Below are 57671 nucleotides of genomic sequence, written 5' to 3'. Positions count from 1 at the left end.
TTTCTCCGATACATGAGGTAATGATTGATAAAGCAATGATGGGATGGAAGGAGTTTGAATTAGAATTGTTGCGTGATGATAATGATAACGTAGTTATTATCTGTTCTATTGAAAATATGGACCCGATGGGGATTCATACCGGAGACTCTATAACTGTGGCACCGGCAATGACACTTTCTGATAAAACCTATCAGAAAATGCGTGACATGGCTATAAAAATGATGCGATCGATAGGAGAATTTGCCGGAGGATGTAATGTGCAGTTTGCGGTATCTCCTGATGAGAATGAAGATATTATTGCTATTGAAATTAACCCGCGTGTATCTCGTTCATCAGCTTTAGCTTCTAAAGCTACAGGATATCCAATTGCTAAAATAGCAGCTAAACTTGCTATAGGATATACACTGGATGAATTAGAGAATCAAATAACAAAATCTACTTCTGCTTTATTTGAACCTACACTTGATTATGTAATTGTAAAAATTCCTCGTTGGAACTTTGATAAGTTCGAAGGTTCAGACAGAACTTTAGGTTTACAAATGAAAGCAGTAGGAGAAGTAATGGGAATCGGTCGTTCTTTTCAGGAAGCTTTACACAAGGCCACTCAGTCTTTAGAGATTAAACGTAACGGAATTGGTGCCGATGGAAAAGGCTATAAAGACTATAATCAAATTAAAGATAAATTAAAATATGCTTCTTGGGATCGTGTATTTGCTATTTACGATGCTATTCAAATAGGAATGCCATTAAGTAAAATACATGAAATTACTAAGATAGACATGTGGTTCTTGAAACAATATGAAGAACTTCATGAACTTGAAAAAGAGATTTCTAAATACCGTATAGATACTGTTGACCGAGATTTATTACTTGAAGCAAAACAAAAAGGGTATGGTGATAGACAAATAGCTCATATGCTTGGTTGTTTAGAAAGTCAGGTATATAATAAACGTGAAGAGCTAGGAGTTAAACGTGTATACAAGTTAGTAGATACCTGTGCGGCTGAGTTTACAGCTAAAACACCATATTATTACTCTACATTTGAAAGTGAAATTGAAACAGCTAACGGTGAAAAAATAATCGCCAACGAAAGTATTGTTACAGATAAAAAGAAAATTATAGTTCTAGGGTCAGGACCTAACCGAATAGGGCAAGGAATTGAGTTTGATTACTGTTGTGTGCACGGAGTATTAGCCGCAGCAGAATGTGGTTATGAAACAATCATGATTAACTGTAACCCTGAAACAGTTTCTACAGATTTTGACACGGCTGATAAATTATATTTTGAACCGGTTTTTTGGGAACATATTTATGATATCATCAAACATGAGAAACCGGAAGGAGTAATTGTTCAGTTAGGAGGGCAAACAGCACTTAAGTTAGCTGAAAAATTAGATAGATACGGTATTCCTATTATAGGAACAAGCTTTAAAGCACTTGATTTAGCGGAAGACAGAGGAAGTTTCTCAACCTTATTAAAAGACAATAATATACCATACCCTGAATTTGGAGTTGCTGAAACAGCTGATGAAGCCTTGGCTTTAGCAGATGAATTAGATTTTCCAATATTAGTACGTCCTTCATATGTGTTAGGAGGCCAGGGGATGAAAATCGTAATCAACAAAGAGGAATTATTAGAACACGTTGTTGATTTATTAAGAAAAATACCAAATAATAAGTTATTATTAGATCACTATTTAGAAGGAGCTATTGAAGCTGAAGCGGATGCTATTTGTGACGGAGAAAATGTGTACATCATAGGAATTATGGAACACATTGAGCCTTGTGGAATTCACTCAGGAGATTCTAATGCAACATTACCGGCATTTAACTTAGGAGAATTAGTATTAGAGCAAATTAGAGAATATACCAAAACCATTGCTTTAGCATTAAAAACGGTTGGATTAATCAATATTCAATTTGCTATTAAAGATGATAAGGTATATATTATTGAAGCCAACCCACGTGCATCACGTACGGTTCCTTTCATTGCGAAGGCGTATAAAGAACCTTATGTAAATTATGCAACAAAGGTAATGTTAGGAGAGAAAAAAGTTACAGACTTTAATTTTAATCCTCAATTAGAAGGATTTGCGATTAAGCAACCGGTATTCTCTTTCAATAAATTCCCTAAAGTAAATAAGAAATTAGGACCTGAAATGAAGAGTACAGGTGAAAGTATCTTATTTATAGATAGTTTACGTGACGATCAGTTTTACGAACTGTATGCACGTCGTAAGATGTACTTAAGTAAATAAAAGTAGTATATAAACAAAACAGCCTCATTTTTAATGAGGCTGTTTTATTTTGTAATATTTTGTGCTAATCCCAAATGTTGGCTCTTTCAACGCCAATGGTTCTTAAATAACTTAATAGTTGACCGGTATGTACAGACTCGTGATAGGCAATTCGGTTTAAATAATCTCCTAATTTTTTACTTTGCCCAACTTCAGATCTTTCTATTCTTATATGCTCTAAATCAGATTCGCTTAATTGATGAATCATATTAATAAAAGAATTACGATAATCTTCAGCAAAATCTAATTCGTTTTTTAAACTTGTATAAGGAAGCTCTTTCCATGGCGATTGGTACTCACCTAAATTGCCACGATTTTCTATTATTTTATGAAAAAGATGTTCTCCTTCCAAAACATGTCTAATCATTTCAATACAGCTAAAAGCATTTTCGTCGGGTTTCCAATTCAGGTATTTTTCAGGAATTGCACTCCATAATTTGATGCTTCTTCTTCTGATTTCAGAAAAATTTAATACAATGATTTCAATTGAATTCATCTAAAGTTATTTGTTTTACTATTTTAAGTTGGATGATACTATAAATCCGTTTGGATTAAAAAAGTTAATTAAGTAACAATGATTTGCTCACAAAGCAAAGCTTTTACTTTTGTTACGAAATTTTTTAGTTGTTTCCGTTAAATCCTAAGAGTTGACTTGTAAAATATTATTCAGTTCCTGAAAAGTAATAGTTATTATCAGGTAATTCGTCATTTAAACGAACAATTTTATGGACTTTATTTCTTAAAAGATAATTTTTGATTATAATTTTTGCTAATTCTTTATTTTCAATAGGAGTTAGCATAGATTTTAAGATGTCTATTTGGTGTTCCTGAAAAGCTAGGTTGGTAAAAGTATATCCTATTACTTCATTATTCTCTATCAAAATAACAGCATTTTCCTCAGGAATTCGACCTTTATCAATTATTATAAAGTTAGGATTGTTAAAATCTTTTCCTGTATTTTTTCGTTTCCGTATTATATTATACTTGGGGCGAACACTCTCTAAATCTAAATGATATTTTAAACGAGTTAATAAAGGATTGCCGGTTTCTTCGTAAGTTACTTCAAAAACTCTTTTGAGTATTCTTTCGGCTTTGGTAGTCTTCTTTAAGAATTGTTTATTAACCTCATGTTTTAAATTACTACCTCTTCCTATGAAAATAATATTACCTTCTTGGTTATGAATATAAAAGACTCCTTGGGTTTCCGGAAGTTTATCTAATATTCTGATAATTTGTTGCTTTTCATGCCTGTTATCAAAATATTTTACAGATTGAGTAATAATTTCTTTATCAGTATCTTTATCTAATAATAACTTAAAGAGTTTAACGGTAGCAAAAGCATCACCATTTGCGCGGTGCCTATCAGTAACAGGAATTCCCATATAGCGACATAGTTTGCCTAAACTATATGATGGAGCATCTTTAATTAATCTTTTACTTAGGGTAACGGTACAAAGCGTATTTTTTTTATAGTCATATCCTAAACGGTTGAACTCTGTACGTAAAATACGGTAATCAAAACTGGCATTATGAGCAATCAAAATACAGTCTTGAGTTATTTCTATAATACGTTTGGCAACTTCATAAAATTTAGGAGCATTTCTAAGCATGGTATTGTTAATACCGGTAAGTTTAACTACAAATTCTTGAATTTCTCTCTCAGGGTTTATTAAGCTTATAAACTGGTCAATTATTTGATGACCATCGTATTTATAAATAGCGATTTCAGTAATTCCTTCCTCGTTAAATTTACCCCCTGTGGTTTCAATATCTAAAATAGCGTACAATTCTTTCTTTCTTTTAAAATTTCTAAGCTGATTAATGTAAATCTAAGCAATATAATTTCTAACACCAAATATAGAGCTACCTATTCTAACCATATTACTGCCTTTTTCTATAGCTAACTCATAATCACCACTCATTCCCATTGATAGTGTGGTTAGTGTAGGGTAGGTTTCTTTTAGCTTACTATAGAAGTTATATAGAGATGAGAATTCTTCTGACAGTTGATTTTCATCTTCTGTAAAGGTTGCCATCCCCATAAGCCCTGAAATATTTATGTTGTTAAGTTTGGTTATTTCTTCTGAAGAAAGTATCGCTTCAATTTCATTAAATGATAAACCAAACTTTGAATCTTCTTTAGCTATTTTAGCCTGTAAAAGACAATTGATAGTTCTATTATGTTTTGCCGCTTGTTTGTTTATTTCCTCTAGTGTTTTTAAGCTGTCAACTCCGTGAATTAAGTTCACAAAGTGCGCCATATACTTTACTTTATTTTTTTGAAGATGCCCAATCATGTGCCATTCTATATCTTTAGGAAGAGCTTCATACTTGGTAACCATTTCCTGAATTTTATTTTCGCCAAAAACTCGTTGACCGGCATCGTAAGCTTCTTGAATATCAGCAATAGGTTTAGTTTTTGAAACCGCTACTAAGGTTACATGTTCAGGTAAACTGCTTTTAATGTGGTGTAAATTTTTTGTAATCATTTTAGGTATAAGGTGAACTGTTAAAATTCATAAATAGTTAAAGCACTTCTTAATTTAGGTTCAATATAGGTAGTTTTAGGAGGCATAATGAGTCCGGCATCTACGATGTCTTTTATTTCTTGAATACTGGTTGCCAGCATTCCGAAAGAAACCCTGAAAGAGCCTTCATCAACTTTAGTTTTTAATTCCAGTCCGCCAGATTTATTTTGAGAATAAATTATTTTAGAATTGTTTCTGATATCATCAATTCCCAAAATAGGTTTTAGAACCGTTTTGTATAAAATTTGAGCATCTAATTTACTTAGTTCATCGGTAAATTGATAGGCAGATTTACGTAAGGTTAAAGAATAAAAATTGCCGTCTAAATACATGCTAAAATGATGTTTTTCTTTGGGCTTATATAATTCCTGACCTTTATTTTCAATTTTAAAAACAGTATCTAATTCGATTAAAAACTCTTCAGAAGTTAAGCCGTTTAAATCTTTAATAAATCGATTAAATTCATATACACATAACTGACTTTCGGGTAAAAGGTAACTCATAAAAAAGTTGTACGCTTCATTACCCGTATGCTGTGGATTTTGTTTCGCTAAATTTTCTGCCAACATGCAAGAAGATGTTGAACGATGATGTCCGTCAGCTATATAAAGCGTATTTACTTTTCCAAAGGCAGAGATCATTTTTTCAATATCTTCAGCATCACTAATAATCCAAAGTAAATGTAAATCTTTATCGGTTGTAGTAAATTCATACTCAGGCCTGTTAACACGATATTTTTCTATGATAGAATTAATAACGGTATTATCAGGATAGGTGAGTAAAACGGGCTCAGCATTAAACCCCGTATTTTTTAAATATTCTTCAAATAACAGCTCTCTTTGATGTAAAGTACTTTCGTGTTTTTTAATTACGTTGTTGTGGTAATCATATACAGAAGTAGCGGCAATTATTCCACAATAAGTGTGGTTAGAAGTTGTTTTTTGATAAATATAAAATCCGGGTACTTCATCTTGAGTTAAGTAGCCGTCTTCTTTAAATTCAAGGTATCTGTTGTGAACTAATTTAAAGCGTTGTTCTCCTGTAATTTCTTTTTGGTGATATTTATATCCCGGGTTAATAACGTGTAAAAACGTATAAGGGTTAAAGGCCAACTTAGCATTTAGTTGGTCATTGGTATAAATTTCGTATGATTTGGAAGAAACCAAAGCTACTTTGTCACGAGTAGCTCTAATTGCTTTAAAAGGTTTTACAATTGCCATGGTTTATTCTGAAAGTAATTCAATAAGTTGTTTTGCTAATTCAAGATCTATTTTTGCTTTAGCTTCAATTGTTGAAGAACCAATATGTGGTGTAAACGATATTTCAGGATTCATTAACAATTGTATTTCCGGAGTTGGTTGGTTTTCAAAAACATCTAAAGCCGCATATTTAATTTTCCCGTCTTCAATAGCATTTACCAATGCTATTTCATCTAAAGCGCCACCATAAGAAACGTTAATAATACCTGAACCATCTTTCATACTACTTAATTCTTGGGTACCAATAACATATTCATTTTGGTTTGAAACATGTAACGTAATAAAATCTGATTTTTTTAATACTTCTTGTAATGAAACAGTTTCCGGAGTAAAGCTTATAGACTGACCGTTATAAAAATTAAGTGTAATGTTTTTTTCTTCAGCATTATCGGTAACAAAAAGAACATTCATGCCAATACCAATAGCAATTTTAGCTACTTCATTTGCAGCAGAATCCGTTCCGATTATACCTAATGTTTTCCCTTTTAATTCGGTTCCGGTAGCATATTGTTTTTTTAAGGCATTAAATCTGCTGTCACCTTCAAGAGGCATATCTCTGTTAGATTGATGTAAAAAACGCACCATTCCAAATAAATGAGCAAATACAAGTTCTGCAATGGCATTAGCGGCAGCTTCTGTGGTATGTATTACATGAACCCCGTTTTCACGTGCAAAGTCAACATCAATAGTATCTAAATCAGCACCGGCTTTACCAATAAGCTTGATACTAGGGCAAGCTTCAATTAATTCCTGACGTACTTGGGTTGTTGGCCCCACTAAAATAGCATCAATAGAGTTATCATTGATATAATTTTCAAGTTGTTCTTGTGCTACGTTAGTATTAATAACTTCAAATCCTCCTTTTTCTAAAGCTGCAATTCCGCTTATAGAAATTCCATCATTTGCTAATATTTTCATTATCAGTTTTTCTAAAATATAATTATAGTTTTTTAAGCTTTTCTTTCAAGTTCTTGCATAACATCTACTAAAGCCTGAACACTATACAAAGGTAAGGCATTATACATGCTTGCTCTGTAGCCACCTGCACTTCTATGACCGTGTAGTCCATTTATATTGGCTTCTTTCCATAGCGTGTCAAATTTTTCAGTTAAGGAAGCGTCAGTCAATGTAAATGTTGCATTCATATGACTTCTGTCTTCTTTTTCTACTACACCTTTAAAAAGAGGGTTTCTATCAATTTCATGATATAAAAGAGCTGATTTTTGTTCGTTAACTTTTTCTATAAATTTAATGCCTCCTAAGTCTTTTAACCACTCTAATGTTAACATAGAAACATATACTGAAAATACAGGAGGTGTGTTAAACATGCTCTCTTTAGCAATATGTAGTTGGTAATTTAACATAGACGGAATGGTACGTTCTACTTTTCCTAAAATATCTTCTTTAACGACCACTAAAGTAGCTCCGGCTGGTCCCATATTTTTTTGAGCACCTGCATAAATTAAATCAAATTGTGAAAAGTCTAACTGACGTGAAAAGATATCAGAGCTCATGTCACAAATCATTGGAACAGAAACTGAAGGGAAACTTTTTATTTGTGTACCGTATATTGTATTATTACTGGTACAGTGAAAATAATCTACATCTGTAGGTACCGTATAGTTTTTAGGAATGTAGTTAAAGTTTTTGTCTTTAGAAGTAGCAACTTCTACTAAATCACCAAAAAGTTTAGCTTCTTTAATAGCATTGCTACTCCAAGTTCCCGTATTTAGGTATGCTGCTTTTTTATTTAGTAAATTATAAGCAGTCATTAAAAATTGAAAACTGGCACCCCCTTGTAAAAAAAGAGCCTGATACCCTTTATTTTCAAGACCAAGAAGTTCTAACGCTAAACTTCTTGCTTTTTCAATAACCTGAACAAATGGTTTACTTCTATGAGAAATTTCAATTAATGATAAATTGTCATTATTAAAATTGATAATAGCTTCAGAAGCTTTCTGTAATACTTCTTCCGGTAAAATACAAGGCCCGGCGCTAAAATTATGTTTTTTCATTATAGATGCGTGTTAGTTAACAAAGATGCAAATTATAAAAGTGTAAACCTTATAGTTTAGCTAAAAAGTCTAAGGTATTAATACCATCGGCATAATCCCAAAGATTAGGGTATTGTGTTTGTCCAAAAGCTATTTCATTTTCAATGAAATTATTAGCCACAACACATTGAATTTTATCACGATCTTCATATAATTTAATTTTTAAATTGTCAGAATCATCGTAATATTCATAAAAAACGGTGGCAATAGGAGAGGCATAACTTTCATCTTCTTTAATCATTAAAAAGCCATTTTCTAAAATATCAAATTCGCTCATTAAATACACTGCTTTATTATAATCATAATTATTAGCATATTTAACAGTGTTGATTATTTCATGAGAGTTGTACATTCCTCTAAAAAAATAATCAAAATCAAAATCTTTAGGAACAAAAAGTTTAGAAACTGAACGACAGCCTAAACCAAAGTATCTGAAAATATCTTCACTTAGCTTTTCAAAATCTTTTTCTGTTTCGTTTCCGGTAATAACAGCTACAGAGTTTCTGTTTTTTCTAATGATATTTGGTTTTCCTTTAAAATAGTATTCAAAATATCTTGCGGTGTTATCACTTCCTGTTGCTATTACAGCATCAAAATCAGATAACTTCCCTTCGGTAAATGAAATTTTTCCTTTTAATTCCGGAGCAACATATTCTAAATACTTAGCTAAGAAAGGAAGTAAATGTTTATCGTTAGAAGATTGTTTTACTATCACAGAATGTCCGGAAATTAGTACTGATAAAAAATCATGAAAACCAACAAGAGGAATGTTTCCGGCCATTATAATGGCTATTTTTTTAGGCGTATTAGCACCAATAGATTCATTAGTAATCCAATGCTCTAGATTATCTTTAGTTAAAGCTTTTGACCAGTTTTCGGTAGTAAAAAGTAAATTATCTTTGGTAAACCATGAATTGTTTTCTTCTGCTATTTTTAATTGATGTTTAAATCCGTCAAAGAATAAATCGTTAAAAGGAATATTTTCTTTTTTGGTGATTTCTTGGTTAGAAAACTGACTTAAAAAGTCGCCTAATTTACTAAAAGCGTCTATTCTGCTTTTTATATTTTCCATTTATATTGGTTCTAAATTAAATTGGAACTATTTTTGCGTTTGCAAAGTTACAAAACTGAAAGTGATTTATTATGGCAATTATAATAACAGATGAGTGTATAAATTGTGGTGCTTGTGAACCGGAGTGCCCAAATACAGCTATATATGAAGGTGCTGATGATTGGCGTTATGCCGATGGTACCGACCTGGAAGGTGATGTTGTGTTACCTAACGGAAGAAAAGTAAACGCAAATGAGGAACAAGAACCTATTTCTGATGAAATTTATTACATTGTGGCAGATAAGTGTACAGAATGTAAAGGTTTTCATGAAGAACCACAGTGTGCTGCTGTTTGTCCGGTAGATTGTTGTGTTCCTGATGATAACAACGTAGAAACTGAAGACGAGTTATTGGCAAAGCAACGTTTTATGCATAAAGACTAGTTGTTTTGTAAAGAATAAAAATAGAATCCTGAATATATATTCAGGATTTTTTTATGCTTACATTGTAATTTTATTGTGTTTTTTCGACAGACCAAAGAATAAACTTTATACGTTAAAATGAAAAAAATAATTCTACTATTTACGGTAAGCTTACTTATTAGTTCATGCAAAACATCTGCTAAAAAAGAAGAAAAAGAAGAAATTCAAAAAGAAAAATATCCGGAAGCATTAGCTAAAGTGTTAGAAAAACATGGAGGTATTAAAACATGGAAGAACGCTAAAACCATGTCTTTTTCTGTAAACGGTGAAGAACATACGGTAGATTTACCAACCAGAAAAACAGTAGTAAGCTCAGATGCTTATTCATTAGGTTATGATGGTGAAAAAGTATGGCTTAGCCAACAAGATTCTACAGCTTTTAAAGGAAAACCTGATTTTTACTACAACTTATATTTTTACTTTTATGCCATGCCTTTTGTGTTAGCCGATGACGGAATTGTGTATTCGGATACTGAGCCTCTAACTTTTGAAGGGAAATCATATCCGGGAATTAAAATATCATATAAAGCCAATGTAGGAACTTCTCCTGATGATAATTATTTTATATATTACAACCCGGAAAGCTATCAAATGGAATGGTTAGGCTATACGGTTACGTATTTTTCTAAAAAGCCCTCTGATAAATTTAACATAATTCGTTATAACGATTGGGAAAATGTTAACGGTTTGCTGTTACCTAAATCTCTAACTTGGTACAAGAAAGATGAAAAGGGTAATCCTACCGAACCGGCAAGAGAACCTTTACAGTTTTCTTCAGCATTGGTAACTCAAGCTTCATTAGCAGATAGCTTTTTTGAAGAACCAAAAAAATAAAATTTTAATATATGAGCCCCCAGAAATATAGTTGGAAACGCGAATATACTTTAGTACTCGTAGCAAATTTAATTTACATAGTGTTGTTTTATATAATCATGAATAAATTTACACAGTAGATAGATATGCAGAGTATTGATTGGATAGTTCTTTCCGTAACCTTATTATTTATTGTTGTTTACGGAGCTTGGAAAACAAGAGGAAGTAAAAGCGTTGAAGAATATATTAAAGGAGGTAATGAAACAAAGTGGTGGACTATTGGTTTGTCTGTAATGGCAACTCAAGCAAGTGCCATCACTTTTTTATCTACACCCGGACAAGCTTTTCATAGTGGAATGGGGTTTGTTCAGTTTTATTTCGGTTTACCTATTGCTATGGTAATCATTTGCTTGGTGTTTATTCCTATTTACCATAAGTTAAATGTATATACTGCGTATGAATATTTAGAAGGAAGGTTTGATAAGAAAACCAGAACTCTAACAGCTATACTATTTCTTATTCAAAGAGGGTTGGCTGCCGGAATAACCATTTTTGCTCCTGCTATTATTTTGTCGGCGGTATTAGGTTGGGATTTAGTTGTATTGAATATCGTAATAGGTATTTTAGTAATTGTTTATACGGTTTCAGGCGGAACCAAAGCGGTAAGTGTTACGCAAAAACAGCAAATGGCAGTTATATTTATAGGAATGTTTATTGCTTTTTATGTCATTTTACAATACTTGCCCGAAGGAATCACTTTTATAAAAGCTCTTGAAATTGCAGGAGCTAACCATAAAATGAAAGTGTTAGATTTTTCTTGGGATTTGAATAATCGTTATACAGTTTGGACAGGTTTGTTAGGTGGTACTTTTTTAATGCTGTCTTATTTTGGTACCGATCAAAGTCAGGTTCAACGTTATCTTTCCGGAAAATCGTTAAGAGAAAGTCAACTAGGTCTTATTTTTAACGGATTGCTAAAGGTTCCGATGCAATTTTTTATTTTATTGGTAGGAGTTATGGTGTTTGTTTTTTACCAATTTAATAGTGCTCCTATAAACTTTAACCCTAAGGCACAGGAAGTAATTAATAAATCTGAATATGCTGCTGCTTATGAAAAACTAGAGTTGCAGCATAAAGAAATAGAAGAGCAAAAAAAACAATTAGTATATGGTGAATTAACAACCGATGTTAAAACACGCATACAAGAATTAAATAAACAAGACACAGCGTTAAAAGAAGAGGCTAAAGTATTACTTAAAAAAGCAGATGCAGAGGTTGAAACTAATGATAAAGATTATGTATTCATTCAGTTTATTTTAAAATATTTACCTAAAGGATTAATAGGATTGTTGTTGGCTGTAATTCTTTCAGCCGCTATGTCTTCTACAGCATCAGAATTAAATGCCTTGGCGTCAACAACTGCTATAGATTTATATAAAAGAAATGTTACTAAAGAGTATAATGAAAAGCATTACGTAACCATGTCTAAATGGTTTACACTAGCGTGGGGAATCCTGGCTATTTTAGTAGCCTGTATAGCTAATTTGTTTGATAATTTAATACAGTTGGTTAATATTATAGGTTCTATTTTTTATGGAAATGTGCTGGGAATTTTTCTGTTAGCATTTTTTGCAAACTATGTAAAAGGAAATGCTGTTTTTATAGCTGCTATTATTACACAGATTATTATTATAGCTGTTTGGTATATAGATTGGTTACCTTATTTATGGCTAAATGCTTTAGGCTGTGGTATTGTAATTTTACTGGCTTTTTTAATAGAAAGTACTTCAAGAATGTTGTTTATAAATAATCAAAAATAACAGTTATAACATCTGTTTTTTTACTACTTTTAAATTGTCTGAAGTATCTATATTCAGATTTAAATTTAAAAATAATAAAAGTAAGATGACAAACATTGAGGTTGTGAAACCTAATTCATTTAACAATGAAAATCATTGGTATCCTAAGGCTTTAAACGCTACCATTCATCCAATGGTGAATTTCTTTTTAAACTTAGATAAAGAAAGAATTATAGCCAGATATTGCCATTTACACCCTAAAGTTAATAAAGAAAAGTTACACGAAATATTATCATATGAATGTAAATACTTTTTGTGGGGAGGAGCAGATTTAATCAATTCTACCTCTGCTGATGGAGATAAAAATATGGTTATTATTGAAAATAACTCTTGTCCATCCGGTCAAAAATCTATGCCTCTGTTAGATGATAATAAAGAAGAGGGGTCATATAGATTACTTATAGAAAGAACATTTAAGCCTATTTTAGATAGAAGGCAACGAAATCTGGTAAAAGATGGTAGAATTGCTGTTTTATACGATAAAAATTATATGGAAACTTCCGGGTATGCCGGAGTTATAGCTAATGTTTTTAAAGAAAATATTTTTTTAGTTCCGTATTTTTCTAACAAAGAAAATGATCATATTAAAATAGAAAAAGAAATATTCTACTTAAAACATGAAGGAGAATGGATTCCTTTGAGAGGTATTTTCAGGTATGTAACTCAAAAACCATGGAACAGATTTCCAATAGCCAGTAAAACTAAAATATTAAACCCAATTATTACCTGTTTAGCCGGAGGTAGAAATAAAATGGTAGCTGCTAAAGCTTACGATATTTATAATACAGAACTGGAAGAACACGGAATGAAAATTAACATACCGGATACTATATGGGATGTTAGTAAAAATGAAATTCCGTTATGGGTAAAAAAATTGGGAGGACAAGCGGTAATTAAAATACCGTATAGTAATGCAGGTCAAGGAGTATACACGATAGTAAATGAAGAAGAGTTGGAAGAGTTTATGAAGTTAGATATCGAGTATGAGCGATTTATAGTACAAAGTTTAATAGGTAATTATAATTGGAGTTCTATTAGTAAAAAAGGGAAGTATTATCATGTAGGTACAATGCCAAATACAAAAGGAGAAACCTATGTGTCTGATATTCGTATGATGGTGAGTAGTACTAAAGATGGAATTAAACCTTTATGTATGTACTCAAGAAGAGCTTTACTTCCGTTAGTTGATGATTTAAAAGATAGTAAAGATTCATGGCAAATTTTGGGAACTAATTTATCAGTTAAGTTAGGAGACAACCAATGGTCATCTGATACCAATCGTTTACTGATTATGGATAGAAGAGATTATAATAGGTTAGGATTAGGAATTGATGATTTAATTGAAACATTTATACAAACCGTATTGTCCACTATTGCTATAGATAAAATGTGTATGAGTTTAGTTAACTCAAAAGGAAAGTTTAAAAAGAAGTTATTCAGTTCATTAAATAATGACTCAACTTTATTAAACGAATTATACTCATAAAATTTAATATATGAATGAGGGGGTAAAATATATAGAAGAGTTAAAAATTAGCGATACACCTAAAAATACGATACAAAATTATTGGTTAAAGTTAACAACCAATGCTTTAGGAATGCCTATTAACATTCCTGTTATGGTTGCAAGAGGGAAAGAGGATGGTATTGTTGTTGGAGTTACTGCTGCGGTTCATGGAAATGAACTAAATGGTATATCGGTAATTCAAAGGCTGTTTAGAGATTTAGATACTAATAATATGAAAGGCACTATTGTAGGAATTCCTATTGTTAATATTCCTTCATATGTTAGAGGAACCAGGGTGTTTAGTGATGGAGCCGATATTAATAGAATAATGCCGGGAAAACCTAATGGAAATGCCAGCGAAGTATATGCTAATAGATTTTTAAATTTAATAGTTACCAAATTTGATTACCTGTTAGATTTGCATACTGCCAGTTTTGGAAGAGTGAATTCATTTTACATTAGAAGTGACATGAATAATGAAATCACCAGAAAATTGGCGTTGCTACAAGATGCTGAAATCATTGTGCATACACCTCCGTCTGATGGAACTTTAAGAGGGGCAGCTGAAGAACTAGGAGTTCCCTCTATTACTATCGAAGTTGGAAATCCACATAGTTTTCAGAAAAAAGTAATTAAAAGTGGAGTTTCCGGGGTACATAATGTATTATCATATTTAGGAATTATTGATGATGAAATTGATACTTCAGATAATGATACTATAGAGTGTTATAAGTCGTATTGGTTATACACACAAGAAGGAGGTTTGCTTACAGTGCATGTGGATTTAAGAGAAATAGTTGAGAAAGACGATCATATTGCTACGGTTAGAGATGTTTTTGGGAACACTATTAAAAAGTATTATGCACCTGAAAAAGGAATTGTAGTAGGTAAAAGTGTTAATCCAGTAAACCAATCGGGAGGACGAATTATCCATTTAGGAATAATGAAGTAAAAAATAATGGGAGAAAATGGTAACTACTAGAAAAGCAATACTTGAAGATTTACCTATATTATTAGATTTTGAACAAGAGTTAATCAAAGCAGAACGTCCTTTTGACAGTACTTTTAAAGAAGGCAAAATATCATACTATAATATAGAAAAAATGATTGCCTCTGATGAGGTAGAACTTATTGTTGCAGAAGAGAATAATGAAATAATAGCTTCCGGTTATGCTAGTATATTTATACCAAAATCATACTTTAAATTCAGCAAGTTTGCATATTTAGGGTTTATGTATACAAAACCATCACGTAGAGGTAGAGGTATAAATAAATTAGTAGTAGAAGCGCTGTTTAATTGGGTACGTAGTCAAGATATAGATGAAGTTAGGTTAGATGTGTATGATAGTAATTACGGAGCTATTAAAGCTTATGAAAAAGTAGGCTTTCAAAGACACTTATTAAAAATGAGAATGACTCTTGAATAAATAAAAAATCCCGGTGAAAATCCGGGATTTTTTATTTATTATGAATTAAAAGGTTACTTCATATCAGCTAAAAACTCTTTGTTCATTTTTATGTAATTATCATTACCAGCTTTTTCGGCTCCGGCTAATGATGCTTGTGCAGCTTTAATGGCACCTTTTTTATCACCTGCTTTAGCTAAAATTAAAGATTGTTGACGTTGAAACCAAAAACGAGGTTGCTCTTTAGTCATATCAACAGCCTTATTTATCCAACCTTTAGCCTTTTGAATATCTTTACCTTCTCTTAAGTAGTATACAGCTGCAGCATAATAATCATCAGCAGAAGGACCACTCATAATTTTAGCAATGCTAGCTTCTACACCTTTGTCTGTAGGGGTGCTAAATTTAACACCAACATAAGCATTTTCCCATAAGATACCTAAAACTGCTGAGTTGGTAGTAACATCATCAATTGAAATAGTAAAAGTTTCTATTTTCATTGGCATATTTTCAACCTTAGCAGTAGTTGTTAATGCCACGTTTTCATCTTTCCACTCTCTTGGTGTTCCCCAGTTATTGCTATCAGAATAGAAAATAACTTCCCAAGAATTTTGATTTGGCTTTGTGTAAATAGCGTATGTTCCTTTTTTTAGTTCTTTTCCATCAATAGTAACATCATCACTAAAGGTAATTTTTGTGTTAGCATTAGCTCCGGTTCTCCATACTTTTCCGTAAGGAACTAAATTTCCGAAAATAGCTCTTCCTCTCATTCCCGGTCTTGAATATTCAACGGTTACGTCAGTTAAACCTACTTTTTGTTCTAATTTAGAAGAAGGGCTAGGGGCTGGAGTTTGTACTTGTGCGTTTATGTTTGCTGACAACGCAACAACAAATAAACTTAATAGAAGTTTTCTCATTATATGATGGTTTTTGTTTTTAATTAGTTTGCTAAAATTACGATGAAAAATAGCTATTAATGTTAACAAAAACTTAAAATAAGTGAACGTATCTTTGTAAACATGAAAAAATATATTTCTGAAATTATAGGAACGTTCTCTCTTATTTTTTGCGGTACAGGAGCAATGACTATCAATGAAGTCACAGGAGGAGAAGTAACTCACATCGGAGTGGCAATTACTTGGGGATTAATTGTTATGGCTATGATTTATGCTTTTGGTGAAACTTCCGGAGCTCATTTTAATCCGGCTGTAACCATTGCTTTTGCCTTTGCTAAAAAATTCTCATGGAAAGAGGTGCCTAAATATATCATAGCGCAATTTATAGGAGCTTTATTAGCAAGTACAATACTTTGGGTTCTTTTTCCAAATAGTGAATATTACGGAGCTACAATTCCTATACTAACTCCATGGCGAGCTTTTATTTTGGAATTACTATTAACGTTCTTTTTAATGCTTACAATTATCAATGTTTCAACCGGAAGCAAGGAAGTTGGAGTTATGGCAGGAATTGCTATTGGTGGAGTCGTATTACTGGAAGCTATGTTTGCAGGACCGATGACAAAAGCTTCTATGAACCCGATAAGATCATTAGCTCCGGCAATTATATCAGGTCACTACGAACATTTATGGTTATATATAACAGCTCCCATACTAGGGGCATTACTTGCAGTAATATCTTGTAAATTGGTGAAAGATGATAATTGTTGTAATTCACATTGCTAGAAAGCATATTGCTTTACTACTGGTTAATTTTACAAGGGTATAAAAAAAGAAACTTTTATATTTTCTTGAATGCGAAAATTATGAATATTTCTTTTTTCTCAAATACCCAAAACAAAGACCAAAAATAGCCAAGATAGCTAAAGGAAGCCCTATATTTAAAAACTGCCAGAAACGTTTCTCAGCATAAGCTTTCTGTTTGTCTAAAAGATGTATTTGTATCGTTTTATTTCTTAACTTAATCAACCCTGAGTCATCCAACAAATAATCTATAGCATTTACTAAAAATTCTTTATTTCCGTAGTAATCTCCTGTCCATTTATCTTTTGATAAATCGTAAGGTTTACCTTTTAAAATTTGATTTTTAGCAAGATCCCCATCGGCAACAACAATCATCTTAGTAGTGATGGAGTCAGAAGTCATATTTTTAAGAGCAAAAGGTTTTACTCTGTTTTTGTAAGCAGAGGTAAATTTACCTTCTAATAAAACGGCTAGCAATTGTGGACCGGAAGTGTATTCTTCTTGTTTCGGTTCTTGGGCTATACTACTTAACTCAACAAAAGTGGGAGTTCCTATTTTTTTAGTTAATTCTGAAGAAACCAATAAAGGTGTTTTTTTAATATTTCCCTTTAAGATATCTATTTGCGTGGTAAATTGAAAGCGTACCGGAGCTATATTTTTAGTAATAGGATGATTAGGATTACCACTTACTAATGGATCATAAAACCAGTTTAAATGCTGAAACTGTGTTTGATTTCCCATATTTCCGGTAGCTAAAGGTATTTTTGCACTATAAAGGTCTTGAATAAGTTTGTTATTAATTCTTATTTGATAGCTAAATAATAAATCAGTTAAATTAAGATCTCTAGGAAAAGCCATCATTTTACCTTCATTGTATAAACTGTCAGTATCAGAGTAATTAGCATCAATCATCCATAAGCTTTTTCCTCCTTTGGTTATAAACTGATCTAAAACAAATTTTTCTTCTTCTGAAAAACGCTTGGTAGGTTTTGCAATAAAAGCTAAATCGTATTGAGTTAAATCTTGTAACGTTTTTTGTGGATTCTTAGCTACACTATCTAGTGTAAATTTGGCTAATCGATACTTGTTTTTAAGGGTAGATAAAATACTGTACAAATAAATATCATCCAATTCTCCATTTCCGGAAATAACAGCAATTTTTTGCTTCGCATCTTTTAAAATTATGCTTATTGCACTTGCAAAAGAGTACTCTAGTTTTTCAATGGCATTTTGAAGTTGAGCTTCTTGTGTTTTAAGAGCAGAGTCCGGTAATAAAGAAACTAACTCGGTTTTGTTTCCATAAATGAGTTCAGCCCAAGGAAATATAATAGCTTCAGAGAGTTTACCATCTTCTTCAACAGTTAACTGACTGGGTAACATTCCTTTTTTTATAAGCCGTTCTCTACTGGTGTCCGGATTAATAAAGCGGAATTGAATATTAGAATTTTTAGCTTTTAATTCGTCTAAAAACTGACGGGTTTCAATTTGTAATCTTTTAAATTCCGAAGGAAAATCACCTTCTAAATACACATTGATTAAAAGTGGTGTCTCAATCTGTTCAATAAGATTTGTTGTAACTGTTGAAAGTGTATACCGTTGATCGTAAGTAACATCAAAACGTTTGTATATACGATTCCCTAAGAAGTTTAAAAACAATAATCCTGTGAAAACTAAAACAATATGTTGAATCTTTTTATTCATTTTTTAAGTGTTGTTTAGTGATGAATAAGAAGAAAAATGTTACACTAACGAAATAAATAATATCTCTAGTATCAATTACCCCTCTGCTAATACTTTTATAATGCTCATTAATACCAAATTGTTGTACTATATAGCCCGAATTACCAAGAGATTTCCCTAAAGTGTCCATTCCGAAATACAATAAAAAGGTAATAAAAACAGCCAAAATAAAAGCTACGATTTGATTGTTCGATAGCGTAGAGGTAAATAAGCCTATGGCTGTATAGGTTGAAGCAAGAAAAAGCAAGCCCAAGTACGAGCCTAAAGTGCTTCCGGTATCTATATTACCTACAGGATTTCCTAGTTGAAATACAGTATATACGTAAGTAAGTGTAGGCAAAAGAGCCATAAAAACTAAGAGTAATGAAGCTAAAAACTTACCCAAAACAATTTGCCAATCCGTTAAAGGAATAGTTTTTAAAATTTCTATAGTGCCATTAGTGTATTCATCAGCAAAGCTTTTCATGGTAATTGCCGGAATTAAAAATAAAAATAACCAAGGAGCCAAATAAAAATAGCTATTTAAGTCGGCAAAACCAGCATTAAGTATATTCAAATTATCTTTAAATACCCATAAAAATAAACCGTTTACAAGCAAAAATACACCAATTACTAAGTAAGCAATGGGTGAAGCAAAAAATGAAGTAAACTCTTTTTTTAATATTGAAAACATGATAACGTTTTAGATTTTAACTGAGAGATGTAACTTTATCAACACTCCATGCAGCAGGCTTGTCATTAAATAAAACTTTTGTTTGTGCCCAAACACTTTTAAATAACTCAGAATTTCTATAGTTTTCTAAATCCTGTTCAGCTTCCCAGTAACTATAAGTAAAAAATACATTGTCTTGTGTTTTATCTCTATACAATTCTAATAAACGACAGCCATCGGAATTTCGTATATCTTCTTTTTTTTGATTAAAAAGGGTTAAAAATTCTTCAATTTTTTCAGGATGAAAACTCATTTTAACTATACGTACAAACATATTTATTACTATTCGTTTACAGATATAAATTCGGGTTTAACAATCTCTTCAAACTCAATAATTACAGTATCGCGGTATTTTAATCCAAGTAAAGAAGAAGCACCGCCAACGGTTTCTAAATTACTCCTGTAAATGGCAATTTCTAAAAATCCGGCAGAATTAAAGATAGCTAATTTTTCACCGTCATATTGTCGTTTTTCTTCAGGAATAGAATAATCAACAATTTCATTATAGCGATTAAAAACCTGTCTAAATTGATATCTACCTGCGGTAATTGTAAAATCACGTCCTTTACCAATTGAGTTAAATAACTTTTGATTAATATTGGTAATTACATTTCCGTAATTATCAATATAAATAACGCCTCCTTTAATTATAGTTTGTGCCTGATTGGTTTTAGGTTGAATTTCTACCAATTTCTTTAACGTAGGAATTTCTTTTCCAACTACATTTAAGCTACCGCCACGAGCAATATGAGAAGCAACTTTTACAAAAACATCTAAAACAGGGAAACTGGTATTTACATGATGATGAATGTTAATTTCAACAATCTTTGTAGGGTTTATTTCAGAAGCAATCATTGAAATAAGCCCGTTATCAGGACAAATAAAATACTGATTATCTAACTCTATAGCAATATGCTTATTCTCAATACTAAGTTCAGAATCAACACCAACAATATGAATGGTATTATCAGGGAAACTCTTATAAGCATTTTTTAAAATATAGGCCGTTTCAGTAATGTTAAAAGGAGATATATGATGGGTAATATCAACAATAATAGCATCGGGTAATTCAGAATAAATAGCCCCTTTTACAGCACCTATAAAGTGGTCTTTGATTCCAAAATCGGTTGTTAATGTTATGACAGCCATTTACTTAGATGCTTGTTGGTTTAATTGTGAAAAATTATGTTGAAAATTATAGCAAAACTAAGCAATTCATAAAAAATAATCGTTACTTTTAGATGGAATAATATTAAAACTAATAACATTTGAACGAACGTATTATTGAATTAACAGAAATCAATCCAAATGATTTTTTTGGAGCTCAAAATAGCACCATCACTCAATTAAGAACGTACTTTCCGAAAATAAAAATAGTTGCTAGAGGAAATAATTTAAAAATTTACGGAGAACCTGATATTTTAGATGAATTTGAAAAGCGTTTAGAAATGCTTATCAAATATTTTAACAGGTATAACAGACTTGATGAAAATAGTATTGAGCGTATTTTAACTTCTACAGGTAAAGAAGAAGAGCTTAATAAAAACGGAAAAAAAAGTGATGTTTTAGTTCACGGAGTAAGTGGTAAGCTAATTAGACCGGAAACAGAAAACCAACGTAAAATGGTTACGTTGATGGGTAAAAACGACATGCTTTTCGCTGTAGGACCCGCCGGAACCGGAAAAACATATACAGCGGTAGCTTTAGCCGTTAAAGCCCTGAAAGAAAAAGAAGTCAGACGAATAATTTTAACCCGTCCAGCTGTTGAATCAGGTGAAAATTTAGGTTTTTTACCCGGTGATTTGAAAGAAAAATTAGATCCGTATATGCAACCATTATATGATGCGCTTAGAGATATGATACCTCATGAAAAATTGCAAGCATATTTAGAAAACGGAACCATACAAATTGCACCGTTAGCCTTTATGCGTGGTCGTACCTTAGATAATGCTTTTGTAATTTTAGATGAAGCGCAGAACACTACGCATGCACAGATGAAAATGTTTTTAACCCGTATGGGAAGGCATGCTAAATTTGTAATTACAGGAGATCCCGGACAAATAGATTTACCTAAAAGACAAGTATCCGGATTAAAAGAATCTCTCTTAGCATTGAAAGATATTGAGGGTATAGCCCAGATTTATTTAGATGATAAAGACGTAATTCGTCATCGTTTGGTAAGAAAAATTATTACAGCCTATAAAAGCATTGAAACAGAATAACTATGCTTAAAGACATAAGTTTTCAAGAGTATTTATCAATTGGGTATTTATTTTTGGTTGTATTAGGTGTAACATCAGAAGCTTTGTTTTATGGTTTTTTAGACGTTAACTATCTCGAATATGTATCAATATTAGATGCTTTGTTAACCCCAATCTCATTATTAAATACCAATAAGATATTATTTGGAGCCCTGATTTTTTTTAGCTTTTTAGTGTTATTTTGGGTAGTTAGAGCTCCGAAAGTTCATGAAAAATATAAAAACGAAAAGTGGTATCAAAAGTTTAATAGTGGAGAGAGTGAAAAGAAAGGAATTAAACTTGACGGAAAAAAGGGCTTCTTACAAATTGTTTTATATTTTTTGTTTGCATTAATCTTGGGGTTCAGACTGGGAGCTGGTGTAAAGTATAAGAAAAAACTAGAGCAAAAGAAATTTGAGAGTGATTATGTGTTAGTGTTTAAAGACAATACTGAATTGAAGGTGAAAAAAATAGGGGTTAATAGTGCCTATATATTTTATGTAGAAGATAATGATGATACAGTAACCATAACTCCGATAGCTGATAATATTAAACAGATAAAAAGAATTAAAAAAGAAAAGTAAAAAACTTACATTTGCACCCTACAACACAACAATAACAATAAATGAATACAATTAACGAAACTAACTTTCAGTTTCCGAATCAAAAATCTGTTTACAAAGGTAAAGTAAGAGAAGTTTATAACATTAATAATGAATTATTAGTAATGATAGCTTCTGACAGATTATCTGCTTTTGATGTGATTTTACCTCGTCAAATTCCGTATAAAGGGCAAATTCTTAATCAGATAGCAACCAAAATGATGAATGATACAGCTGATGTTGTTCCAAACTGGTTAATAGCTAATCCGGATGAAAATGTAGCGGTGGGGCATTTATGTGAGACATTCAAAGTAGAAATGGTAATCAGAGGATATTTATCAGGGCATGCGGCACGTGAGTATCATGCAGGTAAAAGAATACTTTGTGGTGTTGAAATGCCGGAAGGAATGAAAGAAAATGATAAGTTTCCAACACCTATTATTACGCCTTCTACAAAAGCAGACAACGGAGAGCATGATGAAGACATTTCACGCGAAGCCATTTTAGCTAAAGGAATTGTTTCAGAAGAAGATTATTTAGTTTTAGAAGAATATACTCGTAAGTTATTTGAAAGAGGTACAGAAATTGCCCAAAAAAGAGGGTTGATTTTAGTAGATACTAAATATGAATTTGGAAAAACAAAAGACGGAAAGATTGTATTGATTGATGAAATACATACACCGGATTCTTCTCGATATTTTTATGCAGAAGGTTATGAAGAACGTCAAGCAAAAGGAGAAAAACAAAAACAATTATCTAAAGAATTTGTACGTCAATGGTTAATTGAAAACGGATTTCAAGGAAAAGACGGACAACAAACCCCTGAAATGTCTGATGAAAAGATTAATGAAATTTCAAACCGATATATTGAATTGTACGAGCAAATCACCGGAGAAACTTTTGTAAAAGCAAATACGGATAATGTATTACAACGTATAGAAAAAAATGTTACAAACTTTTTAAGTAAATAAAAAGCACCATATAAATTATGTATATAGGCAACCATTAAGGTTGCCTTTTCTTTTTTGAAATATTATAAAAGTATCATAAAAAAATAATCGAATTTTAAATAAACTTATATTTTTTGTAACTTACCCATGACGAAATAAAACTAACTATATAATGCCAACTTACAACTTAAAAATCAATGGAGAGGTGGTAACTGTTACTGCCGATTCCGATACCCCGTTACTTTGGGTTTTACGAGATAATTTAAACATGGTAGGTACTAAATTTGGCTGTGGAATAGCCCAATGTGGTGCTTGCACGATTCATGTTGATGGTAAAGCTATGAGAAGTTGCCAGTTACAAGTGTCAATGATAGAAAATGAAGAAATTACAACTATAGAAGGACTATCTAAAGAAGGAAATCACCCTTTACAGGAAGCATGGAAAGAAGTGGATGTGCCTCAATGTGGATACTGTCAGGCAGGACAAATTATGACAGCAGCTTCATTTTTAAAAGAAAATCCTAAACCTACTACGCAAGAAATACGTGAAGCCATGCATGGAAACTTGTGTAGATGCGCTTCGTATAACAGAATAGAAAAAGCAGTGGCTTTAGCTGCAGAAAAAATGTCTTAAAAAAATTAAACGATGAGCACTCAAGAAAATAAAGTAACGTTTAGCAGAAGAAATTTTTTAAGAGCTTCTGCACTAGCCGGAGGAGGAATCATGATTGGGTTTAATTTATTTACAGCATGTAAACCTAATGTAGAACCATCGGTAGATGTTGAAAATTTAAATTTTAATGATTTTAATGCCTTCATTAAAATCTCTGATGAAGGATATGTAACCATTTATTCTCCAAATCCTGAAATAGGGCAAGGGGTTAAAACCACAATGCCAATGATTGTGGCAGAAGAATTAGATATTGATTGGGATAAAGTACATGTAGTACAAGCGCCATTGGACACTAAAAGCTATAAGCGTCAATTAGCGGGAGGAAGCCAGTCTATTCGTCAAGGTTGGACTGCTCTTAGACAAACTGGGGCAACGGCTAAACAAATGTTAATCAATGCAGCCGCAGTAAAATGGGGTGTTGATGCAACCACTTGTTCAGCTTCAAAAGGTGTAATAACTAATGCGAATGGAGATAAGTTAGGGTATGGAGATGTAGTAAAAGAAGCAGTCGCATTAGAAATTCCGGAAAATGTAACACTTAAAAAACCTTCGGAATTTTCTATTATAGGAAAAAATGCGACCAATGTTGATGTAGATAAAATAGTAACAGGAAAACCATTATTCGGACTAGATTATAAAGAAGAAGGAATGGTATATGCTGCTGTAGTAAGACCTCCTTCTTTTGGAGAAGAATTAGTGTCATTTGATGCTTTAGAAGCTAAAAAAGTAGCTGGAGTGATTGATGTTATTACTATTGGAGAAAAAGCAAGAAACTTTATAGAATCTGGAAAGAATAATTGGACTTTTAAACTAACAAAATCAGATAAAGTTGTTGTAATTGCAGAAAATACTTGGGCGGCTATTAAAGGAGCAAAAGCAATTAAAGCAATGTGGAAGCCAAGTTCTCAGTTAGAAGATACAAAACTTCATGATGAAAAACTAGTAAGTTTATTAGATGGAAATAAGTTTGATATAAGAAGAGAAGATGGAAATGTAAGTAAAGCATTTTCGGAAGCAGACAAGGTAATAGAACGCACATATCACTCGCCTTTTTTACCACATAATTGTATGGAGCCCATGAACTTTTTTGCAAATGTAACATCAGATAAAGTGCATTTGGTTGGTCCTGTGCAAACACCGGAGTTCGCAGCTCAGGTTGCATCTGAAATGTTAGGAAGAGGTTTAGAACAGGTTCATGTTGAAATGACAAGAATGGGAGGTGGTTTTGGAAGAAGATTGTATGGTGATTTTGTATATGAAGCATTAGAAATAGCTGATAAAATTAAGAAACCTATAAAAATGGTTTCTACCAGAGAAGAAGATATAACAGCAGGTATTTATCGTCCGGCAATTAAATATCGAATTGCAGCATCAATTAAAGATGGAAAAGTAACAGGATATCATTTAAAAGAAGCAGCAATAAATGATAATATGTACGGATTAATACCTCACTTTTTTCCGGCAGGATGTATTCCTAATTATAAGGTTTCTACGGTAAACTATAAAAGTAATATAAGTACAGGAGCTTGGAGAGCACCTTATACTAACTTTTTAGGATATGCCGAACAATCATTTTTTGATGAGCTGGCTGCAGAGTTAAATCAAGATCCGGTACAATTACGTTTAGAGTTGTTAGAAAATGTAAAAAATACAGAAGACAAAAGAATAGAGTATTCAGGAAAGCGTATGCAAGATGCTATTCGATTGGTTGCTGAAAAAGGAGGATGGGGTAAAGCAAGAGATGGTGTTTACCAAGGATTTTCTGCATACTATAGCCATAATACCCATGTAGCTGAATTAGCGGAGGTTGAGTTAAAAGATGGAGTACCGGTAGTAACTAAAGTAGTAGTTGGGGTAGATTGTGGTATTGTAGTAAACCCTACCGGAGCAGTAAATCAGGTTCAAGGAGGTGTATTAGATGGTATAGGGCATGCAATGTATGGAGATTTTACATTTGATAATGGTAAACCGTCTCACAAAAATTTTGATACCTATCGTTTAATTCGAATGAATGAAACACCAAAAGTAGAAGTACATTTTGTACAAAATGAACTATCTCCAACTGGTTTAGGAGAACCCGGATTACCACCGGCAGGCGGAGCAGTTGCTAATGCCATATTTAAAGCATTAAATAAACGCTTATACAAACAACCGTTTTTTAAAGAATTAAATACTGAAGAGGAAAAAATTATAGGATAGCTAACAACTATTCTGAATAATAAAAGGTGCTATTTATAGCACCTTTTTCTTTTTTATGTTGCGAAAAGTTTATAAAATTAATAAAAAAAAGATTAAATGTTGTGTTTTATATAAGAATATTACAAAATTAGTGGTTTTTTTATTTTTTAATGTTTTAATAGTATCTATTTTGTTGTTTTTAGTTTAAAATTTTAATCATATAACTTAAAAATACATTAAAAAATAAAAAAAAGGTAACTTTGTTGGGTAACAAAACACAATCAATTATCATATAAACATTTACAACCAATGAAAATACAAAAAGTACTCGTTGCCAATCGAGGAGAAATTGCTATTAGAGTTTTCAGAGCCTGTGTGGAAATAGGAATTAAAACTGTGGGAATTTATACTTATGAAGATAGATATTCATTACATCGCTATAAGGCAGATGAATGTTATCAAATAGGAGAAGATAATGAACCCTTAAAGCCATATTTAGACATTGAAGCAATTATTAAAGTTGCGAAAGACAATAATGTTGATGCTATTCATCCCGGGTACGGATTTTTATCTGAAAATGCTGAATTTGCTCAAAAATGTGAGGAAAACGGAATTATTTTCATTGGCCCCAAAGTATCGGTTTTAAGAGCTTTAGGAGATAAAATTACGGCTAAAAAAGTAGCGGTAACTCAACATGTGCCTATTATTGAAAGTAGTAAAGAAGAGCTAGTTACTGTTGAGGTAGCTTTGGAGGAAGCAGAAAGAATAGGATACCCGGTAATGTTGAAAGCGGCTTCCGGAGGAGGAGGAAGAGGAATGCGTGTTATTAGAAATGAAAATGAATTACTAAAAGCATTTCCTGAAGCAAGAAGAGAATCGTTAAACGCTTTTGGAGATGATACTGTTTTTCTTGAAAAATATGTTGAAAACCCTAAGCACATAGAAATACAAATAGTGGCTGATGCCTATGGAAATATTGTTCATTTATTTGAAAGAGATTGTTCTGTACAACGTCGTTATCAAAAAGTAATTGAAATAGCTCCTTCTATAGGATTATCAGAAGATATTAAAAATAAATTGTACAAATATGCTATTGATATTTGTAAGGCTGTTGATTATAATAATATAGGAACAGTTGAGTTTTTGGTTGATGATGATAACTCGATTTACTTTATTGAAGTAAATCCACGTATTCAGGTAGAGCATACCGTAACAGAAATGGTAACTAATATTGATTTGGTAAAAACACAACTTTTTGTAGCTGGTGGATATAAATTAGCTGACAAACAAATTAAAATACCAAATCAAGAATCAATAACCGTTACAGGGCATGCTTTACAATGTAGATTAACAACTGAGGATCCTGCTAATGATTTTAAACCTGATTATGGTACTGTAACAACTTACCGTAGTGCCTCTGGTTTTGGTATTCGACTAGATGCCGGAAGTATTTATCAAGGCGTAAAAATTTCTCCGTTTTTTGATTCTATGCTAGTAAAAGTTTCAGCAAGAAGCAGAACTTTTGACGGCGCTTGTAGAAAAATGTTAAGAGCTTTAGCAGAATTTAGGGTAAGAGGAGTTAAAACCAACATAGCCTTTTTAGAAAATATTTTACAACACCCTACTTTTAGAGAAGGAGCAGTTACCGTTAACTTTATTAAAAATGAACCTAAATTATTTGAGTTTAGAGAACCTAAAAACAGAGCAAATAAATTAATTAATTTCTTAGGAGAAGTTATTGTAAACGGAAATCCTGATGTAAAAAAAGTAGATTCTTCTTTTAAATTTACAACGCCTAAAGTACCAAAATTTGATAAATCTGAAGCTTATCCTAGAGGAACAAAAGATATTTTAACAGAGTTAGGACCTGAAAAGTTTGCAGAATGGCTTAAAAACGAAAAACAAGTACATTTTACTGATACGACAATGCGTGACGCACATCAGAGTTTGTTAGCAACACGAATGCGTACAGTAGATATGCTAAAAGTAGCAGAAGGATATGCTAAAAATCATCCGGAAATCTTCAGTATGGAAGTATGGGGAGGTGCTACTTTTGATGTGTGTTTACGTTTCTTACAAGAAAACCCGTGGGAACGCCTGGCTTTATTAAGAAAAGCAATGCCTAATGTTTTATTGCAAATGCTAATTAGAGGATCTAATGGAGTTGGCTATACAGCCTATCCGGATAATTTAGTTGAAAAGTTTGTAGAAAAATCATGGGAAACAGGAGTGGATGTTTTTAGAATTTTCGATTCTTTAAACTGGATGAAATCTATAGCACCATGTATTCAACACGTAAGAACCAAAACACAAGGGTTAGCAGAAGCCTCTTTGTGTTATACCGGAGATATACTTAATCCTAGTAAAACTAAATATAATCTTAACTATTATATACAATTAGCAAAAGATATAGAAAATGCCGGAGCTCATATTTTAGGAGTAAAAGATATGGCCGGATTATTAAAACCTCAGGCGGCTTATGAATTAATTTCGGCGTTAAAATCTGAAATTAACATTCCAATTCATTTGCATACACATGATACATCATCAATACAATCAGCAACGTATTTAAAAGCTATTGAGGCAGGTGTTGATGTGGTTGATGTAGCCTTGGGAGGTTTATCAGGATTAACTTCTCAACCAAATTTTAACTCTTTAGTTGAAATGCTTCGCTTTAATGAAAGAGAAAATCAGATCAATACTGAAAAGTTAGCAGAATATTCTAATTATTGGGAGGTAGTAAGAAAATACTATTATCCGTTTGAATCCGGATTAAAATCAGGAACCGGAGAAGTATTTGAACATGAGATACCGGGAGGGCAATATTCTAACCTAAAAGGGCAAGCTATTGCTTTAGGATTAGAAGATAAATTTACCGAAGTAACAAAAATGTACGGAGAGGTAAATAAAATGTTCGGAGATATAATAAAAGTGACACCAAGTTCTAAAGTAGTAGGTGATATGGCTCAATATATGGTGAGCAATAACTTAACTGTTGAAGACGTTATGGAAAAGGGAGATACAATTTCGTTTCCACAATCGGTTATTAGTTTCTTTAAAGGAGATTTAGGGCAACCTGTTGGAGGTTTTCCTGAGAAGCTACAAAAAATCATTTTGAAAACGGAAAAACCTTATACTGACAGACCAAATGCACATTTAGAGCCTATTGATTTTGAAAAAGAGTTCAAAGCATTTAAAGAACAGTTTAAAAAAGGAATGGGGCGTGAATTAGAAATAACAGATTTCTTATCATATAAACTGTATCCTAAAGTGTTTACTGATGCTTACAACAATCATTTGAAGTATGGTAATGTGATGAATATACCTACGAAAAACTTCTTCTTCGGAATGGAAGTAGGGGAAGAAATAATGGTAGATATTGAACCAGGTAAACGTGTATTAATATCATTAATTCAAAAGAGCGAACCGGATGAAAACGGAAATGTAAATGTCTTCTTTAAGGTTAACGGGCAAATGAGAAATGCTTTAATTAAAGATAACTCAATAAAAGTAAGTAAGGTTGAAAATAAAAAAGCAGAAACCAATAATAAAAAACAGGTTGGTGCTCCTCTGCAAGGATTACTGTCAAATGTTTTAATAAATAGTGGTGATAAGGTAAAGGAAAATCAACCGTTATTTATCATAGAAGCAATGAAAATGGAAACTACGGTTACAGCAGTTTCATCAGGAGTTGTTAAGAAGGTAGAACTTGAAGCCGGAACATTAGTTGACGCGAATGATTTAGTGCTGGAATTGCAATAAGTTGTTTTGAAATGCTCTTAAAAAAGTTTACTTTCGCAACGTATTAAAACAAAAAGTTAAAATGGTTAAAGATTTATTTGAAAGAATTAAAGGAGATAAAGGACCTTTAGGGAAATGGGCAGATAAGGCAGAAGGATACTATGTGTTTCCTAAGTTAGAAGGACCGATATCTAACAGGATGTCTTTCAATGGAAAAAAGGTCATTACTTGGAGTATAAATGATTATTTAGGATTGGCAAATCATCCTGAAGTATTGAAAGTAGATGGAGAGGCGGCAACAGTTCACGGTATGGCATACCCAATGGGAGCCCGTATGATGTCTGGACACACCGAATATCATGAGCAATTAGAGCGTGAATGTGCTGAGTTTGTAGGAAAAGAAGCTGCATATTTAGTAAATTTTGGTTACCAAGGAATGGTGTCGGCAATCGATGCTTTGGTATCTAAAGATGATATTATAGTGTATGATGTTGATACACATGCATGCATTATTGACGGAGTACGTTTACATGCCGGGAAGCGTTTTGTATACCGCCATAACGATGTTGAAAGTTGTGAAAAGAACTTAATGCGTGCTACTAAAATGGCTGAAAAAACCGGAGGAGGAATTTTAGTAGTTTCTGAAGGAGTTTTTGGTATGCGTGGAGAGCAAGGACGATTAAAAGAAATTGTAGCTTTAAAAGAGAAGTATAATTTCCGCTTATTAGTTGATGATGCACATGGTTTTGGTACTTTAGGTGAAGGAGGAAGAGGGACCGGTTTTGAACAAGGAGTACAAGATGGAATAGATGTGTATTTTGCAACTTTTGCTAAATCAATGGCCGGTATAGGAGCTTTCTTTGCAGGTGATAAAGATGTAGTTCAGTATTTACAATATAACATGCGTTCTCAAATGTTTGCTAAATCATTACCAATGCCAATGGTAAAAGGAGCATTAAAACGTTTGGATATGATTCGTACAATGCCTGAGTTAAAAGATAAGTTATGGGAAATCACCAATGCTTTACAATCAGGTTTAAGAGAAGCCGGATTTGATTTAGGTACTACGCAAACATGTATTACTCCTGTGTATTTAAAAGGAGAAATACCGGAAGCAATGGCTATGGTTCAGGATTTACGTGAAAACCATGGAGTATTTTGTTCTATTGTTGTGTATCCTGTAATTCCAAAAGGATTAATTATTTTAAGATTAATCCCTACAGCTCGTCACACTATTGAAGATGTAAAAGAAACAATTGAAGCGTTTACTGCCATAAGAGAAAAATTAGAAAACGGAACTTATAAAAAAGCTGCAGAAATGATAATGGCTGAATAGCAAGTAAGTTTTTTAAATAGTAAAATAAAAGCCCTGAAGAATTCTTCAGGGCTTTTTTACTTAAGAGATTTTTTATATAAAAACAATGAGGGGAATATTCCAGTATTTAAAATTTAATTCCAACACCAAATCCAATAAGTAACGGATTGATGTCTACAGCTGCAGGAACAGTAGCTATTCCGGCATCAACGGTAACGTCAGTATTTAGACCTACATATTTTGCATCAAGGTTTAAAAACCAAGTATCATCTAAATCATAGTCAAAACCTAATTGGAATGCATATCCAAAAGAGTTTTTATAACTTACATCTACTACAGCTCCCGGATTTGGGTTATAGAAAATAGTATAATTACCACCGGCACCTACATAAGGTCTGAAATTATCAAAATTAAAATGGTATTGAAGTGTTAATGTTGGAGGTAATAACCAAACATGGCCTAAATCTACATTTCCTAAAACAGTATTAACAGCTTTTACATCGTGTTTAGTGGTTCCTAAAATTAACTCGGCAGCAATATTTTCAGTAAAAAAATAAGTAAAATCTAATTCAGGTATCACATTATTACTTATTTCTACATTCCCTCCAATAGTACCTATTTCGGCAGATTCATTAGGAAGTACAGTGACCCATCTAAATCTTGCTTGCCATTTTTTATCATTAGTATTCTTTTCCTGAGCACTTATATTAGTAATAAATAAGGCAATAAACGCAAAGCTTAATAAAACTTTTTTCATAATTATTAAATTTAATTTTATCTTTAATTTCAAGACAAAATTATTCTGCAAAAAGAATTTAAAAGATGACGAAAATCATAGAATACTATTTTTATTAGTTACTTGATTTTATAAGTATATTTGCAATTAATTATGCAAAAGAACATTAACATACAGAACAAAAAAGCTCGTTTTGAATACGAGATTTTAGATAAATATGTAGCGGGTATACAACTTACCGGAACAGAAATAAAATCAATAAGAGAAAGCAAGGCTAGAATAACAGAAAGTTTTTGTGAATTTAATGATAGAGGAGAACTTTTTGTCATTAATATGTATATAGAAGAATACGCTTTTGGAAACCATTTTAATCACAATCCTAAAAGTGAAAGACGCCTGTTATTGAATAAAAGAGAGCTTAAAAAATTAGTAAAAGAAGTAGATGTAAAAGGAAACACGATTGTTCCTTTAAAATTATTTATAAATGAAAACGGTTGGGCTAAATTAGAAATTGCGTTAGCAAAAGGTAAAAAAACACATGATAAACGCCAAACCATGAAAGAACGTGATACTAAAAGAGATTTAGCTAGAATAAAAAAAAGCTATAATTAATGAGCCGTACCTTTTTAGATATAATAAGGTGGAGAAAACTGCTGTACATTGTAGTTATTCAGTTTTTATTCAAGATATGTTTTTTATACGATCAAGGTTTCTCAACCCGTCTTTCTTTTTTTCAATTCTCCTTATTATCGCTCTCAACCATTTGCATTTTAGCAACGGGTTATTTATTAAGTTATAGTGTTAGAAAAAAAACGCATAAGTATTTAAAATTTGGAGCTAAACGAGCTTTAAAAGGAGCTGTTTTAACAGGTGTTTTAGGTATACTTTTTTGTATGGCTATTTCATTTTCTATAGGAAAACCTCAATATAGTTTAATAGCAGTTATTAGTGTGTTTATTGTAGCTGTTTATTCATATTACATTACACAAAAAACATTTTTCACTAACCTTATAAACTCATTTATTAAAGTACTAAGTATTTTAATTATTTGGTGGTTTGATACCCCAATAAATAGCAATGAAGTACAATGGGAGATTTATTTTAAATTTGAACTAATTACCGTTTTTTATATGTCATTATCTTTTATGGGGAACATAGTTAGAGAAACCGTAAAAGATATTGTAAACGTAAATAATGATTATGCAAATAATCATAGAACAATTCCTATTTTATTAGGAAGAAGAAGAGCTAAATATATAGCATTAGCAATTTCTATATTGGGTTGCATTGCTGTTTTTACGTTAGCTGTAATTTTTATAAAAAATAAATTTATTTTATCAACTATATTGCTTTTAGGAACCTTTCCTCACTTATACTTTATTTATTCTTTAATGAATGCAAAAAGTGATAATGAGTTTAAAAAAGTAGTAAAAGTATCAGATTTTGTCTATATCTCTGCTATTATAAGTGTTCCGGTAGTTGCTTATTATTTTAGATATGTTATCCAGTAAATTAAAAGAATATACCCTCATTTTGGCTTCAGGTTCTCCCAGAAGGCAAGAATTGTTAAAAGATTTAGATATTGATTTTACCATTCAACTTAAAGAAGTTGAAGAAAAATATCCTCAAAATTTACAAGCACAAGAAATAACAGATTATTTAGCCGCGCTAAAATCGGAACCGTTTAAAGACATTATTACAGAAAAAGAGATTGTTATTACATCAGATACCATTGTTTGGTTGAATAATACAGCATTAGGGAAACCAAAGAATTATGAAGAGGCTTTTACTATGTTGAGAAGCTTATCAAATACGACTCATGAAGTAATAACCTCTATTTGTTTAACCGGTAAAAAATTCAAAAAAATAGTGAATGATACTGTAAAAGTTTATTTTAAAGAACTTTCAGACGAAGAAATCGATTACTACATACAAACCTACAAGCCTTATGATAAAGCAGGGGCTTATGGTATACAAGAATGGATAGGAAAAATAGGAATAACCAAAATTGAAGGAAGTTATTTTACCGTAATGGGGTTTCCTGTTCATAAACTTTATAAAGAATTAATGAATTTATAACTACAATGTCTATTAAAAGATTATTTTTGAGCCGTATTAACAACACAAACTAAATGAAAAAATATACATATACAGAGAAAAAAGACACTCGTTCAGGATTCGGAGATGGGTTAACAGAATTAGGAAAAACAAATCCAGATGTAGTAGCTTTATGTGCAGATTTAACAGGTTCGTTAAAAATGGAAGTATTTGCTAAAAATCATCCGGAACGTTTTTATCAGGTTGGAATCGCTGAAGCTAATATGATGGGAATTGCAGCCGGACTTACTATTGGTGGTAAAATTCCATTTACAGGAACTTTTGCTAACTTTTCTACTGGACGTGTGTATGATCAAATTCGTCAGTCTATAGCTTATTCAGACAAGAATGTAAAAATATGTGCATCTCATGCCGGATTAACATTAGGAGAAGATGGAGCTACTCACCAGATTTTAGAAGACATAGGTTTAATGAAAATGCTTCCTGGAATGACCGTAATTAATACATGTGATTATAGTCAAACAAAAGCAGCTACTATTGCTATTGCTGAGCATGAAGGCCCCGTATACCTTCGTTTTGGTCGTCCGAAAGTACCGGTGTTTATGACAGAGCAACCTTTTGAAATAGGTAAAGGAATTCAGCTTACTGAAGGTACTGATGTAACTATTGTAGCAACCGGACATTTAGTTTGGGAGGCTTTACAAGCAGCAGAGCAATTAGAAGAAAAAGGAATTTCTGCAGAGGTAATCAATATTCATACTATTAAACCTTTAGATGAAGAAGCAATACTTAAATCTGTTGCAAAAACAGGATGTATTGTAACTGCTGAAGAACACAATATTTTTGGAGGTTTAGGAGAAAGTGTTGCCAGATGTTTAGCAATTAATAACCCTGCACCACAAGAATTTGTTGCCGTTAATGATAGTTTTGGAGAATCGGCTACACCTGAACAGCTGATGGAAAAATATGGTTTAAATGATAAAGCCATTATCAATGCAGTTGAAAAAGTGATGAAAAGAAAATAATATTTTCAGAATAACGTTTAAGATATAAAACTTAAAACAACTTAAATATGAAAAAACTAGCGCTATTAGTTTTATTATTTATCGGAGCTACTCAAGTATCACAATCTCAAATTAAATTTGGTATTAAGGGTGGTATAAACTACAACTCAGATTCTTTTCAAGATGTAAAAGATGATGTTTTAGACGGAGCTAAGAGTAAAACAGGATTCCATGCCGGTATTTGGTTAGAAGGAGACATTCCGGTAGCCGGATTATTCATTAGACCGGAATTAGTATATACGCAGTTAAAAAACGGAGCAATGTATTATCCACAAGGTAAAAGTGCCGGAGGAACTGAAGTTTCTTATAGTTTCAGAAAAATAGACCTTCCTGTTTTAGTAGGAACAAAAGTGCTAAAAATAGGTAGAATTTTTGCAGGACCTTCTTTTCAATACATCCTTGATTCTGACTTTAGTTTAGGAGATTTAAAAGATGTAAATACCGATGGTTTTTCTTTAGGTTTACAATTTGGAGCTGGTGTTGATATAGGAAAATTAGGATTAGACATTCGTTGGGAAAGAGCATTGTCTGATACAGAAACAAAATTTGTAAACAATAATATCGGAGGGGATGTTAATTTCGATACTCGTGTAAATCAAATAATAATAGGATTATCATACAAATTCTAACATTGTTGAGTTAAAATAAAAAAAATCCAAGTTCATGAACTTGGATTTTTTTTATTTTTTATTTTTCTTCAAAAGCAACCATTCCTCATATTTATCTTTATGCTTAAAACGTTTATGAGTCCATAAATAATAACTAGGCTGCTCTTTAATTTCCTGCTCAACCATAGCTAAATATATACTGGTAATTTCAAAGTTTTCATATGCTTTCGGAGTATCTGTTATCAATTTAAATTCAGCTTCATAATACCCTCTTTTAATTTTTTTAACAGCGTAATAAGCTACAGCATAGTCAAAACGTTTAGCTAAAACCTCTGCACCCGTATGAATAGGAACATTTACCTCGAAAAAATCTTTCCAATAAAGTGTTTTATGAACCATGGGAGATTGATCACTTAATAATAAATGTAAACCGGAAGAGTTATTTAAGAAGTTTTTGTGCATAACCTTTATCGTTTCAGTTGTTTTAATACAAACGGTTCCAAATTTACTTCGAGTTTGTTTTAAAATCTTATTAAAATAAGGATTGGAAAGTTGAGAATACGTAGCATATACAGTAGTGTCGAGAACTAAAGGAGAGCTTAAAAACCATTCCCAATTTGCCTGATGAGCTCCCACAAGCATAATACCTTTTCCTTGTTTTGCTAAATCGTTAATTACTTCCGGATTTTTAAAAACATATCTTTTAGAAATTTCTTTTTTACTGATAGAAATACTCTTTATGCTTTCTAAAATAAGGTCTATAAAATGATGGTAGAACTGTTTTGATAACTTAGTTACTTCCTCTTCACTTTTAGTAGGAAAGGCAATTTTTAAGTTAGAAGCCACTACTTTTTTTCGATAGCCAATAACATAAAAAATTAAAAAATAAAGAATATCCGAAATAACATATAAAACTCTCATAGGTAAGCGAGAGAATAACCATATAAACGGATAAGAAATTATATAGCTGATAAAATTCATTAGTATGCTTTAAAAAAGACAAATATCGAATAATAAAATTGAAGACGGAAAGAAGAATAAAAATAATACAATTCAAAAATGTAAAACGTTATATTTTTTAAGAAAAAGCAGTAAAAGTAATTTTTGTTATGAATTTACTATTTATGTAGGTTATAGATAACAAGTGAAACTAGGAGTTTAAAGATGTAAAATACTCATATATAGGGTTTTTCCTGTTTTTTTTTTAGAATGTATATGTATATTTGGATTGAATAAAAAAAATTAGTGATCCCCCCGTATTTATCATTCTAATTTTAGTGAGAGCTCTCCAATGATATTTTTATTGGGGAGTTTTTATTTTCTCAGGCAACCTTTTTTATTGTTAAGTCGTCTTTATATTTGAAAGAAAATTATAAAGAACCAACTTGAAAGTAATTCCATTACATACTTCAAAAGTAGCATCAGCCATTCAAAAGGCATGTAAACAAGATAGAGAAGCGCAAAAGCTAATCTTTGATTTATATGCTCCAAAAATGCTGGGAGTGTGTAGGCAATATGTAAAAGATGACTACCACGCAGAAGAAATGATGCTTTCAGGATTTTTAAAAGTTTTTACTCATATTCAAAAGTTTAAGAATGAAGGAAGTTTTGAGGGGTGGATACGAAAAATAATGGTTAATACTTGCTTAACCTATTTGAAAAAGAAAAACATTTTTGAATACACAGATGAAGAATATGTATTTAATGAAGAAGCTACCGAAAGTTTAGAAAACACAAGTGTAAAGGATATTCAGAAACTTATAGATAAACTTCCGGAAGGATATAAACTGGTTTTTAATTTATATGCAATCGAAGGCTACAAGCATTCAGAAATAGCTAAAAAATTAAATATTACAGAGAGTACCTCAAAAAGCCAGTTGTCTAAAGCCAGAAAATGGTTGCAAACACATTACGTTAAAATGAATACGATTGAAAATGAAGGAAGATAAGATTGATAAAATAATTCAAGAAAAATTTAATAATAGAAGTATACAACCTTCTGAATCTGCTTGGGAAAGACTAGCCGTAAAGTTAGATGAACAAGAAGTAGAGAAGAAAAATACAAGAAAACGCTATTGGTATTATGTAGCCAGTGTTGTGGTTCTTTTAGGTGTTGGTCTTAGTTATTTTAATAAAGAAAAAATGGTAATGCCTGTTGAAGCACAGAGTAGAGGGTTACAAAAAGTTGATTATGCTTTTGAAGCAACAGAAATTATAATTAAGAATGAAGAAATAATAACTCAGGAAAAAAATGATAAAAAGCATTTAACTAATAATAGAATTATTGATACAGAAAAGGTTATTGCTACAATAGAGAATCAAGAAATTTTACATTTAGAATTAGAGAATACTGAAAGAAAAGAGATAAACACAATAAAAAAATATGAAAATAAAAAAGAAAAAGTTGTCAGTAGAGTAAAAGTTAACGGAGCTGATTTATTATATGCAATTACGCACACACCAGATGAAGTTAAACAATATTACGCGCAACATAAAATTGAAAGAAAATCTGTAATTGATTCTATTCAAAAAGAACTACAAAAAGCAAATCTGAAAATTAATCCAGAAACAATTTTAGCAGAAGTAGAACAAGATATACTAGACAATCAGTTTAAAGGAAACTTTATGCAAAAATTAAAATCAAAAATTTCAGATATCGCTATTGCTGTAGCAGACAGAAATAACTAAAAACATACCGGTACTAAGCTTAAATTTTACTAATTAAAAAATCTAATTAACTATGATACGAATAATACTAATATTAGTGTTGTTAACCACATCTATTGTATTTTCACAAGAAAAAACCTTTGAAAATGAAGTAAATAAAATCTCAAGAAAAATAGATCGAATTACAAAACAACAAAAAGATTCGCTTAAAATAAAAGTTGAAGAAATTAATCAAAAATTAAAAAACAATCTGATTACTAAAGAAGAAGCAAAAGAGTTAAAAACAGCAGCTGCAAACTATCATGCTAAACAAATTGAATTAAAAGTTGGGGTTCAAGAATACAATTTACAACAATTGGTTCAGGATAAAGTAGATGGAAGAATAGCAAGTGCAGATGATGATAATGCTTTTTCTGTACGCTTTTTTGATAAAGATTTTATCATTTTTGAATCAGATAAAAGAAGAAACAGAAAAAAGAGGTATAATAAAAGAACCACTACGCAATTTATTTTTGCTATGGGTGTAAATAATGTATTAGAAGATCATAGCATTAATTCACTTAACAATTCAAATTATAAGTTTTGGCAATCTCATTTCTACGAATTAGGTTTTAGTTTTAAAACACGATTCAGTAAAGAACCTTCTGTAACATATTTTAAATACGGAGTATCATTTTTATGGAATAACTTACGTCCAAAAAGCAATCAATATCATGTTGTAAATGCTAACAATATTCTTTTAGAAAAACATCCAAGTTCATTGTCAGAAAGTAGATTAAGACATGTTCAAATGACGTTTCCTATGCATCTTGAATTTGATTTTTCAAAAAATAGTAAACTTTCAGATGATACGGTTGTTGATAGAACCAATGAAGGCATTCGATTTGGAGTAGGAGGTTTTGTAGGTTTTAAATTAGGAACAAGACAATACTTAGAGTTTGAAAATGCAGAAGCAATACGTGTAGAAGAAGTGCAAAAAGGAGATTTTACAATGAATACCATTAATTATGGATTAAGCGCCTATTTTGCATATCAAGAATACGGATTGTATGTGAAATATGATTTGAATCCTTTATTTCAAAACACAACAACAAGAAACTTATCTCTGGGAGTACGTTTTGATATCAATTAAGAAAAAGCCTAATTCTATACGGTTAACAGATAAAAGTATAGAATTAGGCTTTTTAAGAATATAAATTGCTGGTTATTTTTAGTTTGTGTAGTATTTGCAAAAAAAATGTTAATAAAAGGTTACCAAATTTTAGTTAATTTTGAGTTAATAATCATAAAACTAAAAACATGAAAAAATTATTGACAGTTTTTTTTCTTTTTGGATGCATAACTGTTTTTTCCCAAGTAACCACTTCTAAGATAAAAGGAATCGTTACCGATGGTTCCGGTGAGCCTTTGTTTGGTGCTAACATTGCTGTACTGCACGTGCCAACAGGAACATTATCCGGAGCAATATCTCAAGAAAATGGTAGGTATACAATTCCTAACTTACGTGTAGGAGGGCCTTATAAAGTAACGTTTAGTTATATAGGGTTTACAACTTATGAAGTTGATAATATATACCTTACTTTAGGAAAAACTACCGAAATAGATGGAAAACTATCAGAAGAAGGAGAAGAGTTAACCGAGGTTGTCATTTCTAGCTCAAGAAACAAAACGTTTAACAGTGACAGAACCGGAGCACAAACAAGTGTAAGTTCAGTACAATTAAAAACATTGCCAACCATTTCTCGTTCTGCTGCCGATTTTACAAGATTAGAACCAACAGCAAGTAACGGTTCTTTTGGAGGAAAAAATGATCAGTTTAACAATTTCTCATTAGACGGTTCTATTTTTAATAACCCTTTTGGATTAGATGCTGCAACACCGGGAGGACAAACAGATTCTCAACCTATATCTTTAGATGCTATTGAGCAGATTTCGGTATCAACAGCACCGTATGATGTAACATTATCTGGTTTTACAGGGGCTTCTGTAGATGCAGTTACCAAAAGTGGTACTAATGAGTTTAAAGGAACTGTTTATGGTTTTTTTAGAAACCAGGATTTAACCGGAGGAAAAATTCAAGGTGAAAATGTAGTTAAGCCTAAATTATCACAAAGCCAATATGGGGTTAGTATTGGAGGACCTATAGTAAAAGATAAACTTTTCTTCTTTGCCAATTTTGAAAAAGATGATAGAGAAGATTTAGGGACTAATGGTTGGATCCCTAATAATAACGATGGAACTTTAGCAGTTAATGAATCTTCTGTGTTAGAGTCTGACATGATAGCCGTAAGTACAGCATTAAGAAACCTTGGATACAATACAGGAGCTTATAAAGATTTTACTTACCAATCAGGCTCAACAAAAGGAATATTTAAGTTAGACTGGAACTTAAATTCTAAACACAGGTTAGCATTAATTTATAACTTTTTAAGAGCTTCAAAAGAAAAACCGGCACACCCAACTGCATTAGGGTTAAGAGGACCAAGTGCCAATATTTTGCAGTTTGAAAACTCAGGGTATGAAATAAATAACAATATAGATTCTTTTTTACTAGAAGTTAACTCAACTTTTAATGAAACTACCACCAATAAATTACAAATAGGCTACACGTATTTTGACGATTTCAGAAATCCGTTATCTGCACCGGCTCCCGTAATTACCATTCAAGATGGTAATGGAAGTAACCATATTATTGCCGGTCATGAACCCTTTTCAATCAATAATTTATTAGATCAAAGAGTATTTCAATTAACGAATAATATGAACTTTTATCAAGGAGACCATACTTTTACGGTAGGATTCTCTTTCGAAAAATTTATGTTTGAAAACTCTTTCAACCTTGTAAACTACGAATCATTTAATTTTGGAATTTTTCCTTATTACGGATTGTTTAGTCCATACCCGGATGTAGCAACTTTCTTATCAAATGCGCAACCGGGAGGTTTGGTAGATCAATATTTACAAGCAACCACAAATGCATATAATACGTTTAACAAAAATGGAGTAGGTAATGACGGAGGTTGGAAATTAGCAGAATTAAATGTTGGGCAGTTAGCTTTTTATGTACAAGATGAGTGGGAAGTTAATGATAATTTGAAATTAACGTATGGAGTACGTTTTGATAAACCTTTGTATTTTGATACTTCAAGATTAGTACAAAAATATATTGATACAGATAACGGAGCAACCAGAGATAACTCAGTAGTATATTACAACCCAAATACTAATCAGGAAGTAACATTAAACTCTACTAAAATGCCTACAAACCAGTGGTTAATTTCACCGAGGTTAGGCTTTAACTGGAATGTAAACGGTGAAAACAAACTTCAGGTACGAGGAGGTACAGGAGTGTTTACCGGACGTTTACCTTTTGTATGGTTAGGAAACCAAGTAAGTGGAGCCGATGATGGTTTTTTCCAAATTGTTGATCCGGATTTTAAATTTCCACAAGTATGGAGATCAAATCTAGGTGCAGATTATCGTTTTGAAGATGGATTAGTATTAACAGCAGATTTTGCATATACTAAAGACATTAATGGAGCACACGTACAAAACTGGGGACTAAGAAACCCAACAGAACGATTAACAGGAGTTGATAACAGATTATATTATACCAATAAAGGAAATAATGCCTATGTATTTACCAATTCGGATAAAGGAAGAGTTTTTAACGCTTCATTTAAAGTAGAAAAATCGTTTAAAAACGGATTGTATGCTAACATAGCGTATAGTTATTTAAATTCAAAAGATGTAAATTCAATTGAAGCTGAAATTACAGGAGATGCTTTTGCTTTCAACCCGGTAGTAGGCAATGCCAATAATGATGTATTAACGTATTCTAAATATGGAGATACTCATAGGATTATTGGGGTAGCTTCTAAAAAGTTTACCTACGGAGGCAATAAATTTGCTACTACAATTTCTACCTTTTTTGAATATGCTAAAGGAGGAAGATTTAATTATACGTATGGGGGTGATATAAATAACGATGGTTCTATGGTTAATGATCTTTTATACATACCTACACCTTCTGAATTGAGTCAAATGCAATTTAGCGGAGCAGGGCAAGCTGAAGCTTTTGAAAACTATATACAACAAGATGAATACTTAAATTCAAGAAGAGGACAATATGTTGAAAGATATGGTGCTTTAGCTCCTTGGAGAGGTAGATGGGATATGAAATTATTACAAGACTTTAATTTTAACGTATCTAAAGAAAAACAAAATACCATTCAATTAAGTGTTGATATTTTAAATGTAGGAAACTTAATAAACTCTAATTGGGGAGTAGTACAACAACCTAATAATGTACAACCGGTTGGAGTATCGTTTCCGGGAGGAGATTATACACAAGAACCAATTTATAGTTTCAATCCTAATTTAAAAGAAACATTTAACGCAGATAGTAGCTTATTATCTCGTTGGCAAATGCAAATTGGACTACGATATATTTTTTAGAAAATATTCTATTTAATACTTTGTTGTAAAACCCCTTGACGTTTTGTGTAAAACATCAAGGGGTTTTTGTTAAAACGTCTTCATCTTTTATTCAAAAGGTAAGCATGTTTTTTATACCTCAATTTGTTGCATAAAAAAGAGATGTAAACTATATAAGAATAAAATAGCCTGAGAATTATCTCAGGCTATTTATTTTGTACTTCTCTAAAAAAGGTTATGCAAATTTTTTCGCTACTTTTTGTGCAATACCTATAATAACTTCACTAGCTTTTACAATGCTTTCTGCAGGTACATACTCATAACGTCCGTGGAAATTATGTCCACCGGCAAAAATATTAGGACAAGGTAATCCTTTATAAGACAATTGAGAACCATCTGTACCTCCTCTTATAGGTTTTATAATAGGCGTAATTCCCATGTCTTTCATTACCTCTTCAGCAATATCAACAATATGCATTACAGGAGTTACCTTTTCTTTCATATTAAAGTATTGATCTTTAATTTCTACAGAAATCAATTTTTGACCGCGTTTAGCATTAAGAACTTCAGCTAAATCTAACATAGCCTGTTTACGGTTGTTAAATTGATTCATATCATGATCTCTGATGATATAATGTAAGGTAGTTTGTTCAACTTTACCTTCCATGTGATGTAAATGGAAGAAACCTTCATATCCGGTAGTTTTTTCAGGTACTTCATCTTCCGGTAAAGCATTAATAAACTCACTGGCAATCGTCATAGAGTTAATCATTTTACCTTTAGCGTATCCTGGGTGAACAATTTTACCGGTAATAGTAACTTTAGCACCGGCCGCATTAAAGTTTTCATATTCTAACTCTCCAATTTGACTTCCATCCATAGTATAAGCCCATTCAGCACCAAACTTTTCAACATCAAAAAGATGAGCACCTTTACCAACTTCTTCATCAGGAGTAAAGCAAATACGAATTTTTCCATGCTTAATTTCCGGGTGTTGAATTAAATATTCCATGGCAGAAACTATTTCAGTAACTCCGGCCTTATCATCGGCACCTAATAAGGTAGTTCCGTCAGTTGTAATAAGTGTTTGCCCTTTATATTGTAGTAAATCTTCAAAATAACTAGGAGACAAAACAATATTTTCAGTAGCATTTAAAAGAATATCGCCACCATCATAATTTTCATGAATTTGTGGCTTCACATTAGCACCGGTAAAGTCTGGACTTGTATCTATATGTGCCACAAAACCAATGGTAGGAACCTCGTAATCTAAATTACTAGGCAAAGTAGCCATTAGGTAGCAGTTTTCATCTAATTCAACATCTACCATACCAATCTCTTTTAATTCTTTTTCAAGAACCTTAGCTAAATCCCATTGTTTTTCAGTACTCGGAAAAGCCGGATTGTTAGGATCACTCTCTGTATCTATGGTTACATATTTTATGAAACGATTAATTATATGTTGTTTGTCCATGTTTTTTATTTTAAAGCCCAAAAATAGGGATACCAAATGAATTTTAAAATCAATATAAAGGTAAATTGAATAGTACTAAGTCAATAATTATTTAACTTCAATTTTATCAAGTAAATTAATAGCTTTACAAATACGTTCGTTTACTAGAGAATCTCCATAAATTTCTGTCTTTACATGTAAAAAATTATCACTGTTTACTTTGGTAAAAACATTAAGAATATGGTAGGTGTATTTTCCTTTTTTTCCTTTAGCGAGGCTATAAAAGGACGTTTTGTCTAAATGCTTTATGTCTTTTGATTTAACTTCTTCAAGCCCCATTTGAGTATTATCAGCGTTAATTTTTTGTTTAAAAGTAGCGTCAAAAAACACAGGAGCATGAATATAAGAAGCGTCAAAAAGAGTCGTTTTAGTGAGGTTTAGTGTAGTATCTGCTGCATAAATTGAAGTTTGACCATTATCATAATATAAATTAACCTTCCAATTTTTAGGTAATTGTACAGAAAATAAATTACGTACATCTTCTGTTTTGGAAAGGTTAGAATAGGAAGCATTTGAGCAATTAAAGTCACTTTTTAATTCCGAAGAACCACAGGCAGTTATTACAAATAATACTAAGAAATAGAGACTGTATTTCATAAAAATAGAAATTATTAATTTTTAAAATAAGCAATAAGCAAATCTACTACATAACTGTAAGAGTTAATACCATTAACTTGATTGTTTGCTTTTAAATAAGAGTTATACCCTTTTTTAAAATAAGGTTCTATAGGGTTGTCATATTGTTTCCAATGCAAATAGCTGCTTTTATAATCTTTAAAAACACCTTTATGCACACTCTTTTTAAGCTCAGAGGCTAGTTGTTTATCACGTTTTTGAAGTTCATTAATACAATATTGAAAAGCCATACGATACCCCGCATATTTAAAATACCGATCCTTATTATAAATAGAAGCTAAAAAACCTACAAAATTAGCATCATTTTCCGCAGCCCAACCAATTTGATGAGCCATTTCATGGCAAGTTGTAGTTGGATATCCTGTTTTGGGAATTTGATAGTTAACTTGAGCTTCTCCGGTGATAGGATTTAAATACCCTGACGTTCCGTTGTATGATTGTACTACACTTACTATAGAGCTTTTGATAGAAGGAATAGTATAACTTAATTGCGGGTAAATTTTGGCTAACTCCTTAAAACCTTCAGGTGCCATTTTATATATATCACCGGAAGAATACGGAACCTGAACTTCTAAAGTATCATTTTTAGTAATGTTTAGATGACTTTCATTTAAAAGCAATACAATTTTTTGCGTAGTGGTATAGAGTTGCTCAGTTGTGTATTCAGATTGTTGCAACCCTAAATTTTTAGCCAAAGGCTCTCTGAAATAATTGAATCCCCAAAAAGCATAGAAACTAAAAAATAGCACCGATAAAAAAGCTGTAAAATGAAGTATTGTGTATCCAAAATGTTTAAATTTAGTAACACATAGTGTATATAACTTTTTGAGGCCTATAAAAATTAAAATAAAACCTAGAACATCACCAAAAGAAAACGGAATCCATCCCAAAAGGAATCTTACTATTTTTGAAATAACAGGAAAAATACCATTACTGTAATAACGCTCAATCCATTGAGGTTTTTGGCTTAAAAATTGCACTAATAAGTATTGAATAGGCAATAAAATAACAAGAAAAATAGTTCTTTTAGAGTGCTTCATGGCCATCAAAAATAAGAAAGATATAACGTTATCAACAAGTTAATAACAGTTTTGTTTACAAAAAATGTGTAAAAAGAAAATTGGAGGGAGTTTTATAAATATCATCTTAAAAAATTACATTTGCCACTATGGAAAGAATGCAATCAGTTAGAGGTACAAAAATAGATAAATCACGTATTATTAATTTAGAGAAAGGAAAGTTGCCACCACAAGCTTTAGACTTAGAAGAAGCAGTGTTGGGAGCTATGATGATTGATAAAAAAGGGATAGATACGGTAATTGATATTTTACACCCTGAGGCATTTTATGATAAGCGTCATCAAGAAATTTATGAGGCTATTTATACACTATTCCAAAATTCAGAACCTATAGATTTATTATCCGTATCCAACCAATTAAGAAAAAGTGCAAAACTGGAATTAGTTGGAGGTGATTTTTATCTGATAAGTTTAACCCAAAAAGTAGCATCTTCTGCTCATATAGAGTTTCATTCAAGAATTATACTTGAGAAGTTCATCAAAAGAAAATTAATTACTATTTCATCTGAAATAATAGAAAATTCATACGATGAAACTGCTGATGTATTTGATTTATTAGATGATGCGGAAAGCAAGTTATTTGAAGTAACTCAAGGAAACCTAAAAAAAGGAGCGGAAAGAGCAGACTCATTAGTACAGCAGTCGATTAATAAAATCCAGGAAATTTCTACTAAAGAAGGAATGAGTGGGTTAGCAACAGGATTTACAAAGCTAGATGCATTAACTTCCGGATGGCAACCTACCGATTTAATTATTATTGCAGCTCGTCCGGGTATGGGTAAAACAGCGTTTGTAATTTCGATGGCAAAAAATATGGCTATTGAATTTAACCATGCAGTGGCTGTTTTCTCTCTAGAGATGTCTTCTGTACAGTTAATAACACGTATGATTTCTTCGGAAACAGGGTTAACTTCTGAAAAATTACGTAAAGGAAATTTAGAACCACACGAATGGGAGCAGTTAAACGTAAAGGTTAAAAAACTGTCTGATGCTCCTATTTTTATAGATGATACTCCGGCATTATCAATTTTCGATTTAAGAGCCAAAGCCCGCCGTTTAGTTTCTCAGCATAATGTAAGAATATTAATTATAGATTACTTACAGTTAATGACAGCCGGAGGAGCAGGAGGAGGAAACCGTGAACAAGAAATTTCTACTATTTCACGTAACTTAAAAGCTTTAGCAAAAGAATTAAATGTTCCGGTAATAGCATTATCACAGTTATCACGTTCGGTAGAAACCCGTGGAGGAAGTAAACGTCCTTTATTATCTGATCTTCGTGAATCCGGAGCTATTGAGCAAGATGCCGATATTGTATCGTTTATCTTTAGACCGGAATATTATGGTATGACAGAATGGGATGACGATGATCATTCACCATGTGAAGGACAAGGAGAATTTATTGTAGCAAAACACCGTAACGGTGGATTGGATAATATTCGTTTAAAATTTACAGGACATTTAGCCAAATTCTCAGATTTGGAAGAAGGATTCAGTAGCGAGTTTCAATCAAGTATGAATTCCGGATTTAATGATGAAATAGCATCCAATAATTTTGCTTCACCGGAAGATGCTTTCGGTCCGGCAGATGATATGGGAATGGATGATGTACCTTTTTAAAAACTAAATAACTCTTAAAAAGATATAAATACACAATTATACCAGTATAATTGTGTATTTTAGTTTTTACCATGAAAAAAATAATTTATACACTACTGTTTTTAGTATTCTCTAACTCACTTTGGGCTACTTTTATATACTTGCCTATGAGTCATGATAACCAAAAGAATCATTTAAAAGCGTATGGTATTGTTTATTATGCGCTACAAAATGGATTAAAAGCAAAATGGTTGCTGAATTATGACGGAGGAGCATTTTTAATTGAAAATAATGAGGATGTTGAAAGAGAGTGTAAAATAAGAGGGGTTTCCTATCAAATTGTTTCTGATGCAAAATCACAAATTATTTTAGAAGGAATCTCTTCACCTTCAAAAAACCAAGAAGCAGTACTGTTAGAAAAAGCACCCAAAATAGCCGTATATTCTCCTAAAGATAAAATGCCTTGGGATGATGCTGTAACCATGGTATTAACGTATGCTGAAATTCCGTTTGATGTGATATATGATGAAGAAGTATTGAATGATAAATTATTACTGTACGAATGGCTTCATTTACATCATGAAGATTTTACAGGGCAATATGGGCGTTTTTATGGAGCGTATCGTACGGCGCCTTGGTATATTCAGCAAAAAAAGGAAGCCGAGGCATTAGCATCAAAATTAGGGTATACGAAAGTATCGGTTGAAAAAGGAGAAGTAGCAAAAAAAATAAGAAATTATGTAGTAGGCGGAGGTTTTATGTTTGCCATGTGTTCTGCAACTGATAGTTTTGATATAGCATTGGCGGCAGATGGAGTAGATATTTGTGAAAGCATGTTTGATGGAGATCCGTCGGAACCTAATTATCAATCAAAAATAGATTTTACTAAAACTTTTGCTTTTAAAGATTTTGAGTTGGTTCGTAATCCAACTACCTATGAATTCTCTTCTATTGATATGACAACAAAGAGAAGAATTAATAAAGAAACCGATTATTTTACGCTTAAAGAGTTTTCTGCTAAATGGGATCAAGTACCTACGATGTTAACTCAAAATCATACCCAATTAGTAAAGGGATTTATGGGGCAAACCACTTCTTTTGACCGATCAACTATAAAATCTACTGTTATGATATTGGGAGATAGTAAAATGAACGGTGAAGCCCGTTATATACACGGAGTAAAAGGTAAAGGAATGTTTACGTTTTACGGAGGGCATGATCCGGAAGATTATCAACATAGAGTGGGCGACCCGAAAACAGAGTTGGATTTGCATCCAACATCACCGGGTTATCGATTGATTCTTAATAATGTATTATTTCCGGCCGCTAAAAAGAAAAAACAAAAAACCTAATTGATATCAACCTTATCCAATTCTTTAATAAAATATGAGGGTCTAAGCTCCGTATACTTATAAAAAGCTTTTGAAAATGACTCTGCATTTTTAAAGCCTACCTCATTTGCAATTGCTTTAATTGTATATTTTCTCCATAAAGGATCTTTTTTCAGTCGATGAACAGCGTACTCAATTCTGAGTTTATTCATATAATTTGAAAAAGAACTGTTTTTGTATTGATTAATTACTTTAGATAAATAATTAGCATTGGTATTTAGTTCAGAAGCTAACGTTTGAAGATTGATAGCACTATCTAAAAAAATCTCATTTTGTTCAAAAGCAGCTAAACGTTGCAAGATAGGCTGGGCTATTTCATCAGAAATTAAAGTTTGACTTTTTGAATTCTCAGTGCTTTTATTAATAACGGGCAAATTACTTTTAAAGTTCTCTTGATTAATTAGTGTTAAGAAACGTTTTTTATAGTCTCTTTTTTTTCTAATTTGATATCCAATAATGCCTAAAAAAGTTAAAAGTAATATTACGTAAATAAATTGGTTTCTTTTTGATTTAGTTTCTAATGCTTCAACTATTCGTTTACGTTCAGCTAATAAATTAGGAATATCAAACTCATTAGTAAACGTTTCTTGAATTTTGTTTTTTTCTGTAAGTTCAAACTCTTTAATTTCTAGAAGTTTGTTGATGTATTCTAATTGTTTATAAGTGTTATTCTTATTTTCATAATAATTAATTAAAAAAATAAAACTTTTTTTAACAAATGGATGCTTTATTGAATGTTTATCATAAATTGAGTCAGTTTTAAGATGATACTTGAGAGAGTTTTGTATATCTCTTAAATATTCAAAAGTTTCTCCAATATAAGCATAAATTTTTGTTAATCCATAGATGTTTTCATCATCTTTATACCCTTTGATAGAACTAATGAAACTTGTAGCAGCATCTTTATAATTACCTTTTTTATATTGAATTACACCATTAATATATTTATTAAAGGATAAAAAAGTAGTGTCTTTTAAATTCTTATAAATTGTTGTGTTTTTTTTATTATAATAACTAGCGGAGTCTAAGTTGTCTAGTTTAGTATAAATTAAAGAAATATTTCCTAGTAAGGACAAGAAATCATCATTAGCATAGAAAAGGTTGTTTTTATCTACAAGTGTATAACAATTTTTATAGTACTTAAGAGCTTCCCTTTTTTTTCCTACAGAAGATTTAATTAGCCCAGTTAGAAAAAGACGAATAGCATTTATACTATCATTATTTTTAATATTAATGTATTTTTTAGCCTCGACAAGTTCGTTTAAAGCTAGGCTGTTTATCCTTTTTTGAAAGAAAAACCGAGCTTTTCTTAAATAAATTGCAGCAGGAAAATTTTTTGAAGGTTTCTTTTTACAAACTTCAATTAATGAATCACAAAATCTTAGATAGATAGAATCATTATTCTTTATATCGGCTAATTTATATTTACCGTTAAGCATCTCCATAGTATCTTTTTCTTTTAATGCTTTAAAGTATTCAGCCTTTGAATAAACTATACATTTAAGAGTATCCGGTTTACAAGCATAAAAAAGGCTGTCAAGCTCATGAAAACTTTTTAGAGTTAAAGAGTCGGGAATATTGAACTTATCTTGTGCATTTATAATGGAGTTTAGAGAAAAAAATAAACTAAGTATAAGTAGTACCTTTTTATAAACAAGCATAAAACAATTATTTTTTTCAAAGCTACGTTTTTTTCGATTAAAAACTGGAATAGTTATGTGCTTGATTTATAGATTTACTTCAGTTTTTAGTAGTCGATTTTCATGAAAATCGACTATAAGGTTTTGCGTACACTTTTAATAATTAGGTTCTTTGAGGCACGTAAAAAGGGTTCAACTCATTATATAGTTACAACGGGAAAATTAAACGAAAAAGAAAGTGTAAACAAATGAACCCTTTTGTTTTTATAAGAAATAAAAAAAGTAATTGCTCATTCTTTTTTAAACAATTACATTTGTCGCTATAAAACTAAACAAGAATGCCAACAACACAACAACTTCAAGATTTTACGCAACAAGTTCGCAGAGATATTGTTCGTATGGTTCATGCTGTAGATTCAGGTCACCCGGGTGGTTCATTAGGATGTGCTGAGTTTTTTACATGCTTGTACCAAGAAATCATGGATTACGCTACTGATTTTTCTATGGATGGGAAAAATGAAGATTTATTTTTCTTGTCTAACGGACATATATCACCAGTATATTATAGCGTTTTAGCTCGTAGTGGTTTCTTTCCTGTTGCTGAATTAGCAACATTTAGAAAGTTAAATACTCGTTTACAAGGACATCCAACAACACATGAGCATTTACCGGGTATTCGTATTGCTTCTGGGTCTTTAGGACAAGGAATGAGTGTGGCTATAGGAGCAGCTGAAGCTAAAAAGTTAAATGGAGATACTAAAACAGTATATTCATTACATGGTGACGGAGAGTTACAAGAAGGTCAAATATGGGAAGCTGCTATGTATGCAGCAGCTAAAAAAGTTGATAACTTAATTTCAACTGTAGATGTTAATGAAAAGCAAATTGACGGTACTACAGATGAAGTATTAGCTATGGGAAGTTTAAAAGCTAAATTTGAGGCTTTTGGATGGGATGTAGTTGAAATACAAAAAGGAAATAATGTAGAAGCTATTTTAGAAGGAATGGCTGAAGCAAAATCTCGTACCGGAAAAGGAAAACCTGTATGTGTATTATTATATACTGAAATGGGTAATGGAGTAGATTTTATGATGCATACACATGCTTGGCATGGTAAAGCACCTAATGATGAACAATTAGAGGCAGCTTTAGCGCAAAACCCGGAAACATTAGGAGATTACTAAATGTTTAAAATAAAAAATAGACAACGCCATTGCTAATACCAATGGCGTTTTTTTGTGATTTTTTTTAGAAATAAACGTAAATTTACGTCATAAACCCTTATTAAAATAACCTTGAAAATATGAAAATAGGTATTGTGTGTTACCCTACGTTTGGAGGTAGTGGTGTAGTAGCAACTGAATTAGGAATGGCTCTGGCAGATAAAGGACATGAGGTACATTTCATAACATACAATCAACCGGTAAGATTGGATTTTATTTCTCACAGATTACATTTTCATGAAGTAGTTTTAGAAGAATACCCTTTATTTGAATATCAACCTTACGAACTGGCATTATCAAGTAAAATGGTAGAAATAGTACAAAAATACCAACTGGAAGTATTACATGTACATTATGCAATTCCACATGCCTATGCAGCTTATATGGCTAAAAAAATGTTGTTAGATAAAGGAATTAATGTTAAAGTGGTTACAACCTTACACGGAACAGATATTACTTTGGTAGGAAGCCATCCAACTTATAAAACAGCAGTAGAGTTTAGTATTAATAAATCAGATGAAGTTACAGCCGTATCACAAAGTTTGAAGGATGATACATTAAGATTATTCAATATTGAAAAAGATATTAAAGTAGTTTATAATTTTATTGATGGTCAAAAATATGCTAAAGCACAAAATGACGAATGTAAGAGAAGTGCTTTGGCGCAGGAGCATGAGCGTATTTTGACACATATAAGTAACTTTAGACCTGTAAAAAGAACAGATGATGTCATAAAAATTTTCCATAAAGTTCAAAAAAAAATACCGTCTAAGTTATTAATGGTGGGTGACGGCCCCGAACGTTTAAAGGCCGAAAACTTGGTTAAAGAATTAAAGTTAGAAGACAAAGTCTTATTTATGGGAAATAGCAATGAAGTAGCAAAAATATTGTGTTATACGGATGTGTTTTTACTTCCTTCAAAAACAGAAAGTTTCGGATTGGCAGCTTTAGAGGCAATGGCAGCAGGAACAGCAGTTATATCAACTAATTCAGGTGGATTACCGGAAGTTAATATAGATGGAGTTACCGGTTTTTTAAGTGACGTTGGGGATGTTGAAGATATGGCAAAAAACGCAGTTCACATTTTAAAGAGTGACGCCGTACTAAATGAATTTAAAATGAATGCAAAAGAACATACTAGGCTATTTTCGTTAGATACAATTTTACCTCAGTATGAATCCATTTATAAAAAGTGTTATACTGTAATTGTATAATGTAACAATATAGAGTTTACAGTTTTATGCTAATTAATTAGCATAAAACTGTAAACTTTCTTTTATAAGCTCTAAAGGAACTTTACAATCAATTTTAAAATCTTCGTAGTTATTTAGTAAAACAAAATTAATGTTGCCTCCTATATTTTTCTTATCATGCTTCATAAGATCAATAATAGTATTAAAATCTTCTGTAACTAAATTAGCTTTTCCGTAAATAGTGATAATTGCCTTTTTAATTTCAGTTACTTGATCAAACGGAAAACCTAAAACTTTGCTCGACAAGTAAGCTTCACATACCATACCAATGGCAATAGCTTCACCATGAGTTAAGTTATCTTTATGGGGGCTGTCTAAGAAATAAGATTCAACTCCATGTCCAATAGTATGGCCCCAGTTTAAAACTTTTCTAATATTTTTTTCTTTAGGGTCAGCTAAAACAACTTCATTTTTAATTTCTATAGAACGATGAATCAAATCAATAATATTAAGACTAGGATTATCTTTAATCTGGTTAAACAGATTAAGATCATGAGTCATTCCATATTTTATAATTTCAGCAGTACCCGAACGGATTTCACGAGCAGAAACAGTATGTAAATACTCCGGGTCAATAACAATCATTTCAGGATTAGCAAATACTCCAATCTGATTCTTCAAAACTCCTAAATCGACTCCGGTTTTCCCTCCGACAGAAGCATCTACCATGCTAAGTAATGTAGTAGGAATATTAATAAAGTCAATTCCACGTTTAAAAGTAGAAGCAACAAAACCACCTAAATCAGTAATAACTCCACCACCTAGTGTAATAAGTAAACTTTTTCTATCAGCTCCTAATTCTGTCATAACATTCCATACACCAACACAAGTTTCAATATTTTTATAAACTTCACCGGGGTTTATTTGAATTATTTCAATGGATTTATCAGTAGCAAATAATTGCATAAACCTAGGGTAGCAGTGTTCTAACGTATTATCATCAACTAAAATAAAAATAGAAGAATAGTTGTTGTTAACTATGGTTTTAGCTAATTCTTCATATGCTTTTTCCTCGAAGTGAATAGGGTAGGTTACCGCTTGTATAGATGTCATTTTTTATTATTTAATGAAGCCGCAAAATAAATAGAAAAAATTGAAATATATCATACCAGACGCCTATATTTGTTTCCCAAATTAATAATAACATTACTTGGTTGATGAAACTATTTGACAACACAGAAACAGCATTTAAATTAAAATCAGACTCTGAATTAGAAAGAGCGTACTTTTTATTTAAAATGATTCAAAGCCAACCTATGGTTCGTATAGGTACTGCGGTAACAAATTTTGCTTTAAAAGCACATTTACCTGTAGAAGGTTTAATTAGAGCGACTGTATTTGACCATTTTTGTGGAGGTGTAACAGAAGATGATTGTTTACCAAACATTGAAAAAATGTACGAAATAGGTAATGTTCATAGTATTTTAGATTATTCTGTTGAAGGAAAAGAAGATGAAGCTCAATTTGATGATGCTTTACGAATGACCTTAAAAACAATTGATTTTGCAGCAGAAAAAAAAGCAATTCCTTTTGCCGTTTTTAAACCAACAGGGTTTGGTCGTTTTGCGATATATCAAAAAATAACTGAAGGAGAAGATTTAACAGCAAATGAAAAAGTTGAATGGGAAAAAATAGTTGAACGTTTTCATAAAGTATGTAGAGCGGCGGCAGAAAAAAATGTTCCTTTATTAGTTGATGCTGAAGAGAGTTGGATGCAAGATGCTGCAGATGATTTAGTAGAAGAACTTATGGAGACTTATAATAAAGAGAAAGCAATCATATTTAATACCTTACAAATGTATCGCCATGATAGAATGGATTATTTGAGAGGGTTACATCAAAGAGCTCACCAAAAAGGATTTCATATAGGAATGAAAGTCGTTCGTGGTGCTTATATGGAAAAAGAAAGAGCAAGAGCTGAAGAGAAAGGCTATGAATCTCCTATATGTGCAAATAAAAAGGCCACAGATGATAACTATAATGAGGCTATCACCTATATGATGGAGCATAAAAACATGGCTATTTTTGCAGGAACTCATAATGAAGATAGTTCATATTTACTAATGGATTTAGCTGAAAAACATAATATAGAAGCTAATGACAGAAGAATGTGGTTCGGACAGTTATATGGAATGAGTGATCATATAAGTTTTAATTTAGCTAAAGAAGGATATAATGTAGCTAAATATGTACCGTTTGGCCCTGTACGAGACGTAATGCCTTACTTAATACGTAGAGCAGAAGAAAATACTTCGGTTGCTGGGCAAACATCAAGAGAGTTGAATCTGTTAAAAGTAGAAAAAGCACGTCGTAAGCTTTAATGACTACCGTTGAAGAAATAAAAGAAGCTATTCAAATAAATAAAAAACGATTAGCTAAAGAACTTCAAGAAAGTAAGGAGTTAATTTTTTTAATAAAAAAATCATTAACCACCTCTTTAACTGATGAAGAAAAAAAGAAGGTTAAAGATCAAACCTTAGATATTTGTAAGGCTATTCCTGCGTTTACTGTTTTTATGTTACCGGGAGGAGCCTTACTTTTACCTCTTCTTATTAAATTAATTCCGGATATACTTCCCAGTGCTTTTCGTGAAGATGATAGCGAATTAGATAAAGAAAAAGAGTAAGTTTACCTTTTGTTTTCTAGTTGATTATAAGGGTTACAGGATTTTTTTTATTCATAATTCAAAATCTGTAATTTATTACATAATAATATACTACTTTTGCGCCAAATTTAATGTAGCAAAATGCAGTCAATTAGAAACATCGCTATTATAGCACACGTTGACCACGGTAAAACCACCTTGGTTGATAAAATTATAGATCAGGCTAAAATTTTAGATGAGCGTAAAGAACGTACAGATTTATTATTAGATAATAACGATTTAGAACGTGAACGTGGTATTACCATTTTATCTAAAAACGTATCCGTAAATTACAAAGGTGTAAAAATTAATGTTATCGATACTCCTGGGCACGCCGACTTTGGAGGTGAGGTAGAGCGTGTACTTAAAATGGCCGACGGTGTTTTACTACTTGTAGATGCTTTTGAAGGACCAATGCCACAAACTCGTTTTGTATTAGGAAAAGCAATTGAATTAGGATTAACTCCTATAGTTGTGGTAAATAAAGTAGATAAAGAAAACTGTACCCCTGATTTAGTACATGAAAAAGTTTTCGATTTAATGTTTGCTTTAGAAGCCAATGAAGAACAATTAGATTTTACTACTATTTACGGTTCAGCTAAGAATGGATGGATGAGTACTGATTGGAATCAACCAACAACAGACATTATTCCTTTATTAGATGCTGTTTTAGAAACCATTCCGGAGGCGCCTTATAGAGAAGGATCACCACAAATGCAAATTACTTCATTAGATTATTCTTCATTTAAAGGAAGAATTGCTATCGGACGTGTTTATCGTGGCGATTTAGAAAAGAATAAAGATTATATGCTTTGTAAAGCTGATGGTACGACTAAAAAAGTACGTATTAAAGAATTACACGTCTTTGAAGGAATGGGTAAAGCTGAAGCAGAAAAAGTACGTAGTGGAGATATTTGTGCAGTTACCGGTTTAGATGATTTTGAAATTGGAGATACAATTGCAGATTTAGAAGCACCAGAAGCATTACCAAGAATAGAAGTTGATAAGCCAACAATGAGCATGTTATTTACCATTAATAACTCTCCGTTCTATGGTAAAGAAGGTAAATATGTAACATCTCGTCATTTACGTGACCGTTTATATAAAGAAACTGAGAAAAACTTAGCTTTAAGAGTAGAAGATACCGATACAGAAGATAAATTCAACGTTTTCGGGCGAGGAATACTACATTTATCTGTATTAATTGAAACTATGCGTCGTGAAGGTTATGAATTACAGGTTGGGCGTCCGCAAGTAATTTTTAAAGAAATAGACGGAGTAAAATGTGAGCCTTATGAAACTTTAGTAATAGATGTTCCGGAAGATTTAGCTAGTAAAGCCATTAACTTGGTAACAATGCGTAAGGGAGATTTATTAGTAATGGAGCCAAAAGGAGACTTACAACATTTAGAATTTGATATTCCTTCAAGAGGATTGATAGGTTTACGTAATAAACTATTAACAGCAACTCAAGGAGAAGCTATTATAAACCACCGTTTACGTGGTTATGATGCGTATAAAGGAGAGTTTTCTGATATTGTAAACGGAGCCATTATTTCTTCTGAAGCAGGTAAAGCAACAGCTTATGCGATTGACCGTTTACAAGATAGAGGTAAATTCTTTATTGATCCTAACCAAGAAATCTATAAAGGTCAGGTTGTTGGAGAAAATGCAAAACAAGATGATTTAGCTGTAAACTTAATTAAAGGTAAGAAGTTAACTAACGTACGTGCATCAGGTTCTGATGACGGGGTTAAAATTGCTCCGAAAATTGATATGTCATTAGAAGAATGTATGGAATACATTAAAGACGATGAGTATTTAGAAGTAACTCCTGAAAGTTTACGTATGCGTAAAATAAACTTTGTAAAATAAGAAAAACACATTCTTAATTATAAAAAGAAAACCACCTGATATCAGGTGGTTTTTTTATGAATAAACTGTCCCGTCCTGAAATAGCGTTACACTAAAAATTAAGTGTCATGAAAAACAAACATGTAAAACGTACTCAAAAAGA

The 57671-nt window shown here is 31.8% G+C and carries 50 protein-coding genes (1 of these 50 running past the window's edge); 31 read left to right on the top strand and 19 right to left on the bottom strand.

Annotated features, from left to right (window positions below):
• Positions 1–2258 carry the 3' portion of a carbamoyl-phosphate synthase large subunit gene (carB, locus tag ACQY1Q_RS11030; RefSeq protein ID WP_431005376.1) on the top strand. Its footprint begins 595 nt before the window's first position, so 2258 of the gene's 2853 nt are visible here — the last part of the coding sequence; its start codon lies beyond the left edge, outside the window; the stop codon is at positions 2256–2258.
• Between the two features lie 64 nt (positions 2259–2322).
• Here carB and ACQY1Q_RS11025 read toward each other — a convergent pair whose 3' ends face one another.
• From ACQY1Q_RS11025 to ACQY1Q_RS10995, 7 genes are all read right to left on the bottom strand, one after another.
• On the bottom strand, positions 2323–2793 hold the full coding sequence (locus ACQY1Q_RS11025) for a DinB family protein (protein WP_431005375.1): 471 nt from the start codon (positions 2791–2793) through the stop codon (positions 2323–2325).
• Between the two features lie 166 nt (positions 2794–2959).
• Positions 2960–4084, bottom strand: coding sequence for an exonuclease domain-containing protein (locus tag ACQY1Q_RS11020; RefSeq protein WP_431005374.1), 1125 nt, complete (start codon positions 4082–4084; stop codon positions 2960–2962).
• A 42-nt stretch (positions 4085–4126) separates the two neighbouring features.
• Positions 4127–4786 carry a YggS family pyridoxal phosphate-dependent enzyme gene (locus tag ACQY1Q_RS11015; protein WP_431005373.1) on the bottom strand — a complete coding sequence of 220 codons (660 nt, stop codon included), beginning with the start codon at positions 4784–4786 and terminating at the stop codon, positions 4127–4129.
• A 20-nt stretch (positions 4787–4806) separates the two neighbouring features.
• On the bottom strand, positions 4807–6045 hold the full coding sequence (locus ACQY1Q_RS11010; RefSeq protein ID WP_431005372.1) for a DUF1015 domain-containing protein: 1239 nt from the start codon (positions 6043–6045) through the stop codon (positions 4807–4809).
• A 3-nt stretch (positions 6046–6048) separates the two neighbouring features.
• Positions 6049–7002 carry an NAD(P)-dependent oxidoreductase gene (locus tag ACQY1Q_RS11005; protein ID WP_431005371.1) on the bottom strand — a complete coding sequence of 318 codons (954 nt, stop codon included), beginning with the start codon at positions 7000–7002 and terminating at the stop codon, positions 6049–6051.
• 32 nt (positions 7003–7034) lie between these two features.
• Positions 7035–8099: a 3-phosphoserine/phosphohydroxythreonine transaminase gene (serC, locus tag ACQY1Q_RS11000; RefSeq protein WP_431005370.1), complete on the bottom strand. Its 1065-nt coding sequence runs from the start codon at positions 8097–8099 to the stop codon at positions 7035–7037.
• A gap of 49 nt (positions 8100–8148) precedes the next feature.
• Positions 8149–9210 (bottom strand): acyl-CoA reductase, encoded by a 1062-nt coding sequence (locus tag ACQY1Q_RS10995; RefSeq protein WP_431005369.1) that lies wholly within the window; start codon positions 9208–9210, stop codon positions 8149–8151.
• 71 nt (positions 9211–9281) lie between these two features.
• On the opposite strand from ACQY1Q_RS10995, the gene ACQY1Q_RS10990 reads away from it, so the two are divergent.
• The 6 genes from ACQY1Q_RS10990 to ACQY1Q_RS10965 all read left to right on the top strand — a co-directional run bounded on the left by ACQY1Q_RS10990 (position 9282) and on the right by ACQY1Q_RS10965 (position 15277).
• Positions 9282–9632, top strand: a complete 351-nt coding sequence (locus tag ACQY1Q_RS10990; RefSeq protein ID WP_431005368.1) for a 4Fe-4S dicluster domain-containing protein — start codon at positions 9282–9284, stop codon at positions 9630–9632.
• A 117-nt stretch (positions 9633–9749) separates the two neighbouring features.
• Positions 9750–10505, top strand: coding sequence for a DUF6503 family protein (locus ACQY1Q_RS10985; RefSeq protein ID WP_431005367.1), 756 nt, complete (start codon positions 9750–9752; stop codon positions 10503–10505).
• Between the two features lie 125 nt (positions 10506–10630).
• On the top strand, positions 10631–12304 hold the full coding sequence (locus ACQY1Q_RS10980) for a sodium:solute symporter (protein ID WP_431005366.1): 1674 nt from the start codon (positions 10631–10633) through the stop codon (positions 12302–12304).
• A gap of 85 nt (positions 12305–12389) precedes the next feature.
• Entirely contained in the window at positions 12390–13829 is a 1440-nt protein-coding gene (locus ACQY1Q_RS10975; protein WP_431005365.1) for a hypothetical protein, read from the top strand.
• A gap of 10 nt (positions 13830–13839) precedes the next feature.
• Positions 13840–14802 (top strand): succinylglutamate desuccinylase/aspartoacylase family protein, encoded by a 963-nt coding sequence (locus ACQY1Q_RS10970; protein ID WP_431005364.1) that lies wholly within the window; start codon positions 13840–13842, stop codon positions 14800–14802.
• A gap of 16 nt (positions 14803–14818) precedes the next feature.
• Positions 14819–15277: a GNAT family N-acetyltransferase gene (locus ACQY1Q_RS10965; RefSeq protein WP_431005363.1), complete on the top strand. Its 459-nt coding sequence runs from the start codon at positions 14819–14821 to the stop codon at positions 15275–15277.
• 53 nt (positions 15278–15330) lie between these two features.
• Here ACQY1Q_RS10965 and ACQY1Q_RS10960 read toward each other — a convergent pair whose 3' ends face one another.
• Entirely contained in the window at positions 15331–16173 is an 843-nt protein-coding gene (locus ACQY1Q_RS10960; RefSeq protein WP_431005362.1) for a DUF2911 domain-containing protein, read from the bottom strand.
• 102 nt (positions 16174–16275) lie between these two features.
• On the opposite strand from ACQY1Q_RS10960, the gene ACQY1Q_RS10955 reads away from it, so the two are divergent.
• Positions 16276–16938, top strand: a complete 663-nt coding sequence (locus ACQY1Q_RS10955) for an aquaporin (protein ID WP_431005361.1) — start codon at positions 16276–16278, stop codon at positions 16936–16938.
• A 78-nt stretch (positions 16939–17016) separates the two neighbouring features.
• Here ACQY1Q_RS10955 and gldG read toward each other — a convergent pair whose 3' ends face one another.
• The 4 genes from gldG to ACQY1Q_RS10935 are packed head-to-tail and all read right to left on the bottom strand — an operon-like array spanning position 17017 to position 20557.
• Positions 17017–18657: a gliding motility-associated ABC transporter substrate-binding protein GldG gene (gene gldG / locus ACQY1Q_RS10950; protein WP_431005360.1), complete on the bottom strand. Its 1641-nt coding sequence runs from the start codon at positions 18655–18657 to the stop codon at positions 17017–17019.
• Positions 18650–19369, bottom strand: a complete 720-nt coding sequence (gene gldF / locus ACQY1Q_RS10945) for a gliding motility-associated ABC transporter permease subunit GldF (protein WP_431005359.1) — start codon at positions 19367–19369, stop codon at positions 18650–18652. The genes gldG and gldF overlap by 8 nt, the downstream gene beginning before the upstream one ends.
• A 16-nt stretch (positions 19370–19385) precedes the next feature.
• Complete coding sequence (locus ACQY1Q_RS10940; protein ID WP_431005358.1) at positions 19386–19682, bottom strand: putative quinol monooxygenase; 297 nt, start codon at positions 19680–19682, stop codon at positions 19386–19388.
• A gap of 8 nt (positions 19683–19690) precedes the next feature.
• On the bottom strand, positions 19691–20557 hold the full coding sequence (locus tag ACQY1Q_RS10935; RefSeq protein WP_431005357.1) for an SAM hydrolase/SAM-dependent halogenase family protein: 867 nt from the start codon (positions 20555–20557) through the stop codon (positions 19691–19693).
• 119 nt (positions 20558–20676) lie between these two features.
• Here ACQY1Q_RS10935 and ACQY1Q_RS10930 point away from each other — a divergent pair, with 119 nt between their 5' ends.
• The 7 genes from ACQY1Q_RS10930 to ACQY1Q_RS10900 all read left to right on the top strand — a co-directional run bounded on the left by ACQY1Q_RS10930 (position 20677) and on the right by ACQY1Q_RS10900 (position 31128).
• Entirely contained in the window at positions 20677–21630 is a 954-nt protein-coding gene (locus tag ACQY1Q_RS10930) for a PhoH family protein (protein WP_431005356.1), read from the top strand.
• A gap of 2 nt (positions 21631–21632) precedes the next feature.
• Positions 21633–22232, top strand: a complete 600-nt coding sequence (locus ACQY1Q_RS10925) for a hypothetical protein (protein ID WP_431005355.1) — start codon at positions 21633–21635, stop codon at positions 22230–22232.
• A 41-nt stretch (positions 22233–22273) separates the two neighbouring features.
• On the top strand, positions 22274–23221 hold the full coding sequence (locus tag ACQY1Q_RS10920; protein ID WP_431005354.1) for a phosphoribosylaminoimidazolesuccinocarboxamide synthase: 948 nt from the start codon (positions 22274–22276) through the stop codon (positions 23219–23221).
• A gap of 151 nt (positions 23222–23372) precedes the next feature.
• On the top strand, positions 23373–23834 hold the full coding sequence (locus ACQY1Q_RS10915) for a (2Fe-2S)-binding protein (RefSeq protein WP_431005353.1): 462 nt from the start codon (positions 23373–23375) through the stop codon (positions 23832–23834).
• A 12-nt stretch (positions 23835–23846) separates the two neighbouring features.
• On the top strand, positions 23847–26072 hold the full coding sequence (locus ACQY1Q_RS10910) for a molybdopterin cofactor-binding domain-containing protein (protein ID WP_431005352.1): 2226 nt from the start codon (positions 23847–23849) through the stop codon (positions 26070–26072).
• Positions 26073–26360: 288 nt separating this feature from the next.
• A complete protein-coding gene (locus ACQY1Q_RS10905) occupies positions 26361–29813 on the top strand; it encodes a pyruvate carboxylase (protein ID WP_431005351.1) in 3453 nt (1150 codons plus the stop codon).
• 61 nt (positions 29814–29874) lie between these two features.
• The gene (locus ACQY1Q_RS10900; protein ID WP_431005350.1) at positions 29875–31128 is read left to right on the top strand and encodes an aminotransferase class I/II-fold pyridoxal phosphate-dependent enzyme; all 1254 of its coding nucleotides are present in this window, start codon (positions 29875–29877) and stop codon (positions 31126–31128) included.
• 106 nt (positions 31129–31234) lie between these two features.
• Here ACQY1Q_RS10900 and ACQY1Q_RS10895 read toward each other — a convergent pair whose 3' ends face one another.
• Positions 31235–31864 (bottom strand): OmpW/AlkL family protein, encoded by a 630-nt coding sequence (locus ACQY1Q_RS10895; RefSeq protein WP_431005349.1) that lies wholly within the window; start codon positions 31862–31864, stop codon positions 31235–31237.
• A gap of 132 nt (positions 31865–31996) precedes the next feature.
• On the opposite strand from ACQY1Q_RS10895, the gene smpB reads away from it, so the two are divergent.
• From smpB to ACQY1Q_RS10870, 5 genes are read left to right on the top strand one after another with little or no spacing between them, the layout of a single operon-like run.
• A complete protein-coding gene (smpB, locus tag ACQY1Q_RS10890) occupies positions 31997–32455 on the top strand; it encodes an SsrA-binding protein SmpB (RefSeq protein WP_431005348.1) in 459 nt (152 codons plus the stop codon).
• Entirely contained in the window at positions 32455–33354 is a 900-nt protein-coding gene (locus tag ACQY1Q_RS10885) for a UbiA family prenyltransferase (RefSeq protein WP_431005347.1), read from the top strand. Before smpB ends, ACQY1Q_RS10885 begins: the two co-directional genes overlap by 1 nt.
• Positions 33341–33922 (top strand): Maf-like protein, encoded by a 582-nt coding sequence (locus ACQY1Q_RS10880; RefSeq protein ID WP_431005346.1) that lies wholly within the window; start codon positions 33341–33343, stop codon positions 33920–33922. Before ACQY1Q_RS10885 ends, ACQY1Q_RS10880 begins: the two co-directional genes overlap by 14 nt.
• A gap of 53 nt (positions 33923–33975) precedes the next feature.
• On the top strand, positions 33976–34926 hold the full coding sequence (locus ACQY1Q_RS10875) for a transketolase family protein (protein WP_431005345.1): 951 nt from the start codon (positions 33976–33978) through the stop codon (positions 34924–34926).
• Between the two features lie 47 nt (positions 34927–34973).
• The gene (locus tag ACQY1Q_RS10870; protein ID WP_431005344.1) at positions 34974–35594 is read left to right on the top strand and encodes a porin family protein; all 621 of its coding nucleotides are present in this window, start codon (positions 34974–34976) and stop codon (positions 35592–35594) included.
• Positions 35595–35645: 51 nt separating this feature from the next.
• On the opposite strand, the gene ACQY1Q_RS10865 is transcribed toward ACQY1Q_RS10870, so the two are convergent.
• Complete coding sequence (locus ACQY1Q_RS10865) at positions 35646–36554, bottom strand: lysophospholipid acyltransferase family protein (RefSeq protein ID WP_431005343.1); 909 nt, start codon at positions 36552–36554, stop codon at positions 35646–35648.
• Positions 36555–36958: 404 nt separating this feature from the next.
• On the opposite strand from ACQY1Q_RS10865, the gene ACQY1Q_RS10860 reads away from it, so the two are divergent.
• From ACQY1Q_RS10860 to ACQY1Q_RS10845, 4 genes are all read left to right on the top strand, one after another.
• Entirely contained in the window at positions 36959–37522 is a 564-nt protein-coding gene (locus tag ACQY1Q_RS10860) for an RNA polymerase sigma factor (protein WP_431005342.1), read from the top strand.
• The gene (locus ACQY1Q_RS10855; protein WP_431005341.1) at positions 37509–38261 is read left to right on the top strand and encodes a hypothetical protein; all 753 of its coding nucleotides are present in this window, start codon (positions 37509–37511) and stop codon (positions 38259–38261) included. Before ACQY1Q_RS10860 ends, ACQY1Q_RS10855 begins: the two co-directional genes overlap by 14 nt.
• A gap of 52 nt (positions 38262–38313) precedes the next feature.
• Complete coding sequence (locus ACQY1Q_RS10850) at positions 38314–39372, top strand: hypothetical protein (RefSeq protein ID WP_431005340.1); 1059 nt, start codon at positions 38314–38316, stop codon at positions 39370–39372.
• A 167-nt stretch (positions 39373–39539) separates the two neighbouring features.
• A complete protein-coding gene (locus ACQY1Q_RS10845; RefSeq protein WP_431005339.1) occupies positions 39540–42698 on the top strand; it encodes a TonB-dependent receptor in 3159 nt (1052 codons plus the stop codon).
• Positions 42699–42912: 214 nt separating this feature from the next.
• Here ACQY1Q_RS10845 and pepT read toward each other — a convergent pair whose 3' ends face one another.
• The 3 genes from pepT to ACQY1Q_RS10830 all read right to left on the bottom strand — a co-directional run bounded on the left by pepT (position 42913) and on the right by ACQY1Q_RS10830 (position 45866).
• Positions 42913–44151, bottom strand: coding sequence for a peptidase T (pepT, locus tag ACQY1Q_RS10840; protein ID WP_431005338.1), 1239 nt, complete (start codon positions 44149–44151; stop codon positions 42913–42915).
• 87 nt (positions 44152–44238) lie between these two features.
• Positions 44239–44787, bottom strand: coding sequence for a hypothetical protein (locus ACQY1Q_RS10835; RefSeq protein ID WP_431005337.1), 549 nt, complete (start codon positions 44785–44787; stop codon positions 44239–44241).
• A gap of 14 nt (positions 44788–44801) precedes the next feature.
• Entirely contained in the window at positions 44802–45866 is a 1065-nt protein-coding gene (locus tag ACQY1Q_RS10830; RefSeq protein WP_431005336.1) for a DUF3810 domain-containing protein, read from the bottom strand.
• A 128-nt stretch (positions 45867–45994) separates the two neighbouring features.
• On the opposite strand from ACQY1Q_RS10830, the gene dnaB reads away from it, so the two are divergent.
• Positions 45995–47524, top strand: coding sequence for a replicative DNA helicase (dnaB, locus tag ACQY1Q_RS10825; protein ID WP_431005335.1), 1530 nt, complete (start codon positions 45995–45997; stop codon positions 47522–47524).
• A 71-nt stretch (positions 47525–47595) separates the two neighbouring features.
• Positions 47596–48855 carry an asparagine synthetase B gene (locus ACQY1Q_RS10820; protein ID WP_431005334.1) on the top strand — a complete coding sequence of 420 codons (1260 nt, stop codon included), beginning with the start codon at positions 47596–47598 and terminating at the stop codon, positions 48853–48855.
• Here the strand turns inward: ACQY1Q_RS10820 and ACQY1Q_RS10815 are convergent.
• Positions 48852–50555: a helix-turn-helix domain-containing protein gene (locus tag ACQY1Q_RS10815; protein WP_431005333.1), complete on the bottom strand. Its 1704-nt coding sequence runs from the start codon at positions 50553–50555 to the stop codon at positions 48852–48854. The genes ACQY1Q_RS10820 and ACQY1Q_RS10815 overlap by 4 nt on opposite strands.
• A gap of 317 nt (positions 50556–50872) precedes the next feature.
• Between ACQY1Q_RS10815 and ACQY1Q_RS10810 the strand changes: the two genes are divergently transcribed.
• A complete protein-coding gene (locus tag ACQY1Q_RS10810) occupies positions 50873–51718 on the top strand; it encodes a transketolase (protein ID WP_431005332.1) in 846 nt (281 codons plus the stop codon).
• Between the two features lie 119 nt (positions 51719–51837).
• Positions 51838–52971, top strand: a complete 1134-nt coding sequence (gene bshA, locus ACQY1Q_RS10805) for an N-acetyl-alpha-D-glucosaminyl L-malate synthase BshA (protein WP_431005331.1) — start codon at positions 51838–51840, stop codon at positions 52969–52971.
• Positions 52972–53004: 33 nt separating this feature from the next.
• Here the strand turns inward: bshA and aroB are convergent, their stop codons facing one another.
• Positions 53005–54063 (bottom strand): 3-dehydroquinate synthase, encoded by a 1059-nt coding sequence (gene aroB / locus ACQY1Q_RS10800; protein ID WP_431005330.1) that lies wholly within the window; start codon positions 54061–54063, stop codon positions 53005–53007.
• Positions 54064–54167: 104 nt separating this feature from the next.
• Between aroB and ACQY1Q_RS10795 the strand changes: the two genes are divergently transcribed.
• The 3 genes from ACQY1Q_RS10795 (at position 54168) to typA (ending at position 57529) form a co-directional block, all read left to right on the top strand.
• A complete protein-coding gene (locus ACQY1Q_RS10795; RefSeq protein WP_431005329.1) occupies positions 54168–55331 on the top strand; it encodes a proline dehydrogenase family protein in 1164 nt (387 codons plus the stop codon).
• Positions 55331–55636 (top strand): LETM1 domain-containing protein, encoded by a 306-nt coding sequence (locus tag ACQY1Q_RS10790; RefSeq protein WP_431005328.1) that lies wholly within the window; start codon positions 55331–55333, stop codon positions 55634–55636. Before ACQY1Q_RS10795 ends, ACQY1Q_RS10790 begins: the two co-directional genes overlap by 1 nt.
• Before the next feature lie 120 nt (positions 55637–55756).
• Positions 55757–57529 (top strand): translational GTPase TypA, encoded by a 1773-nt coding sequence (gene typA, locus ACQY1Q_RS10785; protein WP_431005327.1) that lies wholly within the window; start codon positions 55757–55759, stop codon positions 57527–57529.
• Positions 57530–57671 lie beyond the last annotated feature (142 nt).

The organism is Tenacibaculum sp. TC6 (assembly GCF_050606265.1).
In the GTDB taxonomy this organism is placed as follows: domain Bacteria; phylum Bacteroidota; class Bacteroidia; order Flavobacteriales; family Flavobacteriaceae; genus Polaribacter.
This window is presented reverse-complemented; position numbering and strand designations above follow the sequence as displayed.

What these genes read in the sequence shown, in the direction of transcription:
- bshA (WP_431005331.1), top strand. Translation starts at nt 51,838, where the DNA reads ATGAAAATAGGTATTGTGTGTTACCCTACGTTTGGAGGTAGTGGTGTA.
- serC (WP_431005370.1), bottom strand. Translation starts at nt 8,099, where the DNA reads ATGAAAAAACATAATTTTAGCGCCGGGCCTTGTATTTTACCGGAAGAA.
- ACQY1Q_RS10810 (WP_431005332.1), top strand. Translation starts at nt 50,873, where the DNA reads ATGCCAACAACACAACAACTTCAAGATTTTACGCAACAAGTTCGCAGA.
- typA (WP_431005327.1), top strand. Translation starts at nt 55,757, where the DNA reads ATGCAGTCAATTAGAAACATCGCTATTATAGCACACGTTGACCACGGT.
- ACQY1Q_RS10925 (WP_431005355.1), top strand. Translation starts at nt 21,633, where the DNA reads ATGCTTAAAGACATAAGTTTTCAAGAGTATTTATCAATTGGGTATTTA.
- ACQY1Q_RS10790 (WP_431005328.1), top strand. Translation starts at nt 55,331, where the DNA reads ATGACTACCGTTGAAGAAATAAAAGAAGCTATTCAAATAAATAAAAAA.
- ACQY1Q_RS10870 (WP_431005344.1), top strand. Translation starts at nt 34,974, where the DNA reads ATGAAAAAACTAGCGCTATTAGTTTTATTATTTATCGGAGCTACTCAA.
- dnaB (WP_431005335.1), top strand. Translation starts at nt 45,995, where the DNA reads ATGGAAAGAATGCAATCAGTTAGAGGTACAAAAATAGATAAATCACGT.
- ACQY1Q_RS10830 (WP_431005336.1), bottom strand. Translation starts at nt 45,866, where the DNA reads ATGAAGCACTCTAAAAGAACTATTTTTCTTGTTATTTTATTGCCTATT.
- ACQY1Q_RS10835 (WP_431005337.1), bottom strand. Translation starts at nt 44,787, where the DNA reads ATGAAATACAGTCTCTATTTCTTAGTATTATTTGTAATAACTGCCTGT.
- ACQY1Q_RS10975 (WP_431005365.1), top strand. Translation starts at nt 12,390, where the DNA reads ATGACAAACATTGAGGTTGTGAAACCTAATTCATTTAACAATGAAAAT.
- gldF (WP_431005359.1), bottom strand. Translation starts at nt 19,369, where the DNA reads ATGTTTTCAATATTAAAAAAAGAGTTTACTTCATTTTTTGCTTCACCC.
- ACQY1Q_RS10855 (WP_431005341.1), top strand. Translation starts at nt 37,509, where the DNA reads ATGAAGGAAGATAAGATTGATAAAATAATTCAAGAAAAATTTAATAAT.
- smpB (WP_431005348.1), top strand. Translation starts at nt 31,997, where the DNA reads ATGCAAAAGAACATTAACATACAGAACAAAAAAGCTCGTTTTGAATAC.
- ACQY1Q_RS10940 (WP_431005358.1), bottom strand. Translation starts at nt 19,682, where the DNA reads ATGTTTGTACGTATAGTTAAAATGAGTTTTCATCCTGAAAAAATTGAA.
- ACQY1Q_RS10820 (WP_431005334.1), top strand. Translation starts at nt 47,596, where the DNA reads ATGAAAAAAATAATTTATACACTACTGTTTTTAGTATTCTCTAACTCA.
- ACQY1Q_RS10980 (WP_431005366.1), top strand. Translation starts at nt 10,631, where the DNA reads ATGCAGAGTATTGATTGGATAGTTCTTTCCGTAACCTTATTATTTATT.
- ACQY1Q_RS10995 (WP_431005369.1), bottom strand. Translation starts at nt 9,210, where the DNA reads ATGGAAAATATAAAAAGCAGAATAGACGCTTTTAGTAAATTAGGCGAC.
- ACQY1Q_RS10875 (WP_431005345.1), top strand. Translation starts at nt 33,976, where the DNA reads ATGAAAAAATATACATATACAGAGAAAAAAGACACTCGTTCAGGATTC.
- pepT (WP_431005338.1), bottom strand. Translation starts at nt 44,151, where the DNA reads ATGGACAAACAACATATAATTAATCGTTTCATAAAATATGTAACCATA.
- ACQY1Q_RS10900 (WP_431005350.1), top strand. Translation starts at nt 29,875, where the DNA reads ATGGTTAAAGATTTATTTGAAAGAATTAAAGGAGATAAAGGACCTTTA.
- ACQY1Q_RS10795 (WP_431005329.1), top strand. Translation starts at nt 54,168, where the DNA reads ATGAAACTATTTGACAACACAGAAACAGCATTTAAATTAAAATCAGAC.
- ACQY1Q_RS11010 (WP_431005372.1), bottom strand. Translation starts at nt 6,045, where the DNA reads ATGGCAATTGTAAAACCTTTTAAAGCAATTAGAGCTACTCGTGACAAA.
- ACQY1Q_RS10965 (WP_431005363.1), top strand. Translation starts at nt 14,819, where the DNA reads ATGGTAACTACTAGAAAAGCAATACTTGAAGATTTACCTATATTATTA.
- ACQY1Q_RS10865 (WP_431005343.1), bottom strand. Translation starts at nt 36,554, where the DNA reads ATGAATTTTATCAGCTATATAATTTCTTATCCGTTTATATGGTTATTC.
- ACQY1Q_RS10970 (WP_431005364.1), top strand. Translation starts at nt 13,840, where the DNA reads ATGAATGAGGGGGTAAAATATATAGAAGAGTTAAAAATTAGCGATACA.
- ACQY1Q_RS10960 (WP_431005362.1), bottom strand. Translation starts at nt 16,173, where the DNA reads ATGAGAAAACTTCTATTAAGTTTATTTGTTGTTGCGTTGTCAGCAAAC.
- aroB (WP_431005330.1), bottom strand. Translation starts at nt 54,063, where the DNA reads ATGACATCTATACAAGCGGTAACCTACCCTATTCACTTCGAGGAAAAA.
- ACQY1Q_RS10920 (WP_431005354.1), top strand. Translation starts at nt 22,274, where the DNA reads ATGAATACAATTAACGAAACTAACTTTCAGTTTCCGAATCAAAAATCT.
- ACQY1Q_RS10985 (WP_431005367.1), top strand. Translation starts at nt 9,750, where the DNA reads ATGAAAAAAATAATTCTACTATTTACGGTAAGCTTACTTATTAGTTCA.
- ACQY1Q_RS11025 (WP_431005375.1), bottom strand. Translation starts at nt 2,793, where the DNA reads ATGAATTCAATTGAAATCATTGTATTAAATTTTTCTGAAATCAGAAGA.
- ACQY1Q_RS10990 (WP_431005368.1), top strand. Translation starts at nt 9,282, where the DNA reads ATGGCAATTATAATAACAGATGAGTGTATAAATTGTGGTGCTTGTGAA.
- ACQY1Q_RS11015 (WP_431005373.1), bottom strand. Translation starts at nt 4,786, where the DNA reads ATGATTACAAAAAATTTACACCACATTAAAAGCAGTTTACCTGAACAT.
- ACQY1Q_RS10955 (WP_431005361.1), top strand. Translation starts at nt 16,276, where the DNA reads ATGAAAAAATATATTTCTGAAATTATAGGAACGTTCTCTCTTATTTTT.
- ACQY1Q_RS10905 (WP_431005351.1), top strand. Translation starts at nt 26,361, where the DNA reads ATGAAAATACAAAAAGTACTCGTTGCCAATCGAGGAGAAATTGCTATT.
- gldG (WP_431005360.1), bottom strand. Translation starts at nt 18,657, where the DNA reads ATGAATAAAAAGATTCAACATATTGTTTTAGTTTTCACAGGATTATTG.
- ACQY1Q_RS10895 (WP_431005349.1), bottom strand. Translation starts at nt 31,864, where the DNA reads ATGAAAAAAGTTTTATTAAGCTTTGCGTTTATTGCCTTATTTATTACT.
- ACQY1Q_RS10845 (WP_431005339.1), top strand. Translation starts at nt 39,540, where the DNA reads ATGAAAAAATTATTGACAGTTTTTTTTCTTTTTGGATGCATAACTGTT.
- ACQY1Q_RS10915 (WP_431005353.1), top strand. Translation starts at nt 23,373, where the DNA reads ATGCCAACTTACAACTTAAAAATCAATGGAGAGGTGGTAACTGTTACT.
- ACQY1Q_RS10850 (WP_431005340.1), top strand. Translation starts at nt 38,314, where the DNA reads ATGATACGAATAATACTAATATTAGTGTTGTTAACCACATCTATTGTA.
- ACQY1Q_RS10910 (WP_431005352.1), top strand. Translation starts at nt 23,847, where the DNA reads ATGAGCACTCAAGAAAATAAAGTAACGTTTAGCAGAAGAAATTTTTTA.
- ACQY1Q_RS10885 (WP_431005347.1), top strand. Translation starts at nt 32,455, where the DNA reads ATGAGCCGTACCTTTTTAGATATAATAAGGTGGAGAAAACTGCTGTAC.
- ACQY1Q_RS10935 (WP_431005357.1), bottom strand. Translation starts at nt 20,557, where the DNA reads ATGGCTGTCATAACATTAACAACCGATTTTGGAATCAAAGACCACTTT.
- ACQY1Q_RS11005 (WP_431005371.1), bottom strand. Translation starts at nt 7,002, where the DNA reads ATGAAAATATTAGCAAATGATGGAATTTCTATAAGCGGAATTGCAGCT.
- ACQY1Q_RS10880 (WP_431005346.1), top strand. Translation starts at nt 33,341, where the DNA reads ATGTTATCCAGTAAATTAAAAGAATATACCCTCATTTTGGCTTCAGGT.
- ACQY1Q_RS10815 (WP_431005333.1), bottom strand. Translation starts at nt 50,555, where the DNA reads ATGCTTGTTTATAAAAAGGTACTACTTATACTTAGTTTATTTTTTTCT.